The organism is Reyranella soli, assembly GCF_007992495.1.
Taxonomy (GTDB): domain Bacteria; phylum Pseudomonadota; class Alphaproteobacteria; order Reyranellales; family Reyranellaceae; genus Reyranella; species Reyranella soli.
Map to the genome: position 1 here is coordinate 1 of NZ_BKAJ01000061.1, position 57671 is coordinate 57671.

Genomic DNA, 57671 nt, shown 5'->3' on the forward strand with positions numbered 1-57671 from the left:
CTCCGAAGAGCATGAAGGTCCGGAAGCCTAACGCCACAACGGCGGCAGAGGGGGCAGGCGGACGTTGCCGGGGCGGGCGACGATGCCGAAGCGGGCGAGGGTGTCGCGGACCTCGCGTGGCGCGCGCACCGTGGGGCCCTGGGCGTCGATGCCCGCCAGCCTTAGCAGGCGATCCACGATCTTCTGCCAGCGGTCGGATTCGGGCGGATAGGTGCGCAGCTCGATCTGGCGCGATTCGTCGATGCCGGCCTTGGCCTTGGCAATGTTGAGCGCGAGCTGCAGGCCGCCCAGTTCGTCGATCAAGCCCATCTTCTTGGCGTCGATGCCGGAGAAGACGCGGCCGCGCGCCGCCGCGTCGAGCCGGTTGCCTTCGAGCTTGCGCGCCTCGCCGACCTGGCGCGTGAAGTCGGCATAGATCTCATCGAGCTGGCGCGAGATCGCTGCGCGCTGCGCCGTCGTCGGCGGCTGGAAGACCGAGTACATGCCGGCATTGGTGCCGACCGACAGGCGATCGACGTTGATCCCGAGCGAGGTCAAAAGCCCGTGCGCCACCGGCCAGATGCCGAACACGCCGATCGAGGCCGTGATGGTCGTGGGCTGGGCCACGATGACGTCGCCGCGCATCGCCGCCATGTAGCCGCCCGAGGCCGCGACATCGCCCATCGACACGATCACCGGCTTGCCGGCTGAGCGGGCGCGGCCGACGGCGTCGGCGATGGCGTCGGCCGCGGGGTAGGTGCCGCCCGGCGAGTCGATGCGCAGCACGATCGCCTTGACCTCCTTGGCCGAGGCCGCCTGGTCGAGCGCGTCGACGACGTCATCAGAGGTGGCGACGTTGTCGTCGTCGAGCGGACCGCGGCTCGGCGATCCCGACATGATCGCGCCGCTGATGCGCACCAGGGCCACCGTGTCGCCGCGCGGCCTGGGCCGTGCCGGATCGTTGGCATACTCGGCCAACGCGGCCAGTGTGCGGTTCTTTCCGGCGCGTGTCGTCACCTCATCGAGCGCGTCGTTGCGATAGCCGATGCGGTCGACCAGGCGCTCCTGCTTCGCCTTCTCGGAGTCGAACGGCACCGAATCGATGAGCTGGCGGACCTTCGCCGGCTCGAGATGGCGCTCGCGCGCGACGTCGCTCACGAACTGGCCGTAGAGGCTGTCGAGCAGCTGCTGCAGGTTCTCGCGGGCTGGCGGCGGATAGGCCGTGTCCGTGAAGCTGTCCGGCGCGCTCTTGTATTCCCAGCGCTTGCCGCCTTCGACGCGCACGCCGAGGCGGTCGAGTCCGTCCTTGAGGAACGGCGTCTCGATGGCGAGCCCTGCCACCGCGAAGCCGCCGCTCGGCTGCAGCCAGATCTGCTCCAGCGCCGAAGCGAGATAGTAGTCGGAGAAGTGCGTGCCGCCGCTGCCCAGCGATTCGGCGAAGCCGATCGCGAACTTGCCCTTGCCGCGGAAGTGGGCGATCGCCTGGCGCAGCTCCTGGACGCGGCCGAGGCCGGCCGATTCATCGCCGATCTCGACGAACATGCCGACGACGCGCGGATCGTCGGCCGCCTGCCACAGGAGCTGCACGGTCTCGAGGATGTCGCGCTTGCCGCCAAACAGCTCACCGCCCAGGAGGCCACCGCCGGTCGTTTCCGACGGCACGTCGCGCAGGTCGAGTGACAGGACCACGTTCTGCGGCAGTGGCTTGGTGGTGCTGAAGGAGCCCGTGGCAAGGAAAGCCGCGCAGCCGCCGATTCCGAGCAGGGTGAGGGTGCCCACGGTCGCCAGCAGGCCCACGATGAATCGCCACATGGCGAAGTCTCCGTCTAAAACTTCAGGATTTGACGAGATTCGGCCGGAAGGTCCTTACGGCGTCAAGCATCGCCGATGACTTGGTGTCGAGCCCGTTGTCGCGCACCAGCACCGTGGTCGGCTGGCCGCGCACCGGACGCAGGCTGTCATCGAAGCTCCACATGCTGAGGCGAAGGTTGGCACTGATGAAAGCCTGGTCGGCGAGGCCGATTTCGAGTTGCGGGCGCAATGCCAGCCGGCGCAGGCGCACCCAGATGATGTCATCCCAGGTGAAATGGTTGTTGCGGCCGAAGCCCAGGCGGATGCCGCCATGGTCGATGACGACCTGCGGTTCGCGATTGCGCACCCGGCTGACGCCCAGGACGACGTAATAGAGCATCGCCAGCGCCAGCATGAAGAACAGGACGAAGCGCGGATCGTTCAGCGACAGCGTCGGCGCATTGGCCGGGTTGGTCATGAAATGCGCGATCGCCACCACGATCATGCCCAGCGAGACCACGGCCATGCTGCCGTTGTGCAGCGTGCTGTAGCGCGCCGTCACCGGCTGAGCGGCCACTACCGCCGCCTCAACCGCACTGCGCGCGATGGCGCAGCAGGTGGTCGGCCAGCACCACGGCCATCATCGCCTCGGCGACCGGTGTGCCGCGGATGCCGACACAGGGGTCGTGGCGCCCCTTGGTGCGCAGTTCGACCTCGTTGCCGAAGCGGTCGATGCTGCGCACATTGTGCAGGATCGAGCTGGTCGGCTTCACGACCAGTCGGCAGACGATGTCCTGGCCGGTCGAGATGCCGCCTAAAATGCCGCCGGCGTGGTTGCTGAGGAAGGCCGGCGCGCCGTCCTTCATGCGCATCTCATCGGCGTTCTCCTCGCCGCTCATCGCCGCCGTGGCGAAGCCGTCACCGATCTCCACGCCTTTCACGGCGTTGATGCTCATCAGCGCCTTGGCGAGGTCGGCATCAAGCTTGTCATAGACCGGATCGCCCAGCCCGACGGGAATGCCCGACGCGACCACCTCGATCACAGCGCCGACCGAGCTGCCGCGCTTGCGCACATCGTCGAGATAGCCTTCCCAGACCTGCGCCGCCTGACGGTCGGGACACCAGAACGGATTGTCGGCGGTGGCGTTCCAGTCCCATTTGGCGCGGTCGATCTTCTGGGTGCCCAGCTGGACCACGGCGCCGCGTACCTTCACATCGTCGCCCAGGATCTTGCGGGCGATCGCGCCGGCGGCAACGCGCACCGCGGTCTCGCGCGCCGACTGGCGACCGCCGCCGCGATAGTCGCGCACGCCGTATTTCTTGAAATAGGTGTAGTCGGCGTGCGAGGGCCGGAACTGGTCCTTGATCTCCCCATAGTCACGCGAGCGCTGGTCGACATTGTCGATGTGCAGCGCGATCGGCGTGCCGGTGGTGACGCCCTCGAACACGCCGGACAGGATCCTCACGGTGTCCGGCTCCTGGCGCTGGGTGACGAAGCGCGACTGGCCGGGCCGGCGCTTGTCCATCCAGACCTGGATATCGGCCTCGGCAAGGGGAATGCGCGGCGGGGCGCCGTCGACGACGCAGCCGATCGCCGGCCCGTGGCTTTCGCCCCAGCTGGTGAACCGGAAGAGCGTGCCGAAACTGCTGCCGGCCATGGCTGCCGGCCTCCGTCCTACTCGCCCTCGAAGTTGCCCAGCAGCTCCGCGATCTGCTTGGCCGACGAGGTCTTGATCATGCCGACGACGTGGTAGCCGCCGTCGACATGCATCACTTCACCGGTCATGCCGGTGCCGAGATCGGACAGCAGGTAGAGGGCTGAGTTGCCGACTTCTTCCTGCGTGATGTTGCGCTTGAGCGGCGAGTTGAGCTCGTTCCACTTCAGTATATAGCGGCCGTCGTTGATGCCGGCGAAAGCCAGGGTCTTGATCGGGCCGGCCGAGATGGCGTTGACGCGGATCTTCTGCTCGCCGAGGTCGGCGGCGAGATAGCGCACGCTGGCCTCGAGGGCCGCCTTGGCGACGCCCATGACGTTGTAGTGCGGGATGACGCGCTCGGCGCCGTAGTAGGTGAGGGTGAGCAGGCTGCCGCCGTTCTTCATCAGCGGCACGGCGCGCTGGGCCACCGCCGTGAGCGAGTAGCAGCTCACGTTCATGGTGAGGGCGAAGTTCTCCGGCGTGGTGTCGAGATAGCGGCCGCGCAACTCGTCCTTGTTGGAGAAGGCGATGGCATGGACCACGAAGTCGAGCTCACCCCACTGCTTCTCGATCTCGGCGAAGGAGGCGTCGATGCTTTTCGCGTCGGTGACGTCGCAGGGCAGGATGATCTTGGCGCCGATCGAGCTGGCCAGCGGCCGGACCCGCCGTTCCAGGGCCTCGCCCTGGAAGGTAAAGGCCATTTCTGCGCCGTGATCGTGGCAGGCCTTGGCGATGCCCCAGGCGATCGAGCGCTCGTTGGCGACGCCCATGACGAGGCCCTTTTTACCGGCCATCAATTGTCCAGCTACGGTCATGGGTCGGTTCTAGCGGGGGACGGCTAGCGGGACAAGATGCCGGTGGTCTTGCCGCCCACAGCCCCTCATATTGTGGTCATGATCCCTGAAAAGTCCGATCCGTTAGAACTTTTCGCCGCGTGGTATGCCGAGGCCGAGAAGAGCGAGCCAAACGACCCGACGGCGCTCAGCCTTGCCACCGTAGGGCCGGACGGGACGCCGGCGGTGCGGATGGTCCTGCTGAAAGGTTTCGACGCCTCGGGCTTCGTCTTCTACACAAACCATGAGAGCCGTAAGGGCGAGCATCTGCTGGCCCATCCCAAGGCGGCCATGCTGTTCCATTGGAAGTCGCTACGCCGCCAGATCCGCCTGGAAGGGCCGGTGGCGCCGACCACGGCCGAGGAGGCCGACGCCTATTTCGGCAGTCGCGACCGCGGCAGCCAGATCGGCGCCTGGGCCTCGGACCAGTCGCGGCCGCTGGAGAGCCGGTTCGCCCTGGAGAAGCGTGTCGCCGAGTACGCCGCCCGGCACGTCATCGGCAAGGTGCCGCGGCCGCCGCACTGGTCGGGATTCCGGCTGAAACCCCTGCTGATCGAGTTCTGGCAGGACGGCGCGTTCCGCCTGCACGACCGGCTGGAGTATCGCCGGCCGTCGCCTGACGCGCCGTGGACGACGCGCACGCTCTATCCCTGACGAGGCCTGCGTGACCGCCCCGCCGTCCTTCGTGGTCGAGGACCAGAGCGAGGTCATCGACTTCCTGACCAGGCATCTGGCGCCGGACCGGCGCATCGACACGCACGGCGCCGTGGTCTTCCTCACGCGCGAGCGCGGCTACAAGCTGAAGCGCGCGGTGAAATTCCCCTACATGGATTTCTCGACGGCCGAGCGGCGCGGCGCGATGTGCGCAGCCGAGATCGAGATCAACCATCGGCTGGCCCCGGAGATCTATCTCGGTACCGCGCCGGTGCGCCGCCGCGACGGCAAGCTCAGCCTGGGCGAGGTCGGCGAGCACGCCGACGACGCCGTCGACTGGCTGGTCGTCATGCGGCGCTTCGACGAGGACGGCCTGTTCGACCGCATGGCCGACCGCCGCGCGCTCACGCCCGAGATGATGGCGGCGCTGGGGGGGCGCGTCGCCGCCTACCACGACACCCTGGCGCCGGTCAGCGGCTTTTCGGGGCCGGACGACTATCGCCGGTCGGTGGCGGCCGACATTCGCCAGCTGCGTGAGCAGGGCGACAGGCTCGACCAGTCGATCACCGAGGCATTGGCGGCGGCGCTGCCCGCGGCGCTCGAAGCGCATATCGAGCTGGTGGCGCGCCGTGCCGGGGCGGGCGCGGTGCGGCGCTGCCACGGCGATCTGCACCTGCGCAACATCGTGCTGATCGACGGCAAGCCGGTGCCGTTCGACGCCATCGAATTCTCCGAGCGCATGGCCAGCATCGACGTGCTCTACGATCTCGCCTTCACGCTGATGGATCTCTGCGAGCGTGGCCTGCGGCCGCTGGCCAATCGCCTGTTCAATGAGTGGCTGTGGCGCATCGCTGAGCTGCCGCAGGCGCCGCATGACGAGGCGCTGGCGCTGCTGCCGCATTTCCTGTCGCGCCGCGCCTGCGTGCGCGCTTTCGTCGATGCCGCGGGCGCGGCGGTGGCGGGCAAGGGTTACGAGGGGCCGAGGGCCTACCAGCGCATGGCGCTCGATTTCCTGCATCCGGCGTCGCCGCGGCTGCTGGCCATCGGCGGCCTGTCGGGCAGCGGCAAGACCACCCTGGCGGTGAAGCTCGCACCGGAGATCGGCCGTGCACCGGGCGCCGTGGTGGCGCGCAGCGACGTCGAGCGCAAGCGCCAGGCGGGCATCGCGCTGGAGCAGCGCATGCCGCCGGGCAGCTACTCCGCCGGCGCATCCACCAGGGTCTACGACGCCCTCATGGCCCGCGCCGAGCGCGTGCTGCGTGCGGGCTACAGCGTCGTGCTCGACGCGGTGTTCGCCCGCGAGGACGAGCGGGTCGCGGCCGAGGCGCTGGCGCTCAAGACGGGCGTGCCGTTCGAGGGCATCTGGCTCGACGTGCCAAAAGACGTGGCGCAGGCGCGGGTTGCCAACCGCCGGGCCGATGCATCGGATGCGACCGCCGCCGTGGTCGAACGGCAGTTCGAGTACGACCTCGGCCGCATCACCTGGGATCGCCGTCCCGCTTGACTTTTGGCCGGAAGTGAGCAATCACTCACTTCATGGAGGCAGTGCCGATCGTCGACATGCGCGAGGGCGGCCCAGCAGCCCATGCCGGGCAACGCCGCCAGCAGGCGTGGCGCTGCGCGAGGCCTGCCTCGGCTGGCTGCCCTTCGGCGGCTTCCTGGCCTGGCTGGCCGATCCTTTGGCGCGGTGGTGGCTGCTACGGTCGGGCTCGCCCCTTGTCGATGACATCTCTGCCATCGCCCGCACCTTGGGCCGGCCGGGCGTCTGGTTGCTGCACGGCGCCTACGCCTTCGGCTGCACGGCACTGGCCGACGACGGTCCCGACGGCCCGGTTCTGCGCCGAACGCTCGACTGGCCGTTCCCCGGGCTGGGCAGGCTGGTCGAGGTCGTCCGCCAACGCGGTCCTGCCGGCGATTTCCTCAATGTCACCTGGCCGGGGTTCGCCGGTGTCCTGACTGCCGTCGCACCCGGCCGCTTCGCAGCGTCGATCAACCAGGCACCGATGCGTCGGCGCACGAGGGTAGGCTGGCTGCTGTGGCTCGATTATGCGCTGAACGCCGTGCAGGCGTTCTGCTCCAGCGGCCGTCCGCCGCCCGAGCACGTCTTGCGGGTCGCATTCGAGACCTGCGCGACGTTCGATGAGGCTTGCCGCTTCCTCCAAACGACGCCTGTCGCGCGCCCTGTGCTGTTCCTTCTGACAGGGTGTGCGTCCGGCGAGCGCCTTCTGATCGAGCATGATGGAGAGCGCGCTCGCCTCTACGCCGACCGAACGGTCGTCGCCAATGCCTGGCGCGAGCAATCGGACGACTGGCGGCCGCGTGTTTGCGGCGAGGGCACTCCTGTCGAGAACAATCGCCGGCGTGTGGCTGCGATGGCCGCCTTCACAGACGTTCACCCGCAAGACCTGGAATGGGCCGTGCCGCCCGTCGTGAACGCTTTTACGCGCCTTGTGGTCGAGATGGGCGCGGCGAGCGGTCGCTTGGTTGTCGCCGGCTGGGAAGCCGACGGCCGCGCGACGGCTGTCACTCAAGTTCATGCTCTTCCGGACCGCGAGCCTCCGGCTCGCTCATGCGGAGCGCGGACCTCCAGGTCCGCATCATGATCATGAGCGGACCTGGAGGTCCGCGCTCCGAAGAGCATGAAGGTCCGGAAGAGTCTAAGCCCGTTTCTTCGCGGCCGCGCTGCGCGGCAGGAGGCGGGCGAGATACTGCCCCGTGTAGCTCTCGGCCACCTTCACGATCTCCTCGGGCGGACCCTCGGCGACCAGCCGGCCGCCGCCGGAGCCGCCGTCGGGGCCGAGATCGAGGACCCAGTCGGCGGTCTTGATGACTTCGAGATTGTGCTCGATCACCAGCACCGTGTTGCCGCCCTCGACCAGCCGGTGCAGCACCTCCAGGAGCTTGCGCACGTCCTCGAAGTGCAGGCCGGTGGTTGGCTCATCGAGGATGTAGAGCGTGCGGCCGGTGGCGCGGCGCGACAGTTCCTTGGCGAGCTTCACGCGCTGCGCCTCGCCGCCCGAGAGGGTCGTCGCCTGCTGGCCGATATGGATGTAGCCCAGGCCGACCTGCTGCAAGGTCAAGAGCTTGTCGCGGATGATCGGCACGGCCTTGAAGAACTCGACGCCCTCGTCGACCGTCATCTCGAGCACGTCGGCGATCGACTTGCCGCGGAAGTGGATCTCCAAGGTCTCGCGATTGTAGCGCTTGCCCTTGCAGACGTCGCACTGGACGTACACGTCCGGCAAAAAGTGCATCTCGATCTTGATGACGCCGTCGCCCTGGCAGGCCTCGCAGCGGCCGCCCTTGACGTTGAACGAGAAGCGGCCGGGCTTGTAGCCTCGCTCGCTCGATTCCGGAAGCTGGGCGAACCAGTCGCGGATCGGTGAGAAGGCGCCGGTGTAGGTCGCCGGGTTGGAGCGCGGCGTGCGGCCGATCGGCGACTGGTCGATATCGACGATCTTGTCGAGATGGCCGACGCCGTCGAGCCCGCTATGGACGCCGGGATGCTCGCGCGCATTGTTCAGGCGCTTGGCCAGCGCCTTGTACAGGGTCTCGACAATCAGCGTGCTCTTGCCGCTGCCCGACACGCCGGTGACGCAGGTGAAGGTGCCGAGCGGGATGCTGGCCGTCACGTTCTGCAGGTTGTTTTCCTTGGCGCCCTTGACGGTCAGCCAGCGGCCGCCTTTGGCCGGCGGCTCGCGCCGCGTCTTGGGGATGGGGATCTGGCGGAAGCCCGAGAGATATTGCCCGGTGAGGCTGGCGCTGTTGCGCATCACATCCTCGGGCGTGCCCTCGGCGATGACATTGCCGCCGTGGGCGCCGGCGCCCGGGCCCATGTCGACCAGGTGATCGGCCGACCGGATCGCATCTTCGTCGTGCTCGACGACCAGCACCGTGTTGCCGAGGTCGCGCAGGCGCGTCAGCGTCTTCAGCAGCCGGTCATTGTCGCGCTGGTGCAGGCCGATCGACGGCTCGTCCAGGACGTAGAGCACGCCGGTCAGGCCGGAGCCGATCTGCGACGCCAATCGGATGCGCTGGCTCTCGCCGCCCGACAGCGTGCCCGACGTGCGGTTCAACGTCAGGTACGACAGGCCGACATTGTCCAGGAATCCCAGCCGCTCGTTGATCTCCTTGAGGATGCGGGCGGCGATCTCGTTCTGCTTGGCCGTGAGCTTGGGCGACAGCTCGAGGAACCACTTCACCGCCTCGCCGATCGAGAACTCGGTGGTCTGGCTGATGTTCAGGCCGGCGATCTTCACAGCCAGCGCCTCGGGCTTCAGGCGGGCGCCGCCGCAGGTCTCGCACTTGCTCTCGTGCTGGAAGCGCTCGAGCTCCTCACGCACCCAGGAGGAATCGGTCTCCTTCCAGCGGCGGTCGAGGTTGGGGATTACGCCTTCGAACGGCTTGGTCGTCTGGTACTGGCGGATGCCGTCATCGTAGCGCATGGCGATCGATTCGCCGCCGCTGCCGGACAGGATGACGTCGCGCACCTTCTTGGGCAGGTCCTTCCACGGCACGCTCATCTTGACCTTGAAGTGCTTGGCGATGCTCTCCAGCGTCTGCATGTAGTACTGGCCCGACGAATCGGCCCACGGCGCGATCGCACCCTCTGCAAGCGACAGCCGGTCGTCCGGAACCACCATCTCCGGATCGAAGAACATCTTCACGCCCAGGCCATCGCAGGCTGGGCAGGCGCCCTGCGGCGCGTTGAAGGAGAACAGGCGCGGCTCGATCTCCTCGATGGTGAAGCCGGACACCGGGCAGGCGAAGCGCGCCGAGAACACCATGCGCTCGCCATTGTCGGCGTTCTCGGCGACGGCGAGGCCCTCGGCGAGATTGAGCGCGGTCTCGATCGAATCAGCGAGACGGTTGCCGAGGTCGGGGCGCACGACGATGCGGTCGACGACGACGTCGATGTCGTGCTTGTACTTCTTGTCGAGCGACGGCGCTTCGGCGATCTCGTAGAGCTTGCCGTCGATCTTGACCCTCTGGAACCCCTTCTTCTGCAGCTCCTGCAGTTCCTTGCGGTACTCGCCCTTGCGACCGCGCACGATGGGCGCCATCAGGTAGAGCCGCGTGCCCTCGGCCATCGCCTTCACGCGATCGACCATCTGGGACACCGTCTGGCTTTCGATCGGCAGACCGGTCGCCGGCGAATAGGGAATGCCGACGCGGGCGAACAAGAGGCGCAGGTAGTCGTAGATCTCGGTGACGGTTCCGACAGTCGAGCGCGGGTTGCGCGACGTCGTCTTCTGCTCGATCGAGATGGCCGGCGACAGGCCCTCGATCGAATCGACGTCGGGCTTCTGCATCAGCTCGAGGAACTGGCGGGCATAGGCCGACAGGCTCTCGACGTAGCGGCGCTGGCCTTCGGCGTAGATCGTATCGAAAGCAAGGGACGACTTGCCGGAACCCGACAGGCCGGTGATCACCACCAGGCGATCGCGCGGCAGGTCGAGGTCGACGTTCTTCAGATTGTGCTCGCGCGCGCCCCGGATCGAGATGAAACGGTGCGGCTCGGCAACAGGGGTGCGTGATTTGGCCATCGGTGCGGGCAACAATAGGCGATGCAGGGGACCATCGCATATGGCGATTAACCCCCAGCTTTCCCAGCCCCTGCGTCACGCTGGAAATGCTTGCAATGCTTGCACTTCCCGAGCAACAGGCGCGGAGTACCTGCCACTTGGTGGCAGTAGCCGAACCGTCACGCAGCCGCCTGCAGGTCCCGCATCCGGGCCGTCGGCCGGTCGTTCATCAGCAGCTGCATCGTGCCGGCAACCAGGCCGATGAAGACGCCGATCTTCCAGGCGAGGTCGTAGGAGCCCATCAGGTCGAAGATATAGCCGCCGCCCCAGGCGCCAAGGAAGGAGCCGGCCTGGTGGCTGAGAAAGGCGATACCGGTCAGCGTCGACAGGTAGCGCAGGCCGAAGATCTGCACGACCAGGCCGTTGACCAGCGGAATGACGCCCAGCCACAGGGTGCCCATGACGATGCCGAACAGGACCACGGAGAGCGGCGTCGGCGGGAACATGAAAAAGAGCGCCAGCGCGACGGAGCGGCCGAGGTAGATACCGCCCAGCAGCAGGCGCTTGGGATACTTGTCGCCCAGCCAGCCGAACAGCCACGAGCTCAGGATGTTGAAGCCGCCGACCAGCATCAGCAGCAGTGCGCTGTAGGAGGCGTCCATGCCGCACTGCGCGAGATAGGTCGGCAGATGGGTGGTGAGGAACACGAGCTGCAGGCCGCAGACGAAGAAGGCGACGGACATCACCACGTAGCCGGGATGGCGCCGCGCCTCGTGCAGGGCGCCGATCAAGCTGAGATTGCGGTCGGTGGCGACGCCGTTGGGCAGCTTGTCAGCGCGGCTGCCGATCCAGGCAGCAGGCAGCATGGCGACCGCCAGGATGGCGAAGGCCCACAGGCCGGCGCGCCAGCCGTCGTGATTGAGCATGTAGGCCGCGATCGGCGCCGTCACCATGGTGCCGACCGAGCCCGCCGCCGAGACGATGCCGAAGGCCAGCGTGCGGCGTGACGGCTGGACGACGCGGGCGGCGATGTTGGCGGTAATGCCGGACGTCGTGCAGGCGAGCGACACGCCGATCAGCACGCCGGCGCCCAACACGATCGGCAGCGCGCCCTGGGCGGTCGCTGTCAGAACGACGCCGGCGATGAACAGCAGGCTGCCGAACAGGGCGATGCCGCGCGTGCCATGCTTGTCGGCGATGATGCCGGCGAACGGCTGGCTCAGCCCCCAGGCGACCTGCTGGACCGAGATGGCCAGCGCGAAGTCGGAGATGGCGATGCCCAGCTCCTTGGAGGCGGGCGCCTGGAACAGGCCCAGGTTCTGCCGGATGCCCATGGCCAGGGTCATCATCAGGGCGGCGCCGCCCAGGATGGCGAAAGCCTGGCCGCGCGAAACCTGCGACACGTGAAAGGAATTACTCATGGCGCGGGAGAATAGGGGAGGGTTTGCTCGGCCAACCAATGAATTGTCGGCGGGTCAGCATGAGCGAAGTTCACCCCGCCCCCTCGCTGATCGTGGTCGGCTACAACCCAAAATCGGTGGCTGCCCACAGGCGGGTAGGTCTAGTTTGGCCGCCGTGAGGTAGGTGCCGCACCCCGCGGCACCGGGAAAGCGAAGGAGGCCCCCATGGCGGGCAGCGTCAACAAAGTCATCCTGGTCGGCAATCTTGGCCGCGACCCCGAAGTGAGGTCCATGCAGGATGGCAGATCCATGGTCAACATGTCGGTGGCCACGTCGGATACGTGGCGCGATCGCCAGAGCGGCGAACGCAAGGAGCGCACCGAATGGCACCGTGTCGTCATCTTCAACGAGAAGCTGGCGGAGGTCGCACAGAAATACGTGCGCAAGGGTTCCAAGGTCTATGTCGAGGGGCAGCTGTCGACCCGCAAATGGACCGACCAGAGCGGCCAGGAGCGCTACACGACCGAGGTCGTGATCCCGCGCTTCGGCGGTGCGCTCACCATGCTCGACGGCCGCAGCGGCGGCGGCGAGGCGGGTGCCGGTGCGGGCGCCGGCATGGATGAGGATTTCGGCGGCGGTCCATCGTCAGGCGGCAACAACGGCGGTGGCGGCGGTCGCCCGGCGGCGCGCGGCGGCAAGGCCGAGCTCGACGACGACATTCCGTTCTAGGGCGTGAGCACCATCGAGTACCTGACCGCAGCGGATCACGCGGCGGTCGGGGCTCTTCTGCTCGATGCCTATGCCGACTATGCCGAGCGCATAGGACCGGATGCCTGGGCGCGCCTGCAGGACGGCTTGGCGCAGGCAGCCGGCGGACTACTGCGTGACGCCGAGATCGCGGGCATACGCGGGCCGGCCGGGCTCGACGCCGCCGTGTTCTATCTCCCGCCAGGCCGGTCGGACGGAAAGATATTCCCACGCGAATGGGCCTCTTGCCGATGAACTTCGGACTGCGTTACTGGCGGTTCCGGCGGAGTCTTGGGGGAGGCTGACCTTGGCGCGGATCTGGTACCAGAGCTTCGTTCATCCGGTCGAACAGGCGCCTTATATCGAGCGGCTGCAGGCCATGCTGACCAAGGTGGCATCGCCCGGCATCAGCTTCGAGGTCCATGGCCTCGATCCGCCGGACCACTCCTTTCATGCGCTGAGCGAGTTCCGCTGCGCCGCGCAGGTCATCGGCAATGCGCTAGCGGCCGAGAAGGCAGGCTACGACGCCTTCGTGATCGGCCATTTCCAGGAGCCCGGCCTGATCGAGATCAAGGGCGCCGTCGATATCCCGGTGATCGGCCTGGGCGAGGCCAACCTGCTGGCCGCGCTGAGCATGGGCGGCCGGTTGGGCCTGGTGACGATCGATCCGGTGTTCGTGCCCTGGCATGATCGGCAGATCCGCATGCACGGATTTGGTGAGCGCTACGCCGGCACGCAGGCGCTGAAGATGAACCTGCCGTCCTTCATGAAGGCCTTCACCGACGAGACCGCCTACGCCCAGGTGCGCAGCCAGTTCGTCACGCAGGTGAAGCCGCTGATCGAGAAGGGCGCCGAAGTGATCATCCCGGCGGGCGGCCTGCCGATGCTGCTGTTCGCGCGCGAAAGCCCGTTCGTCATCGACGACGCGCCAGTGCTGAACGGCATCGCCATCGTTGCCAAGGCGACCGAGATGGCGATCTCGTTGCGCGCCATCACCAATGTCGTCGTGAGCCGCCGCGGCACCTATGCCAAGGCGCCGCCGGCGGCGATCAGCGAATTCCAGGCGCGGCTGCGCTAGCGGCGCGTGCGCGTCCTCGTCCTCGGCGGCACCGGCGTCTTCGGCAGCAGGCTCTGCCGACTGCTTGCCGACGATCCGGGGATCGAGCTCACCATCGCCGCGCGCGATCGGGCCGCCGTCGATCAGCTGGCGCGCGAGCTCGGCGTCACCGGCCGAGCGCTCGACTGGCGCTGCGATCTCGACCGCGTGCTGGGCGAGGGCAGCCATGACGTGGTGGTCAACGCTGCCGGTCCCTTCCAGGGCCAGGACCATGGCGTGGCCGAATGCTGCATCCGCCACGGCGTGCACTATCTCGATCTCGCCGATGACGCGGCCTTCGTGCTCGGCATCGACCGCCTGCACGATGCCGCGCTGAAGGCAGCCGTGCTGGTCTGCGCCGGCGCCAGCACCGCGCCTGCCCTCACCGGCGCGGTGGTCGAGGAGGCGCTGAAGGACGGCCCCGTCGAACGCGTCGGCTTCGGCATCATGCCCGGCAACGACGCGCCGCGCGGTCCGGCCCTGGTGGCGACGATCGTGGGCAGCGCGGGCAAGCCGATCGCCGATCAGCCTGGCCGCCGCGTCTGGGGCGAGCTGCGGCGCATGACGCTGCCGGGGCTCGGCAAACGCTGGGTGGCGCCCTGCGATCTGCCCGAACCCGCGTTGTTCGCCCGTCGCTTCGGCGTCCGCGACACCTTCGCCGGAGCAGGGTTGGAAGTGTCGATCTTCCACGTCGGGCTGTGGTTGCTGTCCTGGCTGGTGCGACTTGGCTTGCTGCGGACGCTGACGCCGATAGCGCCTCTGTTGGCGGGTATCGCCGACCATCTGCGCTTTCTCGGTACCGACCGCGGCGGCCTCCGCCTGGAGGTGCATGCCGGTTCGCAGACCCGCGTGTGGTGCCTTATCGCCGAAGGAGGCGATGGCCCCTTCATCCCGGTGACGCCGGCGGCGGCGCTGGTGCGCAAGCTTGCCGGCGGCCTTGCCACGCGCGGCGCCCAGCCATGCCTCGGCCTGTTGAACTTGGCCGAGATCGACGCCGAATGGCGCCGGGCCGGCTTGCGCATCGCCGCGGGCTGGAGCGAGACCGATCTGCGGCCGTCGCTCTATCGGCGCGTCCTGGGCGTCGCCTACGACCGTCAGTCGCGCGCAGGCCAGGCGTTGCACGATGCCGGCCCGTCGCACTGGAAGGGGCGCTGCACTGTGGTCGGTGCAGAGACTTCGGCCGGCCGACTGGTGGCATGGCTGTTCCAGCTTCCAGCACCGACCGACGATGCGCCCATCGCCGTCGAGTTTGCCGCTTCCGGCACGGGCGAGCTGTGGACGCGGCGCATCGGCGGCCGGACCATGCGCTCGCGGCAATTCATCGGCCTGCGCAAGCCCGCCGGCTGGATCGTCGAACGCTTCGGCATCCTCGATTTCGATCTGTTGGTGCAGGTCGGCGACGAACGTCTCACGCTCTCGATGGCCGGCATGCGCTGCTGCGGCCTGCCTCTGCCGCGCGCCCTGTGGCCCGTGATCGAAGCGACGGAGTCGGAAGAGAAGGGGCGGTTCTGCTTCGACGTGCAGATCGGCCTGCCGCTGATTGGCCTGCTGGTTCGCTACCGCGGATGGCTTACAGAACGATGAAGAATCGCCGCGGGCAGTCGGCCATGATTCTGCCCGCCATCCGTGTCACCGTACCAGGCGAAGGAGGCGGCCATGGCGCTCACTCCAACGCTGATCATCGAGCGGCGACGCAGCGCCCTCGTTGCTGACTGGCAACAAGATCCGCTCATCGTCGTGCAGGTGGAATCGCCTGCCGTGCTTCCGGTGCTGACCTTCCTCGACGATCGTGGTCGGGGAGCGGGCGTCGGCGCCGTCGGCCGGCGCAGCCAGACCAACACCGTGATCGTGTCGCGCCCAGGCGATCCCGATCGCAACGCCAGCGTCTGGGTCAAGGCGAGCTACACGGGATATCGCACCGCCTTCATCGGCTTTCTCAACCACGTTTACGGAACGCAGGCCACGACGACCAACGTCGCGGGCTATGACGTCGACCATCTGCTCAACCGCGCCCGCAGCCCGGGCGGCGCTGGCTACATCCGCATCGAGGCCGTCAACTCGGCGGTCAATCAGGCCTGGGGACGGCTGTTCGAAAGGGCGGCCAGCAACCCGGCCTTCCTCGCCAACCAGAATCGGCTGCGGCGAACCTTGAGCTGGACGATCTGCGCCAAGCTCGCCAACCGGATGCCGCCGAACGGACCGGCCGACGCCAACGGCATCAACCGGCTGGCTGCTTATTTCCAGACGCTCGGCATGGACGCCAACGAGGCGCGTGACGGGCTGACGTCGATGCTGAACTTCGCCTACGGCGTGCGCTGACCTACAGATCGATGAAACGATCGCGCGTCTGGGGCGTGGGCACGAAACAGCTCGGTCGGCGACCGAACCAGCGATAGCGGTTGCGGGCGATGAGGGCGTAGAGCGGGTCGCGCAGGAAGGCCGGGACCAGAATCAACGGCCGAAGCCATCGCACCGGTCCGCGCAGATGGCGCAGCGAGCGCAGGACGGCGGCCGACCGCAGGTACACCTCGTCACCGTCGAGCAGCAGGATCGTCCGGTCGAAAGTGCCATCGGGCAGGCCGAGTTCGCGCAGCACACGACGGCCCAGCGCCGATTGCGCGCTGGCGAATTTCAGCCGGCCCTCGGGGTCGCGCGCCAGGCAGAAGGCGACGAAGCCGCTGCACAGCACGCAGTAGCCGTCGAAGAAATAGAGCGGCCGCGGCAGGTCGCCGAGCGCGGCCGGCAGCTTCACGCCAGTAAGCCCAATTTGCGCAAGGCCTCCACGGTCTCGGTCGCCGAGCGGTGGTGGACGGCATGCATGCCGAAGGCGCGGGCGCCCTCGACGTTGGGCAGGTTGTCGTCGATCAGCACCGCCTCGCCTGGCTGGAAGCCGCCGGTGCGGCAGACGATGTCGTAGATTGCGGCGTCCGGCTTGAGACACTTCACGACGCCCGAGACCACGTAGTCGCGGAAATGGCCGAAGAACGGATGCCGGACGTGGGCCGGCCCGCGCACCCAGACGTCGACCAGATCGGGTGCGTTGGAGAGCAGGTAGAGCGGCGTTCTGGCGCCATGCAGGCGCTCGACCAGCGCCACCATCTCGGGGAAGGATTGTTCCATCATCTCGTCGAAGCGGCCGTAGAAGGCCTCAATGAGGGCTTCCCGGCCGGGATGCTTGGCCTTGAGCAGCCGTGTCGCCTCGGCGGGATCTGCGCCTGCATCCTGCAGATTGTGCCACGGCGTGGTGGTCACGGTGGTCAGGAAACGCTCCATTTCCTCGGGATCGGCGATCAGCTTGCGGTAGAGGTAGCGGGGGTTCCAGTCGATCAACACTCCGCCCATGTCGAAAACCACCACGGAGGGGGCCGTCCGGCCCGTTTTTTGGGCTGTTTTGGGGGTCAATTCAGGGCCTTTCGAAGGAGCGTTTTCGCGGTCAATTTAGCCAATAAAATCAAAGCGTTAAATAGTGGTCTCCCGACCGTTTTTTGTTGGTCTTTGCGGCCTGTTTTGCTAGGGTGCGGTTTCGTTCCGCCGGGCCCTCTGGCAGGGCCACAAATGCGAGCAAAAACCAGGTTTCCGTGAGCGACGATACGACCCTTCCACCGGCGCCGCCGCCCCCAGACGCGCCTCCACCGCCGCCTCAGCCGCCGCACGACATCGCGCCGATAACCATCGAAGAGGAGATGCGCCGCTCCTACCTCGATTACGCCATGAGCGTGATCGTGGCGCGCGCATTGCCCGACGCGCGTGACGGCCTGAAGCCCGTGCAGCGCCGCATCCTCTACGCGATGAAGGAAGGCGGCTACGATTCGACGCGGCCCTTCCGCAAGTCCGCCCGCATCGTCGGCGACGTGATGGGCAAGTATCATCCGCACGGCGACTCGGCGATCTACGACGCCATGGTGCGCATGGCGCAGGACTTCTCCATGCGCCTGCCGCTGATCTCCGGGCAGGGCAATTTCGGCTCGATGGACGGCGATCCGCCGGCGGCCATGCGCTACACCGAGGCGCGTCTGGCGCCGGCCGCGGAGACGCTGCTGGCCGACATCGACAAGGAAACGGTCGAGTTCCAGCCGAACTACGACGAGCGCGAGAGCGAGCCCACGGTCCTGCCGGCCGCGTTCCCCAATCTGTTGGCCAATGGCGCGGGCGGCATTGCCGTCGGCATGGCAACCAACATCCCGCCGCACAATCTCGGCGAGTTGATCGATGCCTGCTGCGCGCTGATCGACAATCCCGAGCTCACGATCCAGCAGATCACGGAGATCGTGCCGGGCCCGGACTTCCCGACCGGCGCCACGATTCTCGGCCGCAACGGCATCCGCGCTGCCTTCGAGCTCGGCCGCGGTTCGCTGATCATGCGGGCCAAGACGCGCATCGAGGAGAGCCGCGGCGGCCGCGAATCCATCATCATTTCGGAGATCCCCTACCAGGAGAACAAGGCGCGCCTGCACGAGCGCATCGCCGAGGTGGTGCGCGACAAGAAGGTCGAGGGCGTATCCGAGGTGCGCGACGAGAGCGACCGCGACGGCGTGCGCCTGGTCGTCGAGCTGAAGCGCGACGCCATGGCCGACGTCGTGCTGAACCAGCTCTACCGCTACACGCCGCTGCAGACGAACTTCAGCGTCAATGCACTGGCGCTGGATGGCGGCCGGCCGCGGCTGATGAGTCTCAAGGAGCTGCTCGAGGCTTTCATCCGCTTCCGCGCCGAGGTGCTGACGCGGCGGACCAACTACGAGCTGCGCCATGCCCGCGACCGCGCCCACGTGCTGGTCGGCCTCGCCATCGCCGTCGCCAACATCGACGAGGTGATCGAGATGATCCGCCGCTCGCCCGACCCGGTGGTGGCGCGTGAGCGCTTGATGGCGCGCGACTGGCCGGCGGCCGACGTGGCGCCGCTGATCTTGCTGATCGCCGAGCCCGGCCGCGAGGTCTCGGCGGAGGGGACCTACCGGCTGTCGGAGGCGCAGGCGCGCGCCATCCTCGAACTGCGCCTGCAGCGCCTGACCGGCCTGGAGCGCGACAAGATCGCCGAGGAACTGACCGAGGTCGCCAAGCTGATCGAAGGCTATCTCGAGTTGTTGGCCGACCGCGGCAAGCTGTTCGCGCTGATGCGCAAGGAGCTGATCGAGATCAAGGAGCAGTTCGCCACGCCGCGGCGCACCGAGATCCTCGACAACGAGTTCGAAGAGGACATCGAGGACCTGATCCAGCGCGAGGACATGGTCGTCACGGTGACGCATGGCGGCTATGTCAAGCGGGTGCCGGTCTCGGCCTACCGCGCCCAGCGGCGCGGCGGCAAGGGCCGCTCGGGCATGGCCACGCGCGAGGACGACTTCGTCTCGAGCCTGTTCGTCGCCAATACGCATACGCCGGTGCTGTTCTTCTCCAGCCGCGGCATCGTCTACAAGCTCAAGGTCTGGCGCCTGCCGCTCGGTGCGCCACAGGCCCGCGGCAAGGCCTTCGTCAACCTGCTGCCGCTCAGCGAAGGCGAGAAGATCAGCGCGGTCATGCCGATGCCCGAGGACGAGGCGAGCTGGTCGACGCTGCACGTCATGTTCGCCACGGCGCGCGGCGGCGTGCGGCGCAACGAGCTCAGCGACTTCGTCAACGTCAACCAGACCGGCAAGATCGCCATGAAGTTCGAGGGCGACGATGCCGGCGACCGGCTGATCGGCGTCGGCGTCTGCAGCGAGGAGCAGGACGTGCTGCTGGCGACCCGCCAGGGCCGCGCCATGCGTTTCCCGGTCGCCACCGTGCGCGTCTTCGCCAGCCGCAATTCGACGGGCGTGCGCGGCATCGCGCTGGCCGAGGGCGACGAGGTGATCTCGATGTCGCTGGTCGACGGCGGCAAGGGCATCACGGCCGAGGAGCGCGAAGGCTACCTGCGCCGCTCCCGCGCGCTGCGGCAAGCTGAGAACATGGCCGAGAACGCCGCCGAGGCGGCGGAGGAGGAGGCAACGCCGGCTGCCGAGGAGGCCACCGCCGCTGCCGCGACGCTGTCGGAGGACCGTTTCAGGGAGCTGCAGGACAAGGAGGAGTTCGTGCTGACCGTGGCCTCGTCGGGCTTCGGCAAGCGCACCTCGGCCTACGAGTACCGGGTGACCGGCCGCGGCGGCAAGGGTGTCGAGCTGATGAGCCTGGCCAGGGGCGGCGAGGTGGTGGCGGCGTTCCCCGTGCTGAATAGCGACCAGATCATGCTGGTGACCGACGGCGGCACGCTGATCCGCTGCCCGGTGGATGGAATCCGCATTGCGGGCCGCGCCACGCGCGGCGTACGCATCGTCAATGTCAGCGAGGGCGAGCGCGTGGTGTCCGCGGTTCGCATGGGCGAGGACGATGCCAGCGCCGAGAACGGCAATGGCAACGGCAATGGCGAAAGCCATGCCGAAACAACGGTGGATAAGGACTAGCCGTGCCGCTAAGACTTCGCCGCCGCAGAAGCCGCTCGAATGGGCGCACCAGTCATGGGGAAGTGGGGGCAAGACATGGCGTCAGAACGCGTCGGCGTGTATCCGGGCACGTTCGATCCCATCACCAGCGGGCACATGGAAGTCGTGCGCCGATCGCTCAGGCTGGTCGACAAGCTGGTGATCGGGCCCGCAACCAACATCGGCAAGGGGCCGCTGTTCTCGCTGCAGGAACGCATCGACATCATCAAGGACGACATCGAGGACTTCTCGGCGGCCGACAAGGCACGCATCCAGATCGCGCCGTTCGACGGGCTCCTGATCCATTTTGCGCGCGAAGTCGGCGCCTCGGTGATCATTCGCGGCCTGCGCGCGGTCTCGGACTTCGAGTACGAGATCCAGATGGCCAACATGAATGCCCGCATGGAGCCCAATATCGAGACCATCTTCCTGATGGCCTCCGACCGGCACCAGTTCATCGCCTCCTCGCTGGTCAAGGACATCGCCCGATTGGGCGGCGATACCTCGCAGTTCGTGTCCAAGAAGGTGTTTCAGCGCCTGAAGGACAAGTTCAAGAAAGGCTGACCGGCCGGGGTACTGGGCGGCCCGCCGCGTTGACCGCGCGGCCTGCGCATCTTATACGGGCGCCGCGCGGGGTTTCGGTCCTCCGCGCCAGGCCGGAGCGAGCCCGTAGCTCAGCGGTAGAGCATCTGACTTTTAATCAGGTGGTCGTAGGTTCGATCCCTACCGGGCTCACCAGCACAGGCGAGAAGGAGAGACGCGGCTCATGCCGTCGGTGAAAGTCGTCAACGGCAAGCAGATCGTGGTCGAGGCGCTCGACCCGTCGCAGCGCTTCAAGCGCTTCCTTGCCAAGCCGTTGCTCCAGATGCGCTACAACCGGGAGATCATCCTGGCGATCCTGCGCCGCGAGCTCGCCTCGCGTTTCACCGGCTCTGCCGGCGGCTGGCTGTGGGCGGTCGCGGCACCGCTGTTCGCCATCGCCGTCTACACCTTCGCCTTCACGACCAAGCTGCAGATGACGTTCGTGGGCGAGCAGGGCCAGAAGCCGATTGCATACGCGCTGTTCATCTTCGCCGGCCTTATCGTCTTCAACTTCTTCTCGGAGATGGCGTACCGCTCGCCGATGCTGCTGCACGAGTACGCCCACTTCATCAAGCAGACGATCTTCCCCTCGGACATGCTGGCGGTGATCTCGACCCTGCGCGCCGCGGCCTATACCGGCATCGGCGCCATCGTCATGCTGATCTGCGTCGCCGCCGTGAAAGGCGGCCTGCCCTGGACCGTGATCTTCGTGCCGCTGATCTTCATTCCGCTGTCGGCGTTCCTCATGGGCCTGTCGTGGTTCCTGTCCGCCATCGGCGCCTTCACGCGCGATGCCGGCTACCTGATGATCAACATCGTGCCGCTGTTCATGTTCATGACGCCGGTGTTCTTTTCGCCCGGCAGCTGGTCGTTCCCCTGGAACCTGGCGATCCACGGCAACGCACTGACCGCCTATGTCGAGATCATGCGCGACCTCGTGCTGACCGGCACGTTGCCCAATCCGCTGACTGTCCTGTGGGCGCTGGCGACGGCGATCTTCACCTTCTACTTCGGCTATTGGTTCTTCGACAGGTACCGGAATGTCATCGTCGACGTCATCTGAGGTCGTCGTCCGGACCCGGCACCTCGGCAAGGCCTACCAGCTCTACGCTCATCGCAGCGACTGGCTGAAGCAGGTCATGTTTGGGACGTGGAAGACCTACTATAAGCCGTTCTGGGTGCTGCGTGACATCGACCTCGACGTCTACCGCGGCGATTCGATCGGCATCCTGGGGCGCAACGGTTGCGGCAAGTCGACCCTGCTGCAGGTGATCTGCGGCATGACGCTCCCTTCCAACGGCGAGTTGCGCGTCACCGGCCGCGTCGCCCCGGTGCTGGCGCTCGGCGCCACCTTCGACGCCGAGCTGTCGGGGCGCGAGAACATCATGATCGGCGGCGCCGTCATGGGCCTGTCGCGCTCCGAGGTGCTGGAGAAATTCGATTCGATGGCCGAGTTCGCCGGCATCGGCGACTACATGGAGCAGCCGGTCAAACACTACTCGATGGGCATGCGGACGCGTCTCGCCTTTGCCATCTGCGCCCATGTCGAGGCCGAGATCCTGGTCGTCGACGAGGCGCTGGCGGTGGGCGATGCCGCCTTCCAGCGCAAGTGCCTCGACTGGATCGACAGCTTCCGCCGCAAGGGTACGCTCCTGTTCGTGTCGCACTCGCCGGCCGAGGTGCGGCGGCTGTGCAACCGCGCCATCTGGATCGAGGACGGCCGTATCCGCTCCCAGGGTGAGCCGAGCGTGGTCATCCGCGCCTACCACCGAGCGATGGCCATGGAGAAGGACGACATCCATCGCTTCTCGGTGAGCGAGTGATGACGGATGACCGCATGCATCCTCTTCTGGGCGGGGCTGGGCTGGTGGGCGGCCACGATGCTGGTGCAGTGGATAAGTGCGGGATTGGGGCGCTGGCGCCGGCCGGCCGATCCGGTGCGGCATGGCGCGGCCGATTTCAGCATTGTCGCTCCCATGGTCGGCAGGCGTGATGCGTCGCCCGCCTACGTGCGCAGTCTCGCCGAGCTCGCGCGGGCCGGCGCCGAGGTGCTGATCTGTGTGACCGCCGAGGATGACGAGGCGGTCGGCTACACCCGCGCCGACTGGCCCGATGCGCCGATCCTGGTCGGCAGCGACGACACGTTCAATCCCAAGCTCAACAACGTGCGCAAGGGCCTCGAGGCGGCGAGCCGGCCGATCGTCGCACTGTGCGACGCCGGCATTGACCTCGAGCTCTCCGAGCTCACCTCGGCCGCCGCCCATCTCTCCGACAAGGTCGGCCTGGTGCTGGCGCTCAAGACCGGCAATCGGCCGGAGAACTTCGCAGCCGAGATGGAGTGCAGCTACATCAACGGCCATCAGGCGCGGTTCCTGATGGCGGCAGACCGGCTGGGCATGCCGGTCGCGTCCGGTGGCGTGACCATCCTCGCCAGGGATACCCTGCAGAGCATCGGCGGCCATCAGGGCTTCCTCAACTATCTTGCCGACGACTATTCGGTGGTGCGCATGGTGCGCGACCGCCTCGGCCAGACCACCTGGCTGGCGCGCGTCATGCCGCGGCTGCTGGTCGGTGGCCGGCGCTGGCAGGACGTCTGGCGGCGGCAGGTCCGCTGGGGATCGACGCGACTGAAGCTCAGCCCCGAGGTGAGGGCGCTGGTCCTGCTGGAGCCTGCGATCGGCTGGCTTGCATCGGGCCTGGCGCTGTTTGTGGCGCTGCTTGCCGTCGGCGTCGCGCCGACCTGGCTTGCTCTTGCGCTCATCGCGCACACAGTTGCGTGGCTTGCCGCGGAGGCTTGGTTCCTCGCTGCACACGGCCTGCCGTTCGGCCCGCGCGCCTGGGCTGCCGCATTGGCGCGCGAGGCGCTGGTGCCGCTGCTTGCCGTCCAGGCCTGGCTCGGCCGCAACCGCATCGACTGGCGGGGCACGAACCTTGCGGCCGGCTGGCAGCCAAGCAGGGATGGCACCGCCGGAAAGCACGTATGAGGTGACACCGTCATGACCAAGATCGCCACCGTCATGCTGCCCCAACAGGTCGATTCGGAAACCTCGGCGTCGGTCGAGAAGCTGATCGTCGATGCCCTCGGTCCGGGCGCCGGTGTGATCGTCGACGGCAGCGAGGTGACTTATATGAGCGCCGCGGGAGTGCGCGTGTTCGCCCGCGCCCTGCACCGGGCCGAGGAACTGGGCGCCCGCATCGCCTTCTGCCGCTTCAGCGGCGCTGCCGCCGATTGCCTGCTGGTCAGCGGTTTCACCGAGCTGTTCGAGGTCGTCGCGTCGGTCGAGGAGGCTGCCGCGAGATTGCGTCGAAACCCCACAGGCGCGGCTGCGGAACGCTTGCACCCCCACACCCGCGCGGGTTAATTACTGGCCGGCCTTGGACTATATCCTGAGACGAAACGCGGCGCGGCGCGTGACATACTACCACTGCTAGACGGGGATCGAATTTTGACAGTATGGAGCCGGCTGTGCGCCGCCGCGCGACCCCTCGCCGTTGCCCTGGGCATCGGCCTTGGCGCGACGGCATGTACTGCGTTGCCTGGCGACGGCCCCTGGATGGGGGGCGCGCAGACGACCAGCACCGAAGCCCTGCCATTCGACGTCATCGATCTCACGCCGACGACGGTCGTCGCCTACCGCCAAGCGCCGACCCCCGACAAGCCGACAAATATGACCAGCTCGCTGTCGCCGGCGCAGCCCCTCACCGTCGCTCCCGGTGACTCGTTGAAGGTGCGCATCTTCGAACGCTACGGCGGCAACATCTTCCCGACCATCCAGGGCCAGAGCGCCGATCTCGGCATCCAGCGCGTCGGCGCGGACGGCTCGATCAAGGTGCCGGTCGTCGGCACCGTGCAGGTGGCCGGCCTCGACTTGAATCAGATCGAGCGGAAGATCATCCAACAACTCGGCACTCAGGTGCAGGAGCCCGAAGTCATTGTCGAGTTCGACGCGCCGCGTACCCACACGGTCATGGTGTCGGGCGACGTCAAGAACCCCGGGCGTGTGTCGATGCTCGAGGACGTGCGCAGCGTCGTCGATGCCATCAACAAGGCGGGCGGCCCGATCGCTTCCCCAACCGGCTCGGCCAACCAGCTCCAGGTCGTGGTGCGGCGTAACGGTCAGGTCATACTGACGTCGCAATTCTCCGATTTGTTGGCCGGTAGTGACATCGCGGTCCAGAAGGGCGACGAGATCGTGGTCCGGCCCAATTCACGGATCTTCACGGTGCTGGGAGCGGTGCTGAAGTCGGGCAATGTCGAGATGAGCAAGCACAATCTCACTCTGCTTGAGGCGCTGGGCCAGGTCGGCGGCCTCAACGACGTGCGGGCCAACAAAACAGGCGTTTATGTGTTCAGAATGGGCGACCTTGAGACCAACCCGACGGCCCGCGGACGGGTCTTCCGCCTGGATCTGTTTCAACCGGTGTCTATTTTTGTCGCACAGCAGTTCGGCTTGCAGCCGCGGGACGTGATCTATGTCACCAACGCGCCGCTGTACGAGTACGACAAGATCCTGACATCGATCTATCGGACGTTCTCCATCATCGGTATCGCCAGGGGTAACATCCCCCTCACGTCAACGTTCTGACGGCTTGGCAAGCGCGCCAGGGAGTTTTTTGGTAGAATTCGCAATGGCTAGAGCGAAGAAATTCAGGTGGGGCGCCATCAGTCTGGCGATCCTGGTGGCTGTCGCCGGCGTCGGGCTGTGGGTCATGCCCAGCCGGCAGACCAGCAGCGCCCAGGACACGGGCAAGCCCGCTCCGCCGCCTCTGATTGCCCGCGGCTATACCGACGCGCCCGAGGGCACGGCGGTGGTCGCCGGCGATCCGTCCGGCGGCAGCGTGCTGGTCGAACTGCGCGTCAAGGACGGCCAGAAGGTCAAGAAGGGCGAGGTCGTCGCGGTCCTGTCCAACTATGCCCGCGCCGACGTGACCTTGCGCATGGCCGAGGCCGACCTGGTCAAGCTCAAGCAGACCTACGACTTCGTGCTGAAGGGCACGCGGCTCTCCGAGATCGCCCTGCAGGAGGCCACGCTCAAGTCCTCGATCGAGCAGAACAAGCTCGAAACCCTGCAACGGGCGCGCTCGGGCAAGCCGCCCGATCAGCGTGAGCTCGAAACCTCGATCGCCGAGCAGGGGCTGGAGCGGCAGAAGGTCAGGCTGGCCCTGCTGAAGACGACGCTGGAGAACGACCTGGCGCAGTACGAGATCGACCTCGCCAACACCCAGTCGCGCGTCGACAGCGCCAAGCGCACCATCGAGGACGCGCTGGTGCGTTCGCCGCTCGACGGCGTCGTGGTCCAGATCTTCTCGCGTCAGGGCGAACGCGTGTCGCCCACCGGCCTCGTCAAGATCGTCGACATGAACCAGCTGCGCGTGCTGGCCGATGTCGACGAGCTGCATGTCGGCCGGCTCAAGCCCGGCGGCAAGGTCGACGTGACCTTCCGTGGCAACAACGACGTCTACAAGGGCACGATCGAGCGTATCGCCCCCACGGTGAAGCGCATGCAGCGCGTCGAGCCGGACGGCGGTTCGTCGACCGATGCCCGCGTCGTTCAGGTCGAAATCAAGATCGACGACTCGTCCAGCATGCCCCCGGTGCTGGGGCGTGAGACGCGCGTCACCTTCCTCTGATGGCCATCACGCTGCCTGACGTCCCGGGGCTGCGGCATCGGTTGTCGCGCCTTTGGGCTGGACTGGCGCGGATCGGGCGCTGGCGCCCGAGTTTCTCCATGGCCGCGGTGCGGGCGGCGGCCCGCACCTCGACGACCATGCCGCTGGGCGCCCAGCAGCTCAAGCGCCAGCGCACCAGCACGCTCCTGTCGCTGGGCGGCGTCACGGCGAGCCTGCTGGTGATCTTTGCCCAGCTCGGCATCGAGCGCGCCGTCTACGAATCGTCGGTGCGCCTGCATCGCATGGTGTCGGGCGACCTCATCATCGTGCCCTACGGCTTCAAGTCGATGCAGCTGCATGCCGAGGTGCCGGTCGCGGTGACCGACATCATCGCCACCAATCCCGCGGTCTCCTCCTATTCGCCGTTCTGGTTCGGCGTCATGTCGCTCCAGCATACCGGCATGCCGACCTCGCGCCGGCTCGCCTGGTATGCCGTCGATCCGGAGAAGCCCGCCGTCGACGTGCCTGGCCTCAAGGAGAACCTGCACAAGCTCAGGGAAACGCGGCGCATCCTGTTCGACCGCGATTCGCGGCCCTATTTCGGCGATCTTGCCGCCCAGGCCGACAGCGGCGCCGAGTACACGGTGCTGGGCCCGCCCGACAATCGCGGCCTGCTGCGCCAGCTCTTCGCCGTCGGCACCTTCGCCGTCGGCCCGAACGTGCTGAACGACGGCGCCATCATGATGAGTCAGGAGACCATGGCCGAAGTGTTCGGCAACTGGTGGTCCGACCGTCCGGCCTTCATCTCGATCCATCTGGCGCCGGGCGCCGACGTCAATGCGGTGCGCGACCAGCTCAACCGCACCCTGGTCGGCCGCGGCGAGGCAATCGACAAGCGCGAGTTCGAGGCGCGCGAGCGGGTCTACTGGTCGCGCGAGACGCCGGTCGGCTACATCACCGATCTCGGCTTCATCATGGGCGTGATGATCGGCATGGTGTTCATCTATTATGCCCAGTACCAGATCATCCGCTTCTACCTGCCCGAATACGCCATCCTGAAGAGCCTGGGCTACGACTGGTGGTTCTTCCTGTTCATGATCGGCCAGATTGGTGCGGCCATCATCACACCGGCCTTCGTGGTGTCCTTCGCGCTGGGACGCGTGGTCTACGGCGTCACCGAAGCGGCCATGCATCTCGGCATGTCGATGGGCCTGCGCGAAATGGTGGTGTCGCTGGTCGCCTGCGTGATCATGACCGTGGTGTCGAGCCTGTTTGCCATCCGTCGACTGTGGAAGGTCGACCCCATCATGCTGTTCGAGTGACCATGTCGACCGACACGCACAACTTCGGACCGCCGGTCGTCGAGGCGATCGACGTCCATCACCACTACGGCGAGGGGCCGCAGCGGGCCGACGTGCTGTTCGACATCAACATGCAGGTGCGCGAGGGTGAGCTGGTGATCGTCACCGGCCCTTCCGGTTCGGGCAAGACCACGCTGCTCACCATCCTCGGCACCATGCGCAAGCCGTCCGAGGGCAAGCTGCGCCTGCTCGGCACCGACATCGTCGGTCTCCAGGGCCGCGAAGTCGACGTGCTGCGCAACCGCATCCGCTTCCTGTTCCAGAAGCGCAATCTCTTGAGCTCGCTGACGGCGCTGCAGAACGTCATGGCCGGCGTTTCCACCACGCCGCTGTCGGATCCCAAATGGGACGAGCCGCGCGCCCGCCATCTGCTCACCCTGCTGGGATTGGGCGACAAGGCCGCGGCCTGGCCCGACGAGCTGTCGGGCGGCCAGCAGCAGCGCGTCGCCATCGCCCGCGTCATGATCGGCCTGCCCGATCTCATCATCGCCGACGAGCCGACCTCGGCCCTCGACCGCGTGGCCGGCCGCCTGGTGGTCGATCAGCTGAAAGACCTCGCCATGCGTGCCAAGTGCGCCGTCGTGCTGTCGACCCACGACGAGCGTATTTTCGACGTCGCCTCCCGCCGCCTTCACATCGAGGATGGCCGCTGCTTCGACGTGCCGATCCACTACCACTGAGCGGCAACCGTGCTGCTCGCAGCCATCGATCTCATCGCCTTCCTCTGCCTGGCCGTCCAGTTCGTCATCGCCGGCTACTTCCTCTATCTGGTCTACTGGTCGATCGAGTTGCCGCCGGCCGACGCGGGCCTTCCGGCGCTGCCCGACGAGCTGCCGCGCGTGCTGGTGCAGATCCCGGTCTACAACGAACCTCTCGTGATCGACCGTGTCCTTGGCGCCGCCGCCAACCTCGATTGGCCGCGCGACAGGCTGGTCATCCAGCTGCTCGACGACAGCACCGACATCACCTCCGACATCGCCGTTCATGCCGTGGCGCGCCTCAAGCGGGATGGCGTCGACGTCGCCCATATCCGACGCGACGACCGCAGCGGCTTCAAGGCCGGCGCCCTGGCCGAGGGCCTGAAGCTCTGCGACGCGCCCTATGTCGCCGTGTTCGACGCCGATTTCGTGCCCGAACCCGGCTGGCTGCGCGGCGCCATGGCGGCCTTGCTGGCCGAGCCGCGTGCCGCCTTCGTGCAGACCCGCATCGAATGGGGCAATGGCGAGAAGAACTGGCTGACGCGGGCGCAGCGGCTGATGCAGGACGCCCATTTCGCCGTCGAGCAGGACATCCGCGCCCGCCGCGGTATGCCCTTCCAGTTCAACGGCACGGGCGGCATCTGGCGGCGCGCGGCGGTCGAGGAGGCGGGTGGCTGGTCGCACGACACGCTGTCGGAGGATCTCGACCTGGTGCTGCGGACATCGCTCGCGGGCTGGCACGGCGTCTTCCTGATGGAGCCCCATGTCGTCGGCGAGCTGCCGGCCAAGCTCGATGACTTCAGCGCCCAGCAGAGCCGCTGGTCCAAGGGCTTCATGCAGGTCGCCCGCAAGCTGCTCGGCCCGATCTGGCGCTCGGACTGGTCGGACGAGGCCAAGTTCATGACCACCGTGGCGCTCGGCCAGCAGCTCATTTTTCCCGTGCTGGCCGCGGGCATCGTGGCGCTGGTCCTGTCGACGATCGGCCACGGCTATCTGCCGGGCTTCTTCCGTTTCCTGCTGTGGCTGTGGTTCATCACCATGCTGGCGGTCCTGTTCGGCATGACCTTCGGTGCCTGGCGGCGCCTGAAGCGCGGCGACCTCGGGCGCTATCTCGCCACGGCGGCCAGCGTGCCGGCCCTGATCGTCTATCTTGCCGCCGCCAATGCCGGCCCGATCATCGCCGCCGTGTTCGGGCGCAAGACCGAGTTCAACCGCACACCCAAGGCAGGCACCTGATGGCCGCCATCGCCACCCTGGCCTTGGCTCTCGCCGTGGTCTTCGCGGTGTGCTGCGTGCTGCTGGCGGCCTTCGTCGGCAGCCTGCTCTACATGGTGATCCTGCATCATCGCCTGAAGGAGCGGGGGCTCCGCCGCGAGGAGGCGCTGCTGGCGACGCCGCTGCCGCCCGATGCCGACCTGCCGCATGTCGTGGTGCAGATCCCGTCCTTCAACGAAGGCGGCGTGCTCCGACGCGGCATCGAGGCCGCGGCCGCGCTCGACTGGCCGCGCGACAGGCTGCACATCCAGGTGCTCGACGACAGCACCGACGAGACCGCCGAACTCGCCCGCACCGTGGTGGCCGAGCTCAAGGCGAAGGGGTTCGACATCGTCGCCCTGCAGCGTACCGACCGCTCGGGCTTCAAGGGTGGCGCCCTGCACGAGGCGATGCAGCAGACGCCGCACGACTACTTTGCGATCTTCGATGTCGACTACGTGCCGTCGCCCGACTTCCTGCGTGTGTGCATGCGGCCGTTCTTCGCCAACCCCAACTGGGCGTTCGTGCAGGCGCGCTTCGACTTCCTCAATCCGCATGAGAACGCGCTCACCGAGATGCAGATGGTGACCCTCGATGCCCATCTCGGCATCGAGCAGGCGACGCGCTGCTGGGCCGGCCATCCGCTGCCGTTCAACGGCACCTGCGGCATCTGGCAAAGGGCCGCCATCGAGGCGGGCGGCGGCTGGAAGGGCGATACCGTCACCGAGGACCTCGACCTCACCTATCGCGGCTGGGTCAAGGGCTGGCGGGCGCTGTTCCTGACCAGCGTGCCGGTGCCCGGCGAGCTGCCGGCCGACACCAAGACCTGGCTGCGCCAGCAGCAGCGCTGGCAGGACGGCTTTCGTCATGTCGGGCTGCGCATGTTCCCGGAGATCCTGAGGAGCCGCGATATCACGCCGTCATCGAAGGCGGCGGCGCTGCTGCACCTCTGCATGTCGCTCAACCAGCCGGTGCTGCTGGTCGGCGTCGTCGCGGGGCTGCTGGCCGGGCTGCTGGCGCCGTCGCTGGCGCTACTGCTGCTGACCCTGTTCTTCGTGACCCTGGCCTGGGTGCTGTTCTGCGCCACGACCTTCCTGCGCGCCGGTCACAACTTCATCCGCGGCGGGGAGATGTCGCCCGCGCGCTTCACCCTGGTGCTGCTGCGCTTCGTCGGCGGCCAGGTGGCGATGCTGGTGCGCTCGCTTGGGGTGCACATCAACAAGCGCCTGAACAGGCCCAAGCCGATCGTCTTCGACCGCACGCCGAAGCGCGGCGCCTGATCCTCTCGTCATCTCGACTGGAGCCTCGCGGAGCGAGGCGTAGTGGAGCACGGTTGACTTAACGGGTAAGTTATATAACATATCCGTTAAATGAATATGCTCGATCATACCTTCAACGCGCTGGCCGATCCGACCCGTCGGGCGATTTTGGCGCGCCTGGCGCAAGGCGAGGCGACGGTCGGCGAGCTGGCCAAGCCCTTCGCGATCTCTCAGCCGGCGATCTCGCGGCATCTGAAGGTGCTCGAGAAGGCCTCGCTGATCTCCAACGAACGGCAGGGCAAGCACCGCCGCTGCCGCCTCAGGCCCGAGGCGCTCGACAGTGCCGCGACATGGCTCGAGTTCCATCGTCGCTTCTGGACCGGCAGCCTCGATCGCCTCGACGCCCATTTGAAGTCGGAGAAGAAGCCGCGATGACTGTTCGGTCCGACGATACGACCCTGGAGATCACGCGCGTATTCGACGCTCCGCCGGCGCGGGTGTTCGCGGCGTGGCTGGATCTCGGGCAGTTCCAGTCGTGGATCGGTCCCGAGGGCATCGACTGTGAGGTCGAGCTGCTCGAGCCGCGGGTCGGCGGCCGCTACCGTCTCGTCATGAACACGCCGGAGCGCGTGATCCCGGTATCGGGTGTCTTCCGGTCGATCGAGCCATGCCGCCGCCTGGTCTTCACCTGGGGCTGGGAGGGCGATGCCATCCGGCAGTCGCTGATCACGCTCACCTTCAGGGAGATCGGCGGCAAGACGGAGCTGACCTTGAGGCAGGAGGGCCTTGGCTCTGTCGAAAGCCGGGACGGCCATGTGCGGGGCTGGAACAGCGCGCTGAACAAGCTGGATCATTATCTTTCCGGGGGAGCGAGACGATGAGCGCGATCAAGGTAAGCGCCTACCGATGGGTTCCACCGTTTGCCCAGGGACTGGTCCGCGATCTGCGGGTGCGCTGGGCGCTGGAGGAGGCGGGCCTGCCGTATGAGGAGCGCCTGCTGGACTTCAGGGACAAGCCGGAAGGCTACCGAAAGCTTCAGCCGTTCGGCCAGGTCCCCACCTTCGAGGACGGCGCGCTGGTGCTCTTCGAATCGGGGGCCATCGTGCAGCACATCGCCGAGCGATCGGGCGTTCTCCTGCCGTCCGACCCATCGGCCAGGGCACGGGCGATGACCTGGATGTTCTCGGCGCTGAACACGGTCGAACCGCCGATCATGTTCCTGGTCCAGATCGATCTGAAGTTCGCCGATGACAGTGCGGCGATGCGATTGCGCGAAGGCGCGGTCGATGCGGTGAAGGCCCGATTGGACGGCGTCGCCGCGTGGCTGGACGGACGCGACTACCTCGAGGACCGGTTCACCGCCGGCGACCTGCTCATGGCCACGGTGCTGCGCATCCCGCGGCACACCGACCTGGTTGCGTCGATGCCGGTGCTGGCGGCCTACCTCGCACGATGCGAGGCGCGTCCGGCGTTCCAGAAGGCGCTTGCCGCGCAGATGGCGGTATTCGCCAACAACGCCGCGCCAACGCAGCTTTGACAGCACTACTGGCACTCGGGATCGGCGGCATAAGGAATGGCGTGAGTGCCAGTTCGACCCGCCAGACATGGCGCGCTACGGCACGCAATAAGTCACGAAAACGAAATTGACGATATCACTGTAGTGCTTGACTGGATCGAACTTAAGTTATATGATCACGTCCTGTTGCGTTGCCTACCCGCGTTCTCGCTCCATGCATCGTTTATCCGATCGTGTGCCAGACTGCTCCTGCCGCGGGCCTGGTCCTCCCGTCCGGCTGCGTTCAGCCGGACGGGAGCGATGATCCTCTGCAAGAGGTGCAGTTCAGCAGGAGGGCCTGCAGAAAATGCACAAAATGCAAAAAATTCGAAAGCGGCGTGAATTCAATGGCTTGGCGGACATAGGCCGACCTGCAGAAAATATGCATAAAATGCAGAAATTCGCGAGCGAGGCGACTGCGGTGCATGCATTTGCCGCCAGCAGTGCAGGCGCCGCCTGCTCAATCGAGCACGCTCTCGCGCACCAGCGGATGGTGCGCGCAGCGCAGGCCGCCGCCGGTGGCGATCGGCCCGTCGAAGGGCAGGGGAATGACGTCGATCCTGCGCTTGCGCAGTTCGTCGATCACGCGGGCATTGTCGGCATCGATGATGATGCGGCCTTCCTCGAGGATCAGGCCGTTGGTCGCCAGCCGATTGGCCTCGTCGACCGAGACCGCGACCTTGTCCCAGTCGCGCAACGACATCGGCAGTCCATCGATCAGCTTCTCGGGGCAATAGACCAGAAGCCCGGGCTTGATCAGCGCCACGGCGCAATCGAGGTGGAGCACGTTCGACTTCATCGCCACGGCCAGCACACGGTATTTGTCGCCCAGCAGCGCTTGCAGCCAGTCGACACCGGCGAGATCGGAGGCGCAGCCCGAGATGCCGACATAGATCTCACGGCCGTTCAGCAGCGTGTCGCCGCCTTCGAGGAACGGCCCGTCGACGCACGCCGGCGAGCCCAGCGGCACGCTCGACCAGCGGGCGCCGCGCTGCTGTACCATCTGCTGGATGATGGGACGTAGCCCATAGCGCTCGCGCTGCCGGCATTTCAGCCGCAGCGAGGCGTCGATGACGTGATCGCCGATCACGATCATGCCGTCGCGTGGGAAGAGCTGGGCGCCCTCGCCGTTGGCGGCGAGGAAGGTGCGCTCCTCGCCTTCCAGTCGCTGCGGGCGGCGGACGGCCACGCCTTCGCGCGCCACCAGCTCGGCCAGCGCGTCGACCTGGCGCTCGATGCGCCGGGCCCATTCGGGGTCGACGTCGATCAGCCGCTGGCCCTTATGGGCGCGGCTTACCTTTTCGCCTTCCGGCAGCAGCCAGCGCTGCGACTCTTCGTGGAAGATCACGAAATCTTCAGCCGGCGAGATGCCGATGACGACCTCGCGCAGCTTGCCCCACTCGTGGTGAGCGCCGAACTTCACGCCTCACACACGGGCGTAGATGTCCTCGTAGCGGATGATGTCGTCCTCCTCGAGGTAGTCGCCGGTCTGCACCTCGACGACCTCGAGCGGCTCGCTGCCCGGATTGGCCAGCCGGTGGATGCCGCCCATCGGGATGTAGATCGATTCGTTCTCGTGCAGGGTCATGATCTTGCCGTCGAGCGTGACCTCGGCCACGCCCCTGACCACGACCCAATGCTCGGCGCGCCGCTTGTGGCTCTGGAGGCTGAGCTTGCCCTTGGGATTGACGGAGAGCCGCTTGGCGCGGAAGCGCTCGCCGCGGTCGATGTCCTGGTAGCTGCCCCAGGGCCGGTGCATCACCGCATGCTCGGTGGCGGCCCTGTGCTTGCCGTCCGACATCCGCTGCACGACGTCCTTGAGCCGTGGAAGGTTGTCACGATGGCCGACCAGCACGGCGTCGTTCATCGCCACCACCACGACCTCCTCGACGCCGATCACTGCGGTGAGCGGGCCGTCCGAGCGGACGTAGGAATTGCGCACATGGTCGATCTCGACCGGCCCTTCGGTGACGTTGCCCGCGCTGTCGGCCTCGCCGACATCGAGCAGGGCGTCCCAGGTGCCGAGGTCGGACCAGCGGAACTTGGCCGGCACCACCCAGCACTTGTCGGTTCGTTCCATGACGGCGTAGTCGATCGACTTGGCCGGCGCCTTGGCGAAGGCGTCGGCGTCGAGGAACACGGTCGATCCGGTCTTCTTGGCCTTGGCCACCGCCTCCTCGGCCGCCGCCGCCATGGCCGGCTCGAAACGGGCCATCTCGGACAGCAGGAGGTCGGGGGGGAACAGGAAGTTGCCGCTGTTCCACAGCAGGCCCTCGGCGATGTAGCGCAATGCGGTCTGCGCATTGGGCTTCTCGACGAACGCCGCGACCTTCTGCACCGTGCCGATCTGCTCGCTGCTCGGGCGGATGTAGCCATAGTCGGTCTTGGGCTCCGTGGGCGGAATGCCGAACGTGACGATGCCGCCCCGTTCCACGGCCAGAAGGCCTTCGCGGCAAGCGGCTCGGAACTCTTCGGCGCCAATCACCAAATGATCCGACGCCAGCGCCAGCACGGCTTTAGCGCCTTGGCTGCGCGCATAGGCGGCTGCAGCCGCCATCGCCGGTCCTGAATCGCGGCGCGACGGCTCGACCAGGATGTCGATCTCCATGCCGATATCCTTGGCCTGCTGCTCGGCCATGAAGCGGTAGGCCTCGTTGGTCGCAACGACAGGCCGTGCAAACAGGCCACGATCGGCGACGCGCTGCAGCGTCTGCTGAAAGGTCGACTGCGTGCCGAGCAGCGGCACGAACTGCTTGGGCATGCTTTCGCGCGACAGGGGCCACAGGCGCTTGCCGGAACCTCCGACCAGGATGACGGGCGTGATCGACGACATTAAGGGGGCTTTCGTTACTGGGCCGTTAGGCCTGATGAGGCGCGATATAGCCCAAGGGGCCGGCCCGGCCAATGGCCCCCGGCGGAGGGCTTTTTCATCGCCGGCCGGCCGTCTGGCGCTCCAGGTTCTCCTCGCGCCGGCGCTTGGCCTCGACTTCGACGGCCTCGGCGAGCTTGGGGATGTGCGAGGCGATTTCGTAGAAGTCGCTGGCGTAGAGCACCAGCAGCGTCGTCGGCTTGGTCGTGGCCACCGAGGCGGTGCGCGGCTGGCGCTCGAGCAGGGCCATCTCGCCGAAGAAGGCGCCTTCGCCCAGCCGCACCGAGCCGCCGTTGGGCAGGCGGACCTCGACCTCGCCGCTCGAGATGAAGAACATGGAATCGCCGGCGTCGCCGCGGCGCACCACGGTGATGCGCGCAGGGTAGTAGCGTGTGCGCAGCTTGCCCACGATCTCCGACAGGGTGACGACGCCCAGCGAGGCGAACAGCGGCACGCGCGCGACTTGTTCCCAGACCCGGAGATACTCGCGCCGCCGTTCCTCCTGGGCGAAGCCGGTGGCGAGCACGCCGGTCATCAGGGCGAGCACGGCGATGCCCGAGATCATCAGCAAGGAGCCGACGAGACGTCCGCCCAAGGTCAGGGGCACCACGTCGCCGTAGCCCGTCGTGGTGAGGGTCACGACGGCCCACCACATGGCGTTCGGCAGCGAGCCGAACTGCTCGGGCTGCCTGACGCGCTCGAAGATGTGGGCGGCCGTCGCCGCCATCATCAGCAGGATGGCGAACAGGATCAGCACGCTGGCGATCGGCGCGCGCTCGTTGGACATCACGCGGAACAGCGTACTGAAGGCCGGCGCATGCAGGCCGACCTTCATGATCCAGAGGATGCAGAATACCGAGGCGGCGTCCGATCCGGTGATGCCGTAGCCGCCGAAGAACATGAAGGCCGGCAGGATCGCCAGAAGCCCGATGAGGCCCTGGATCGACACCGCCCAGCGCAGACGCGCACCGGTCTCCGAGTCCTGGTCGTAGTGCGGTGCCTCGGGCGCTACCCACAGGCGCGCCAGGTACTCGATGAGGAAGAGGAACGTGACGGTCCAGATGACGATGCGCAGGACGTGTCGGATCTGCCCGTCCAGCTCATCGACCGACAGCAGGATCACGGCGAACAGGCCGATGCCGAGCACGATCAAGTGAGCCACCCGCACCTGGCGGGCGCCGGGTGTGGGATCGCTGTAGCGCAGCAGGGCGTAGAGTCGTGCCCTGAAAGTCGGGGCCGTGGCCGTCACGCTGCGACCATAGGCATCCTGGCCTGCGAATTGCAACGCAGGGGAGGCCGGTCTACGGTCGCGCCCGTTTTGCAGGATATGGGTCTGGATTGAAGGTGGTCAGGGATTTGCGCATTGCCGTCGACATCGGCGGCACGTTCACGGACGTGGTGTTGGAAGAGGGCGGGAAGCGGCTGACGCGCAAGCTGCTGACCACGCCGCAGCGGCCTGAAGAGGCGGTTCTCGACGGCGTGCGGCTGATCCTGGCCGATGCCGGCAGGGGCTTCGGCGACGTCACCGTGTTCGTGCACGGCACGACGCTGGCCACCAATGCCGTGATCGAGCGGCGCGGCGCGCGCACGGCGCTGCTGGCCACCGAGGGCTTCCGCGACGTCCTCGATATCGCAAACGAAAGCCGCTACGACCAGTACGACCTCACCATCGAGAAGCCGAAGCCGCTGGTGCCGCGGGCGCTGCGTTTCACCGTGCCGGAGCGCATGGATGTGCACGGCCAGGTCCGCCTGGCACTCGACGAGAAGGCGGTGCGCGAGACCGCGCGCAAGCTCAAGGCCGACGGCGTTGAAAGCCTCGCCGTCGCTTACATGCACGCCTACGCCAATTCGGCGCATGAGCGGCGCACGCGCGACATCCTGAAGGAAGAGCTTCCCGACCTGTGGGTCACGCTGTCGAGCGAGGTCTGCCCTGAGGTGCGCGAGTACGAGCGCACGTCGACCGCCGTCGCCAACGCCTATGTCCAGCCCTTGATGGACTCCTATCTCGAGCGCATGCAGGCGGCGCTGGCGGCAGAGAAATTCACCGGCACGATCTATCTCGTGACCTCGGGCGGTGGCCTCACCGCCATCGCCACGGCGCGGCGCTTTCCGGTGCGGCTGGTCGAATCCGGCCCGGCCGGCGGTGCGATTTTTGCGGCGCAAGTGGCGGCCCGCGCCGGCGAGCCACGGGCGCTGAGTTACGACATGGGTGGCACCACCGCCAAGATCTGCCTGATCGACGATTACAAGCCGCACACCGCGCGGCTGTTCGAGGTCGACCGTGCCGCGCGCTTCCTCAAGGGATCGGGCCTGCCGGTGCGCATCCCGGTGATCGAGATGGTCGAGATCGGCGCGGGCGGCGGCTCGATCGCCCGCCTCGATGCGCTGAAGCGCGTGACGGTGGGGCCGGAGAGCGCCGGCGCGGAGCCCGGCCCGGCCTGCTACGGCCGCGGCGGCACGCATCCGGCGGTGACCGATGCCAACGTCGTGCTGGGCACCATCGATCCGCACGACTTTGCCGGCGGCAGCATCAAGCTCGATCTCGGCGCGGCCAAGAGCGCGCTGGAGCGCGACGTCGCCGAAGGCATCGGGCTGTCGACCGAAATGGCGGCCTACGCCGTCTACGAGATGGTGTCGGAGAACATGGCGAGTGCCGCGCGCGTGCACGCTGTCGAGCGTGGCGCCGTCGTCAACCAGTACAACCTCATCGCCTTCGGTGGCGGCGCGCCGCTTCATGCCGCGCGGGTCGCGGAGAAGATCGGCGTCAAGCGCGTGATCGTGCCGCCCAATGCCGGCGTCGGCTCGGCGGTGGGCTTCCTTGCGGCGCCGGTGTCCTACGAGCTGGTGCGCAGCCGCTACATGCGGCTCGATGCCTTCGATGCCGAAGCGGCCAGCGAGCTTCTGAAGGAGATGAGCGCCGAGGCGACCGCCCTGGTGGCGCCGGGCGCGCGCGGCATGGCGACCTTCGAACGTCGCCTCGCCTTCATGCGCTACGTCGGCCAGGGCCATGAGATCGTGGTCGAGCTGCCGGCGCGGCCGCTGCAGGCGTCGGATGCTCAGGCGCTGCGCGAGGCCTACGAGCGCGACTATGCCGTCCTGTTCGAGCGCCATATCCCCAACGCCGCCATAGAAATCCTGAGCTGGTCGGTCCAGGTCTCGACCGAGGCCAAGCTGCCGGCAAAACAGGGCGCCGCACCCGACGTGCCGGCGCCCAAGCCGATCGGCAAGCGGCCGGTGTTCGACGGCCGCAGCGGCCGCACGACCGAGGTGCCGGTCTATCGCCGCGAGGCCCTGCCGCCGGGCAGCGCCTTCCCGGGCCCGGCGATCGTCGCCGAGGACGAGACCTCGACCTATATTTCAGCCAGTTTTGCCGCGCATATCGATGCCTCCGGCTGTATCGTCATGGACCGCAAGGACGCGTGAGGAAAGCATGAGCCAGTCCAACAGCGTCGGCCTGATCGACCTGCAGATCATGTGGAACCGCCTGATCGCCGTGGTCGAGGAGCAGGCGCAGACCCTGATGCGCACCGCCTTCAGCCCGATCGTGCGCGAGTGCGGCGACCTGTCGGCGGGCGTGTTCGACCTCGAGGGCCGCATGCTGGCCCAGGCCGTCACCGGCACGCCGGGCCACGTCAATTCGATGGCCGAATCGGTGAAGCACTTCCTGCGCTACTTCCCGATCGAGACGATGAGGGCGGGCGACGCCTACATCACCAACGATCCGTGGATGGGCACCGGCCATCTCAACGACTTCGTCATCACCACGCCCGCTTTCCGCAACGGCAAGCTGGTGGCGCTGTTCTCCTGCACCAGCCATCTCATGGACATCGGCGGCATCGGCTTCGGGCCGGACGCCACCGACGTCTTCATGGAAGGCCTCTACATCCCGATGCTGAAGCTGTTCGACCAGGGCAAGGTGAACGAGACCCTGATGTCGATGATCCGCGCCAACACGCGCCTGCCGGTCGACACCGAGGGCGACGTCTACTCCCTGGCCGGCTGCAACGATGTCGGCGCCCGCCGCCTGGTCGAGATGATGGACGAGTTCGGCATCGACTCGCTGGACGAGCTCGGCGACCATATCATCGCGCGCTCGCGCGAGGCGGTGCTGGAGGAGATCGCCAAGCTGCCCAAGGGCACCTGGCACAACGCCATGACGATTGACGGCTACGACGAGCCGCTGACGCTGAAAGCCACGCTGACCATTTCCGACACCGGCATCCATGTCGACTACAGCGGCACGTCGGCCGTGTCGGGCCGCGGCATCAACGTGCCGCATGCCTACACCACGGCCTACACGGTGTTCGGGCTGGGCTGCGTGGTGGCGACGCACATCCCCAACAACGCGGGCTCGCTCGAGCCGCTCACCGTGTCGGCGCCCGCCGACACCATCCTCAATGCACCCAAGCCCAGCGCCGTCGCCTCGCGCCACATCATCGGCCAGATGCTGCCCGACGTGACGTTCGGCTGCCTGCGCCAGATCGTGCCCGACCGCGTGCCGGCCGAGGGAACGTCGTGCCTGTGGAACCTCAATGTGCGCGGCCATGTGAAGGGCGGCGAGGGCGGCAACTACGGTTTCGGCATGGCCATCACCTCCAACGGCGGCACCGGCGCGCGTCAGGACAAGGACGGGCTCTCGGCCACGGCCTATCCCAGCGGCGTGCGCGGCACGCCGGTCGAGATCGCCGAGACGCAGACGCCGTTGATCTTCTGGCGCAAGGAATTCCGCCCCGATTCGGGCGGCGCCGGCCGCACGCGCGGCGGGCTGGGCCAGATCATGGAGATCGAAAGCGGCATCGCTGAGCCATTCGACTTGCTCGCCGCCTTCGATCGCATCGACCATCCGCCGCGTGGCCGCGACGGCGGTCGGGACGGCGAGGCGGGCTTCGTCGCCCTGAAGTCGGGCAAGACCTTGAAGGGCAAGGGCTTCCAGCTCATCCCGCCGGGCGACCGGCTGGTGGTGATGACGCCGGGCGGCGCGGGCATCGGCAAGCCGGCGGAGCGCGACCGCGTGCAGGTCGCCAGCGACTTGGCTGACGGGCTGATCTCCGCCGAGACGGCCGAGAAGGTCTATGAGTTCAAGCCGCAAAAAGCGGCTGAGTGAGTTCGGGGAAGGGTGTCAAACAACGAAGGGGGCTTCCATGAAGCTGGGACGTAGAACGGCTCTGAAGGCAGGCGCGGGCATGAGCGCGATGATGCTCGGCGCGCCGGCCGTGGTGCAGGCGCAGGCGGCGCTGAAGTTGCCGCTGTCGACGGTATGGCCGGACGGCAATTTCCATACGATCAACGCCAAGAAGTTTGCCGAGGAGGTCAAGACGGGCACCTCCGGCGCCGTCGAGATCGACGTGAAGTCGGGCGGCCAGCTCGGCTTCAAGGGACCGGAGCAGCTGCGCGCCGTGCGCGACGGGCTGGTGCCGATGGCCGACATCCTCAACATCCAGCAGATCGGCGACGAACCGATCATGGGCGTCGAGGGCATCCCGTTCATTTCCAACAACATCGAGGAGCTGAAGGTGCTGCATAAGTACCTCCGGCCCGAGTACGAGAAGGTGGCGCTGAAGAACAACCAGACCATCCTCTACATGGTGCCGTGGCCGACGCAGTACCTGCACCTCAAGGTGAAGTGCGAATCGCTCGATGCGCTCAAAGGCATCAAGATCCGCGTGCCCGACAAGAACGCCCAGGACATGTGCAGCGCCATCGGCATGGCGCCGGCGCTGATCCCGTGGGGCGAGACCATCGCGGCGCTGTCGTCGGGCGCGGTCGCCGGCGTGTCGACCTCGTCGGTGTCGGGTGTCGACGGCAAGTTCTGGGAGTTCCTGAAATTCTTCCACCAGACCAACCATGCCTGGTCCAGCCAGATCGTCACGATCAACAACGACACCTGGAAGAAGATCTCGCCGGCCAACCAGAAGGTGATCGTCGACCTTGCCAAGAAACTCGAGCCTGAGTTCTGGGGCACGTCGCTGAAGGCCGACACCGACAGCAACAAGAAATTGACCGATGGCGGCATGACCCTGGTGGTGCCGCCGCCGCAGATGGTGGCCGACCTGCAGAAGAAGACGGCGCCCATGATCGCCGACTTCATCAAGCGCGTGCCGGCGGCGGAGAAGCCGATCAAGGCCTATCTCGTCGAAATGAAGCGCGCGTGAGCGCGCACGGCCCGAACGCAAACGCAGGGGCGCCCCAGCCCCTGCGCTTCTTCCTCGACGCCATCGACATGCTCGGCCGGCTCGACGGCTGGCTGGGCGCGGCCTGCCTGGCGGCGCTCACCTGCCTGATGCTGGCCGAGGTGCTGGTGCGGGCGCTGTCCGACATCTTCCCCTGGGTGCCGGCCGACATTCCGATCGCCTGGGAATACAGCTCCTATCTAATGGCCGCGGCCTTCACCTTCGGGGCGGCCATGACCCTGCGCGCCGGCGGCCACATTCGTGTCACCTTGGTGTTGGCTCGCGTGAAGCCCGAGACGCGGCGCTGGCTGGAGACGCTGCTGGCGGCGTTGGGCGTGGCCTTCACCGGTTTCCTGGCCAACGCCATGGTCAACTTCACCTGGCGCAGCTTCACCTCCGACCAGGTCTCGCTGTCGAGCGCCACGCCGCTCTGGATTCCTCAGGCGCTGGTGACTTTCGGCGTCTGCCTGCTGGTGCTGCAGTTCGTGGCGCGCTTCTTCCAGGCCCTCCTCGGTCTGCCATTGGAGGATCTCAGCATGCGCGCGGCGTCGGTCTCCGAATGACGATCTGCGAATGATTGAGGCGGCGCCGTAGGTAAACGATGCTCGAGATCGTCATTGTCATGTTCGTGGTGCTGTTCGCCTTCCTGGCGGGCGGCCTGTGGATCGGCTGGACACTGGCTGTCACCGGCACGGTGCTGCTGGCGGTGTTCCGCGACATCCCGCTCGACAAGCTCTTGGCGCAATACGCCTGGAACATCCTGACGACACAGGAACTGCTGGCCCTGCCGCTGTTCATCGTCATGGGCGAGATCCTGTTCCGCACGCGGCTGTCGCAGTCGCTGTTCCGCGGCCTGACGCCGTGGGCGGCGTTGCTGCCCGGGCGGTTGCTGCACGTCAACGTCATCGGCTGCACGATCTTCGCGGCGATCTCCGGCTCGTCGGCGGCGACCACCCAGGTCGTCGGCCGCATATCGCTGGCCGAGCTGCTGAAGCGCGGCTACTCGAAGGATGTCGCCGTGGGCTCGCTCGCCGGCGCCGGCACGCTCGGCTTCCTGATCCCGCCCTCCAACATCATGATCATCTACGGCGTGCTGGGCGACGTCTCGATCGCCAAGCTCTTCACCGCAGGATTCATCCCGGGCTTCCTGCTTGCCGGCTGCTTCATGGCCTGGATCATGCTCCATACTGCGCTCAGGCCGGAGATGGTGCCCGCGGCCGAGCGCAAGGTGCGCGTGGCGTCGCGCGCGGAGTTCGCTGTGTCGGTGCGCGAGCTGGGACCCGCGGTGTTCCTGATCCTGTGCGTGCTGGGCTCGATGTATGGCGGCTTGGCGACGCCGTCGGAGGCGGCTGCAGTCGGTGTGCTGGGCGCCCTTGTCGTTGCTGGTGTCCAGGGCGAGCTGTCGCGCACCGCCTTGCGCGCCATCGCCATCGGCTCGGTGCAGACCTGCGCCATGATCGCGCTGATCGTGCTGGGTGCCTCGATCCTCGGCAGCGCCGCGGCCTTCCTCGGTATCCCGGCCGCAGTCGCGGCCTTCGTCTCCAGCCTCGGCCTGTCGTCCTTCATGCTGATCGTCGCCCTGATCGTCTTCTATCTGATCCTGGGCTGCTTCCTCGACGGCTTCAGCATGATCGTCATGACACTCCCCATCGTCATGCCGATTGTGAAGGCCGCGGGATTCGACCCGATCTGGTTCGGCGTCTTCCTGGTGCTGGTGGTCGAGATGGCGCAGATCACGCCGCCGGTTGGCTTCAACCTGTTCGTGATCCAGGGCCTGACCGAGGACGGCCTGGGCTATATCGCGCGCGTCACCTTGCCTTATCTGTTGATCATGGTCGGCTTTACCATCCTGGTTACCGTACTGCCCGATATTGCCCTCTGGCTTCCCCGCTACCTCAGCAGCTAGTCTGGTCGCAGAAAAAGGGGGCTTGAATGGAACCGCGCCAGGTAAGAACAGCGGCCGATGCGCGTCGCATCCTGCAGGAGCGCGGATTGCGCCACGTCAAGGTCGGCGTCCACGACATCGACGGCATCCTGCGCGGCAAGTACCTGCACATCGACAAGTTCAGCGGCGCGCTCGACGGCGGCATGGGCTTCTGCGACGTGGTCCTGGGCTGGGATTCCAACGACCAGCTCTACGACAACGTCACCTACACCGGCTGGCACACGGCCTATCCCGACGCCAACGTGCGCATCCTGCCCGAGACCTGCCGCGAGATCGCGACCGAGCCCGGCAATCTCCTGTTCCTCTGCGAGTTCACCGACAAGGCCGAGGAGATCTGTCCGCGCGGCGTCCTGCGCCGGGTGCTGGCGCGCGCCGCCAAGCTCGGCTTCGAGGTCAAGGTCGGCTTCGAGTACGAGTTCTTCGTCTTCGCCGAGACGGCCTTCTCGATCCGCGAGAAGGGATACAAGAACCTGAAGCCGATCTCGCCGGGCTTCTTCGGCTATTCGATGCTGCGCAACTCGGTCCTGTCCGACTGGTACAGGGACCTGCTCGCGATGTGCGAGACCATGGACATGGGCATCGAGGGCCTGCACACCGAGACCGGCGCCGGCGTGCTCGAGGCGGCGCTGCGTGTGAAGGACGCCCTCGGCGCCGCCGATGCCGCCGCCCTGTTCAAGCTCTACACCAAGGTGTTGGCGCAGAAGCGCGACTGGCTCGCCACCTTCATGGCCAAGTGGTCCAAGGACTGGCCGGGCTGCGGCGGTCACATGCACATGTCGCTGTGGAAGGACGGCAGGCCCGTCTTCTTCGACGAGGGCGGCAGCCATCGCATGAGCGACACCATGCGCCACTTCGTCGGCGGCCAGCGGGCGCTGATGCCCGACCTGCTGGCCATGGTGGCCAACAACGTGAATTCCTATCGCCGCCTGATCCCGGGCTTCTGGGCCCCTACCGTATCGAGCTGGGGCGTGGAGAACCGTACGACCTCGCTACGCGTCATCCCAGGCTCGGCCAAGTCGACGCGCGTGGAGTACCGCATTGCCGCTGCCGACGCGAACCCCTACCTAGCGCTGGCTGCGGCGGTCGGCTCGGGCCTGTGGGGTGTGGAGAACAAGATCGATCCCGGTGAGCCCATCAAGGGCAATTCCTACGAGATCGAGCATCCCGAGAAGGCGCAGCTGCCGCGTACGCTGATGGAGGCGGCGGGCCGTCTGAAAGCCTCGCCGGCGGCGCGCGATCTGTTCGGCGATGCCTTCGTCGATCACTATTCTGCAACCCGCGAATGGGAAGAGCGTGAGTTCCGCAAGGCCATCACCGAGTGGGAGCTCGATCGCTACATGGAAATCATCTGATGTCTCAGTCCTTGGTCGGTAACTGGAATTATCCCACCTCGATCCGTTTCGGCGCGGGCCGCATCCGCGAACTGCCCGACGCCTGCAAGGCGATCGGCCTGAAGCGGCCGCTGCTGGTGACCGATCCCGGGCTCGCGAGCCTGCCGATGATCAGCGACGCCATGCTGTCGCTGCGCAAGGCCGGCATCGACGTCGCCCTGTTCAGCGAAGTGAAGCCCAATCCTGTGGCCGCCAACGTCGAAGCGGGCGTGCGCATCCTGCGCGCCGCCAAGAACGACGGCGTCATCGCCTGGGGCGGCGGCTCCGGCATCGACACCGGCAAGGCGATCGCCTTCATGGCCGGCCAGACGCGGCCGCTGTGGGATTTCGAGGATATAGGCGACTGGTGGACGCGCGCCAATCCGGCGGGGATCTATCCCACGATCGCCGTGCCGACCACGGCCGGGACGGGCTCGGAGACCGGCCGCGCCTCGGTGATCACCGACACCGGAATGCACACCAAGAAGATCATCTTCCATCCCAAGATGATGCCGTCGATCGTCATCGCCGATCCCGAGCTGACGGTCGGCCTGCCGGCCAAGCTGACGGCGGGCACCGGCATGGACGCGTTCATCCATTGCCTGGAAGCCTATTGTGCGCCGGGCTATCACCCCTATGCCGAAGGCATCGCGGTCGAAGGCATGCGGCTGGTGAAGGAGAACCTGGCGCGCGCGGTGAAGGACGGCCGGGACATCGAGGCGCGCGGTCATATGCTGGCGGCCTCGCAGATGGGCTCGACGGCCTTCCAGAAGGGGCTGGGCGCCATCCATTCGCTGTCGCATCCGGTGGGCGCCGTGCTCGACACGCATCACGGCCTGACCAACGCCGTCGCCATGCCCTACGTGCTGCAGTTCAACCGAGCGGCCATCGACGAGAAGATCCAGCGGCTGGCGCGCTGGCTCGGCCTCCGTAACCCGACCTTCGACGGCTTCATGGAATGGAGCCTCGATCTCCGCCGCCAGATCGGCATCCCGCACACCCTGGCCGAGCTCGGAGTCAAGGAAAGCCATCTCGACAAGTTCGCCGAGATGGCGGCGGTCGATCCGACGGCCGGCGGCAATCCCGTGAAGGCGGGCGTGCCGGAGATGCGCAAGATGTACGAAGCGGCGGTGGCGGGGAGGCTGTAGTGGCTACGAACTTCCCCACCCAGGCCCGCGTCGTCATCGTCGGCGGCGGCATCATGGGCTGCTCGACGGCCTATCATCTGGCCAAGCTCGGCTGGAAGGATGTCGTCCTGCTGGAGCAGGGGCGGCTGAGCGGCGGCACGACCTGGCATGCAGCCGGCCTGGTCGGCCAGTTGCGCAGCTACCAGAACCTGACGCGCCTGATCCGCTACAGCACTGAGCTCTATTCCAAGCTCGAAGCCGAGACCGGCCTGGCGACCGGCTGGAAGCAGTGCGGCTCGCTTTCGGTGGCGCGCACCGAGGAGCGCATGGTGCTGCTGCGCCGCTCCGCCGCCATGGCCAACGCCCAGGGCGTCGACTGCGAGCCGCTGACGCCCAAGCAGGCCGGCGAGAAGTACCCGATCATGCGCACCGACGACCTGGTGGGCGCGGTGTGGCTGCCGGGCGACGGCAAGGCCAATCCTGCCGACATCACCCAGGCCCTGGCGCGCGGCGCGCGCACCGGCGGCGTGCGCATCTTCGAGAAGACGCGCGTCACGGCCATCGACACCAAGGACGGCCGCGTCACCGGCGTGCAGACGACCGAGGGCCCGATCAAGGCCGAGATCGTCGTCAACTGCGGCGGCCAGTGGGCGCGCCAGCTCGCGCGCACGGTCGGCGTCACGGTGCCGCTCTATTCCTGCGAGCACATGTACATCGTCACCGAGAAGATGGAGAACGTGCCGCGCGACCTGCCGGTGATGCGCGATCCCGACGGCTACATCTACTTCAAGGAGGAGGTCGGCGGCCTGCTGATGGGCGGCTTCGAGCCCGAGGCCAAGCCCTGGAACAAGGACATCATCCCCGACGACTTCGAGTTCGGCATGCTGCCGGACGACTGGGACCAGTTCCAGATCCTGATGGATAACGCGCTGATCCGCGTGCCGTCGCTGGAGAAGACCGGCATCAAGACGTTCATGAACGGGCCGGAAAGCTTTACGCCCGACCTGAACTACATCCTGGGCGAAGCGCCGCAGGTGAAAGGCTTCTTCGTCGGCGCGGGCTTCAACTCGATGGGCATCGCGAGCTCGGGCGGCGCCGGCATGGCGCTGGCCGAATGGATCGTGGCCGGCGAGCCGACGCTCGATCTCTGGCCGGTCGACATCCGCCGCTTCGCCGGCTTCCACGGCAACGATGCCTGGCTGAAGAGCCGTGTCGCCGAGACTCTCGGCCTGCACTACAAGATGCCGTGGCCGCAGCGCGAGCAGGAGAGCGGCCGGCCGTTCCGCCGCTCGCCGCTCTACGATCGGCTGAAGGCGAGGGGCGCCTGGTTCGGCAACAAGATGGGCTGGGAGCGGCCCAACTGGTTCGCCGGCGTCGGCAAGACTCCCGACATGCAATACGGCTGGGGCCGCGGCGCCTGGTTCGACGCCGTCGCCGCCGAGCATCGCGCCACGCGCGAGGCCGTGACCGTGGTCGACGAGACGTCGTTCGGCAAGATCCTCGTGCAGGGTCGCGATGCAGAGGCGCAATTGCAGCGTCTCGCCGCCAACAACGTCGCCGTGCCGATCGGCGCCACGGTCTATACCGGCATCCTGAACGAGCGTGGCACCTTCGAGAGCGATCTCACCATCGCGCGCCTCGCCCGCGACAAGTTCCTGATCATCACCGGCTCGGCCCAGCCGGTGCGCGACATGGATTGGCTCAACCGCCATGTCGACGAGGAAGCTCACGTCACGCTGACCGACGTCACCGGCGCCTGGACGGTGCTGTCGGTCATGGGGCCGCGCAGCCGTGCGCTGCTGCAGAAGGTGAGCCGCGCCGACTTTTCCAAACATGCCTTTCCCTTCGCCACCATACGCGAGGTCGGGATCGGCCATGGCACGGTGTTGGCGTCGCGCCGCACCTACATGGGCGAGCTGGGCTGGGAGCTCTACGTGCCGGTCGAGTTCGCCGTCACCGTGTTCGAGGCCCTGCACGAGGCCGGCGCCGAGTTCGGCCTGCGCGATGCGGGCTACTACGCTGTCGAGTGCATGCGCCTGGAGAAGGGCTATCGCGCCTGGGGCCGCGAGCTCACGCCCGATGACACGCCGTTCCAGGCGGGCCTGGGCTGGGCGGTGAAGCTCGACAAGCCGGGCGGCTTTTTAGGCCACAAGGCGCTGGTCGAGGCCAAGGCCAAGCCGCTGACGCGCCGCCTGGTGTCGGTGGTGTTGGAGGATTCCGAGCCGCTGCTATGGGGCGGCGAGGCGTTGCTGCGCGACGGCCGGCCTGTCGGCGATCTCACGTCGGCGGGTTACGGCCATTCCGTTGGCGCGTCGGTCGGCCTGGGCTACGTTCGCCGAACCGACGACGCGGCGATCGACGCCGCCTGGCTCGATGGCGGCAAGTTCGAGGTCGACCTAGCCGGCACGCGCCTGCGCGCCAAGGTGTCACTGCGCTGCCCCTTCGACCCGACGGGCGCCCGTATCAAGGGCTGATCATCCTCTTCCGGACCGCCGGCCTCTGGCCGGCCTCATGATCATGAGCCGGCCAGAGGCCGGCGGTCCGGAAGAGTCAGACCGAAGGCGCCGGCTGCCCGGTCGTCGGGTCGGGCGCTGTCCTGAGCCGCGTGTCGGCGAGTTCGCCGGCCGCCTCGAGGATCGGATACGCCACCGACGCCAGGTGGCCGTTGATGCGCTTCAAATCCCGGATCACGTCCATGTGGATCGAGCTGGTCTCGATCGATTCCGGCCGGCCCTCGCGCAGGCGGGCGAAATGGCTGTCGGCGGTGCGCGATTCGGCCTCGCGCAGGGACGCTTTCTCGCCGACCAGGCGGCGCGCCAGGGTGATGTCGCGCGTGGTGAAGACGTTCAGCGCCAGCCGCAGGTTGTCGAGCACGCGGCTATGGAAGGCGCGCAGCTCGGCCATGCCCTCGGCCGAGAAGGCGTAGCGGTTCTTGATCTTCTTGGCGGCGAGCTCCATCAGGTTCTTGTCGATGATGTCGCCGATATGCTCGAGGTTGGTGGTGAAGGTCAGGATCTCGACGTAGCGCTTGCCGTCTTCCTCGCCGAGCTCGTTGCGCGAGACCTGCACGAGGTAGAGCTTGATCGCCTCGTATAGCTGGTCGACGGCGTTGTCGGCCGCCTCGATCGCCTTCACCGCCTTGGCGTCATTGCGCTCCAGCACATCGATGGTCTGGCGCAGCATGTCGGCGACGCGGTCGCCGAGGTTCAAGGTCTCGCGCAAGGCGCAGCCCAGCGCCTCGGCCGGCGAATCGAGGACGTTGGGGTCGAGGTGCCGCGGCTTGCCGGGATCGTCGGGCACCGGCTTGTCTGGCAGCAGCTTGCGGCAGCCCCAGGCGACGACATCGACCAGCGGCAGGAAGACCAGCGAGGCCAGCGCGTTGAAGCCGGTATGGAAGTTCACCGGCATGCGGGTGGCCGAGCCGTCCAGAAGCGTCAGCCAGTCGACCAGCGGACCCAGGAACGGCAACAGCGCCACGCCGACGATGGCGCGCGTCATGAGGTTGGCGAGCGGCACGCGGCGGGCGGCGACGTCGGCGCTCGACTGCGCCATGTAGGGCGCGAGCGCCCCGCCGATGTTGGCGCCGATCACCAGCGCCAGGGCGAGCTTGGGCTCGATGAGCCCAGAGCCCGCGAACGACATCACCAGCAGCACCGTCGAGAGGCTGGAATGCACGAACCAGGTGGCGAGCGTGCCGACGACGACGGCGATCACGTACTCGTCCTGCAGGCCCTGCAGCATGGCCATGAAGGCAGGCGCGGTGCGCAGCGGCAGTGTTGCGGCGGCCAGCAGTTTCAGCGACAGCAGCATCAGGCCGAGCCCGATGGCGACGCGGCCGAGATGGCGCGATTTGTCGGTATCGCTCGACAGGAAGGCGATGACGCCGGCGCCGATCAGCAGCGGCGATACCCACCCGAGGTCGAACGACAGGATCTGGGCGGCGATGGTGGTGCCGATGTCGGCGCCCAGCATGATGGCGAAGGCGATCGACAGGGGGATCAGGCCACGGCCGGCGAAGGAGGAGACCAACAGCGACGTGGCCGTGCTCGACTGCAGCAGCCCGGTGATGGCGATGCCGCCCAGGAAGGCGGTGACGCGGTTGCGCGAGCACGCGGCTATGGCGCGGCGCAAGGCAGCGCCGAAGGCGCGCGTCAGCCCCGTGCGCACCATGCGCACGCCCCACAGCAGCAGCGCAACGCTGCCCAGCACGTTCAGGACGGTCTCGACGCCATGCATGATCGCGGAACCCTACGCCTCGATTCCCATCAGTAAAAGTTTTTTGACAGTTTTATGACTTGGAGCGCGGACCCTCCAGGTCCGCTCATGGTCATGATGCGGACCTGGAGGTCCGCGCTCCGGCAAGAGTTGCCTCGTCTATGAACGCACGCACCAGTGCGACGCGGCGGCGCTCCTGCAGACACACCGCGTATTCGGCGACATTGAGGTCGGTGTCCGTGACAAGGACGGGACGGAAGCGCCGGTCCTCGCCGAGCTCGCTCGCGAACACCGCGCCGATGCCGAAGCCCGCCGCCACCGCCTCGCGCACGCCTTCGCGCGTCTGCACCTCGACGATGGCGTCGGGCCGGATATCGGCCGCGGCCATGGCCTGCTCGACCACCTCGCGGGTGATCGAGCCGCGCTCGCGCAGTACAAGCGACTGGCCCGCCAGCGCCGACAGAGGCGCACGACCGCGCTTGGCGAGCGGATGGCGCGAGGGCACGAACAGCACGACACGGTCGGTGCGCAGCCTGACGGCATGCAGCCGCGGGTCGGACACGCTTTTGGCCATCACCGCCACGTCGGCCTCGTGTCGCAGCAGCCGCTCCAGCACGACGGCCGAGTTGTCGATCGCGAGCGCGAAGGTCAGGCCTTCGGCGCGGTCGCGCAGGGCGGCCATGATCGGCACGACGTGATGGGCCGAATCGGCCGCGATCCGGAGATGCCCGCGGGTCAGGGCCTGCTCGCCGGCCAGCAGGGCGCGCGCCTCGTCCTGCACGGCGAACAGCCGCGTGGTGATGCCGTGCAATTGACGGCCGGTCTCGGTCGGCGCGACGGTGCGGCCGCGCCGGTCGAACAGGCGCACGCCATAGGCCTGCTCCAGCGTCGTTACCTGGCTCGACAGGTTGGGCTGGCTCAGCCCCGAGGCGCGGGCCGCAGCCGAGAACGACCCGGATTCGGCCACCAGATGGAAGGCGCGCAGCTGCGTCGGCGTCATATATGGAAAACCAATAAGTAACATATGGATTATATACTGGACGCATAGAGGCCGCGAGCCCATGAATCGCCGCATGACGACCAAGCACACCCAGTCAGAAACCGGCGATCCGCTGCTGCTGACGCCCGGTCCGCTCACCACCTCGGCCAGCGTCAAGCAGGCCATGGTCCACGACTGGGGCTCGCGCGATGCGGAGTTTCTGCGCATCAACCGCATGGTGCTCGACAAGATCGTCGAGCTTGCCGGCGGGCAGGGCACACACGTCACCGTGCCGGTACAGGGCTCGGGCACCTTCGCCGTCGAGGCGATGATCACTTCGTTCGTGCCGAAGTCCGGCAAGCTTCTGGTGCTGATCAACGGCGCCTACGGCCAGCGCGCGCTGAAGATCGCCCAGATCGCCGGCCGCGCCACGGCCTCGCTCGAGACGCCGGAAGACACGCCGCCCGACCTGGCGCGACTGGATAACATGCTGGTCGACGACACAGCCATCAGCCACGTCTTCGCCGTCCATTGCGAGACGACCTCGGGTATCCTCAACCCCATCGCCGAGGTTGCGGAGATCGTCGCCCGCCACGGCCGCCGCCTACTGGTCGATTCCATGAGCGCGTTCGGTGCGATCGAAATCGACGCCCGCAAGATCCGCTACGACGCGCTGGCCGCCTCATCCAACAAGTGCCTCGAGGGCGTGCCGGGCCTGGGCTTCGTGATCTGCCGCAACGAGGCCCTGGCCGAGTGCAAGGGCAACGCCACGACCCTGGTGCTCGACCTGTTCGACCAGGCCGAGGCCTTCGCCCGCACCGGCCAGTACCGCTTCACGCCGCCGATCCACGTCATCGTGGCCCTGGGCAGGGCGATCGAGGAGCACGAGGCCGAGGGCGGCGTCGTCGGCCGCGGCAGGCGCTATCGGGAGAATGCCGGCGTGCTGATCGACGGCATGCGCGCCATGGGCTTCCAGACCCTGCTGCCCGACCGCCTGCAGGCGCCGATCATCGTCACCTTCCACATGCCGACCGATCCACGGTTCGTCTTCCAGACGTTCTATGATGCGCTGAAGGACCGCGGCTATGTGATCTATCCTGGCAAACTCACGGTCGCCGATTCTTTCCGTATCGGCTGCATCGGCCGGCTGTATCCTCAGCACATGGTGAGCGCCCTGCTTGCGGTGCGGGAGGTGTTGGACGAAATGCGGGTCAGCAACGGCGGCCCGGCGCTGGCGGCGGAGTAGGAGAAGTACGCATGGCACCCGACAGTCTGAACACCCCCGACAAAGACGGAGGCGTTGGCGAGATCGCCGTCAACGGCCGCCGCTACCGCCTGCCGCGCCAGCCCACGGTCGTGGTCTGCGTTGACGGCTCGGAGCCGGGCTACATCGAGCGCGCCGTCGAAGCCGGCCGCGCGCCATGGTTCGGCAAGGTCCTGACCCAGGGCACGAACCTTCTGGCCGACTGCGTCGTGCCGAGCTTCACCAACCCCAACAACCTCTCGATCGTCACCGGGCGGCCGCCAGCCGAGCACGGCATCTGCGGCAACTACTTCCTCGATCCCGACAGCGGGAAAGAGGTGATGATGAACGATCCGAAGTTCCTGCGCATCGAGACGCTGTTCCCGTCGTTCCAGCGCGCCGGCTGCCGCATTGCCGTCGTCACCGCCAAGGACAAGCTGCGCGGCCTTTTAGGCAAAGGGCTGGAGCTCGGCGCCGGCAAGGCCTGCAGCTTCTCGTCCGAGAAGTCCGACAAGGCCACGCTCGGCGAGAACGGCATCGACAAGGTGAACGAGCTGGTCGGCATGCCGGTACCCGACGTCTACAGCGCCGGCCTGTCGGAGTTCGTGTTCGCCGCCGGCGTGAAGATCATGGAGCGCGACCGGCCGCAGATCATGTACCTGTCGACCACCGACTACATCCAACACAAGCACGCGCCCGGCACGCCGGTCGCCGACGACTTCTACGCCATGATGGACGGCTACATGGCCAAACTCGATGCCATGGGCTGCACGATCGTACTCACCGCCGATCACGGCATGAACGCCAAGTTCGGCGCCGACGGCCAGCCCGACGTCATCTACCTGCAGGACGTGTTCGACGGTTGGCTCGGCAAGGACGAGGCGCGGGTCATCCTGCCCATCACCGATCCCTATGTCGTGCATCACGGCGCGCTGGGCTCCTTCGCCGTGGTCTACCTGCCGGCCGGAACGACGTCCGAGGCCGCGGCCGCCAAGCTGAAGGCCATGCCGGGCATCGAGGCGGCGCTCTCCGAGCAGGAAGCCGCCGCCCGCTTCGAGTTGCCGGCTGATCGCCTGGGCGACCTCGTCGTCGTCTCGACCAAGCACAAGGTGCTGGGCACCTCGGCCTCGCGCCACGACCTGTCGGGCCTGACAGAGCCCTTGCGCAGCCATGGCGGCATCTCCGAGCAAAAGGTGCCGCTGCTCTGCAATCGCAAGCTTTCAGCCGATGGTGCGTCGCGCCATTGGCGCAACTTCGACGCCTTCGACCTCGCCCTCAACCTCGTCGCCTGAGAGACACCATGGACACGATGATCCGCAGCGATGTGCGGCACGACGCATTGCGCATTGCCGGCAAGAAGGTCGAAACCAAGAGCCGTCTGGAAGTCCGCTTCCCGTGGGACAACCGGCTGGTCGGCAGCGTGCCGCGGGCAACGCCCGAGCTGGTGGCCGAGGCCTTCCGCATCGCCCACGCCTACAAGCCCAAGCTGACGCGCTATCAGCGCCAGCAGATCCTGCTCAAGACCGCCGAGCTTCTGGTCGCGCGCAAGGAAGAGCTGTCGCGCCTGATCACGCTGGAATCGGGCCTGTGCCTGAAGGATTCGCTCTACGAGGTCGGCCGTGCCTTCGATGTCTTTACCTTCGCGGGCCAGCTCTGCTTGCTCGACGACGGCCAGACCTTTTCCTGTGACCTGACCCCGCACGGCAAGTCGCGCAAGATCTTCACGCTGCGCCAGCCGCTCAATGCCATCTCGGCGATCACGCCGTTCAACCATCCGCTGAACATGGTGGCGCACAAGCTGGCGCCGGCCTTCGCCACCAACAACTGCGTGGTGCTGAAGCCGACCGAGCTCACGCCGCTCACCGCGCTGTTCCTGGCCGACACGCTCTACGAGGCGGGCCTGCCGCCCGAGATGCTGTCGGTGATCACCGGCAATCCATCGGATATCGGCGATGCCATGATCACCGACCCGCACGCCGACCTCGTGACCTTCACCGGCTCGGTGCGCGTCGGCAAGCACATCGCGGCGACCGCCGGCTACAAACGGCTGGTGCTGGAGCTGGGGGGCAACGATCCGCTGATCGTCATGGAGGATGCCGACCTCGACAAGGCGGCCGACCTTGCCGTCGCCGGCGCCACCAAGAATTCGGGCCAGCGCTGCACGGCGGTAAAGCGCATCATCGTCGTCGACAGCGTGGCCGACGCCTTCGTCGAGCGCCTGCTGGCCAAGGCGAAGAAGCTCAAGGCCGGCGATCCGCTCGATCCCGAGACCGACGTCGGCACCGTGATCCACGAGCGCGCCGCCACGCTGTTCCAGAACCGCGTGAGCGAAGCCGTCGCCAAGCACGGCGCCAGGCTGCTGCACGGCAACGATCGCCGCGGCGCGCTTTTCCCACCGACAGTCGTCGATCATGTCGATCCGACCTGCGAGCTGGTGCGCGAGGAGACGTTCGGTCCGGTCATCCCGGTCATCCGCGTGAAAGACATCGACCATGCGATCAAGGTCTCCAACGGCACGGCCTACGGCCTGTCGTCGGGCGTCTGCACCGACCGCCTGGACTACATCACGCGCTTCGTCGACGAGCTGCAGGTCGGCACGGTCAATGTCTGGGAAGTGCCGGGCTATCGCATCGAGATGTCGCCCTTCGGCGGCATCAAGGATTCGGGCCTCGGCTACAAGGAGGGAGTCCTTGAAGCCATGAAGAGCTTCACCAATGTAAAGACCTGGTCGCTGCCCTGGCCGGGGTAGGGGCAACTCCGGCCGCACGATCTCCGTTACGGAGGAGCTGTCATCCCGAGCGCAGCGAGGGACCTTTCCTGTTGGCTCAAAGGTCCCTCGCTACGCTCGGGATGACAATGTGCGCGTTCCAGAGGAGGAGCCATGCCTAGTCAAAGCTACACCGGAGGGTGCCACTGCGGCGCCGTCGCCTACACGGTCGAGGTCGACACCGAACAGGCGCTGAAGTGCAACTGCTCGATCTGCACCAAGCTCGGCGCCGTCTGGGCCTTTGCGCCCCAGGCCAAGTTCAAGCTCACCAAGGGCGCCGACGAGCAGGGCGACTACCTCTTCAACAAGAAGAAGCTGCACCACCGCTTCTGCACCTCCTGCGGCATCGAAAGCTATGCCAACGGCACCGGCCCCGACGGATCACCCATGGTCGGCATCAACCTGCGCTGCGTCGAGGGCGTCGATGTCGACAAGCTCAGCCCCCGTGCGTGGGACGGCCGCAGCATGTAGATTGACCCTCCTGTAAGGGAGGAATCGTCATGTTTTCGCTGTCCCGCCGACGCCTGCTGGCAACAACTGCGGTTGCCCTGGCCGCGCCCGCCGTGGCGCGTGCGCAGGCTTGGCCCACCAAGCAGATCCGCATGATCGCGCCCTATCCGCCAGGTGGGGGCATCGATACGGTGACGCGGGGCTTCTCCGAGGGCGTGTCGTCCAGGCTCGGGCAAGTTATCGTGGTCGACAACCAGCCGGGGGCGGGCGCCACGATCGGTGCGTCGGCGCTGGCGCGCAGCCCGGCCGACGGCTACACGCTGATGGTCGGTAGCATGGTCGACTATTCGATCGCGCCCTATTTCCACCAGAACCTGACCTTCGACATGGCCAAGGACTTCGTGCCGATCCTGGAGATCGGCAACGGTACGGTGGGCGTGCTGGTGACGCCGAGCCTGCCGGTGAAGAACGTCCAGGAGCTGATCGCCTACGCCAAGGCCAACCCGGGCAAGCTCTCCTACGCCTCGTCGGGCTTCGGCGGGCTGATCCATCTCAACTACGAGATGCTGAGGCAGATGACGGGCGCGGAGATGACCCACGTGCCGTACAAGGGCACCAGCTTCTTCCAGGCCGACCTCTACGAAGGCCGCGTGCAGGTTTCGATCGACAACGTGCTGGCCCATCTGCCCAACATCGCTGCCGGCAAGGTCCGCTGCCTTGCCGTCACCAGCAAGGCGCGCTCGCCGCTGCTGCCTGACGTGCCGACCATGGCCGAGGCGGGCGTGCCGGGCTTCGAATCGGCCACCAACTACACACTGTTCGCGCCCAAGGCGGTGTCGGCCGACATCCAGAAGAAGCTGAATGAGACCGGCAACGAGGTGGTGAGCGACGCGGGCTTCCGCGAGAAGATGCTGAAGCTCGGCATCGTGCCGGCTGGTGGTCCGCAGGCGGAGGTGCAGGCCAAGATGCCGGCCGAGATGAAGCGCTGGGCCGACGTCATCCAGAAGGGCAACATCAAGCCCAGCTAGGCCAACGCATGAGCGATGATCGGGTTATTCCTCGTTGTGCGAGGGGTGACCCTGCCGACAAACTCGCGCGCGTTTTTCGAGAAGGAAGCCAGCCATGACCGTCAGCCAGGCCGACAAAGCCAAGAAGTTCCGTGCCCTGCACGAGGCGCCGGGTTCGTTCGTCATTCCCAACCCGTGGGACGGCGGCTCGGCACGCGTGCTGGCCGGCCTGGGCTTCGAAGCGCTGGCGACGTCGAGCGGCGCCAAGGCGGGCGTGCTGGGCAAGCGCGACGGCAAGGTCACGCGCGAAGAAGCGCTGGCCAATGCCAAGCAGATCGTCGAGGCCTGCGACCTGCCCGTCGCGGCCGACCTCGAGAAGGGTTTCGGTGATGGGCCGGAAGCGGCTGCCGAGACTATCCGGCAGGCGGCCGGCGTCGGTCTGGTCGGCGGCTCGATCGAGGACGCCACAGGCGACAAGGACAAGCCGCTGTACGACGTCGAGGCTGCTGCGGCGCGCGTCGCGGCGGCCGTGAAGGCGGCGCGGGCGCTGCCGTTCCCATTCATGCTGACGGCACGTGCCGAAGGATTCCTGCGCGGCCGCGCCGATCTTGACGACGTCATCAAGCGCCTGAAGGCCTACGAAGCGGCTGGCGCCGACGTGCTGTTCGCGCCCGGCTTGCCGGACATCGAAGCGGTGAAGAAGGTCTGCGGCTCGATCGGCAAGCCGTTCAACTTCATGGTCGGCATCAAGGGCCGTTCGTTCAGCCGCGCCGAGCTGGAGGCCGCCGGCGTCAAGCGCATCAGCCTTGCGACCTCGCTCTATCGCGCCGCGATGACCGGCCTGGTGGCCGCAGCCAAGGAGGTCAAGGACAAGGGCACCTTCACCTACCTCGACACGTCGATCCCGACGCCCGAGCTCAACGCGTTCATGAAGGAGTAATTGTACGGACTTCGCCAGATCCGGAAATGGCAGCCGGCGACCCCGATCACCGCCGCTAGTTCAGCCGTCCGGTGTAGGGGCCGGCCTCGACATTTTCTGCGCTGAAGCCCGGGTGCC

At 67.0% G+C, this 57671-nt stretch carries 51 protein-coding genes and 1 tRNA gene (1 of these 52 running past the window's edge); 38 read left to right on the forward strand and 14 right to left on the reverse strand.

Translation table 11 applies throughout. The features are described 5' to 3' along the window. Nucleotides 1-27 precede the first annotated feature (27 nt). Genes sppA through fabI form a run of 4 tightly spaced genes read right to left on the reverse strand, consistent with a single transcriptional unit; the run spans nucleotide 28 to nucleotide 4282 of the window. On the reverse strand, nucleotides 28-1791 hold the full coding sequence (gene sppA / locus RSO01_RS17185; protein WP_147150348.1) for a signal peptide peptidase SppA: 1764 nt from the start codon (nucleotides 1789-1791) through the stop codon (nucleotides 28-30). Between the two features lie 22 nt (nucleotides 1792-1813). After that, nucleotides 1814-2347 carry a hypothetical protein gene (locus RSO01_RS17190; protein WP_147150349.1) on the reverse strand — a complete coding sequence of 178 codons (534 nt, stop codon included), beginning with the start codon at nucleotides 2345-2347 and terminating at the stop codon, nucleotides 1814-1816. 10 nt (nucleotides 2348-2357) lie between these two features. Beyond that, nucleotides 2358-3428: a chorismate synthase gene (gene aroC, locus RSO01_RS17195; protein WP_147150350.1), complete on the reverse strand. Its 1071-nt coding sequence runs from the start codon at nucleotides 3426-3428 to the stop codon at nucleotides 2358-2360. A 17-nt stretch (nucleotides 3429-3445) separates the two neighbouring features. Continuing rightward, nucleotides 3446-4282, reverse strand: coding sequence for an enoyl-ACP reductase FabI (fabI, locus tag RSO01_RS17200; RefSeq protein ID WP_147150351.1), 837 nt, complete (start codon nucleotides 4280-4282; stop codon nucleotides 3446-3448). 78 nt (nucleotides 4283-4360) lie between these two features. Between fabI and pdxH the strand changes: the two genes are divergently transcribed. The 3 genes from pdxH (at nucleotide 4361) to RSO01_RS17215 (ending at nucleotide 7557) form a co-directional block, all read left to right on the forward strand. Continuing rightward, nucleotides 4361-4954 carry a pyridoxamine 5'-phosphate oxidase gene (pdxH, locus tag RSO01_RS17205; RefSeq protein ID WP_147150352.1) on the forward strand — a complete coding sequence of 198 codons (594 nt, stop codon included), beginning with the start codon at nucleotides 4361-4363 and terminating at the stop codon, nucleotides 4952-4954. 10 nt (nucleotides 4955-4964) lie between these two features. Continuing rightward, nucleotides 4965-6458 carry a bifunctional aminoglycoside phosphotransferase/ATP-binding protein gene (locus RSO01_RS17210; RefSeq protein ID WP_147150353.1) on the forward strand — a complete coding sequence of 498 codons (1494 nt, stop codon included), beginning with the start codon at nucleotides 4965-4967 and terminating at the stop codon, nucleotides 6456-6458. A gap of 106 nt (nucleotides 6459-6564) precedes the next feature. Further along, nucleotides 6565-7557 (forward strand): Ntn hydrolase family protein, encoded by a 993-nt coding sequence (locus RSO01_RS17215; protein WP_147150354.1) that lies wholly within the window; start codon nucleotides 6565-6567, stop codon nucleotides 7555-7557. A gap of 54 nt (nucleotides 7558-7611) precedes the next feature. Here RSO01_RS17215 and uvrA read toward each other — a convergent pair whose 3' ends face one another. Next, nucleotides 7612-10500: an excinuclease ABC subunit UvrA gene (gene uvrA, locus RSO01_RS17220; RefSeq protein WP_147150355.1), complete on the reverse strand. Its 2889-nt coding sequence runs from the start codon at nucleotides 10498-10500 to the stop codon at nucleotides 7612-7614. A 158-nt stretch (nucleotides 10501-10658) separates the two neighbouring features. Beyond that, nucleotides 10659-11900 carry an MFS transporter gene (locus RSO01_RS17225; protein ID WP_147150356.1) on the reverse strand — a complete coding sequence of 414 codons (1242 nt, stop codon included), beginning with the start codon at nucleotides 11898-11900 and terminating at the stop codon, nucleotides 10659-10661. Nucleotides 11901-12104: 204 nt separating this feature from the next. Here RSO01_RS17225 and ssb point away from each other — a divergent pair, with 204 nt between their 5' ends. The 5 genes from ssb (at nucleotide 12105) to RSO01_RS17250 (ending at nucleotide 16041) form a co-directional block, all read left to right on the forward strand. Next, complete coding sequence (ssb, locus tag RSO01_RS17230) at nucleotides 12105-12608, forward strand: single-stranded DNA-binding protein (protein WP_147150357.1); 504 nt, start codon at nucleotides 12105-12107, stop codon at nucleotides 12606-12608. Between the two features lie 3 nt (nucleotides 12609-12611). Then, on the forward strand, nucleotides 12612-12881 hold the full coding sequence (locus RSO01_RS17235; RefSeq protein WP_147150358.1) for a hypothetical protein: 270 nt from the start codon (nucleotides 12612-12614) through the stop codon (nucleotides 12879-12881). Between the two features lie 52 nt (nucleotides 12882-12933). Next, nucleotides 12934-13704, forward strand: coding sequence for an aspartate/glutamate racemase family protein (locus RSO01_RS17240; protein ID WP_147150359.1), 771 nt, complete (start codon nucleotides 12934-12936; stop codon nucleotides 13702-13704). Nucleotides 13705-13710: 6 nt separating this feature from the next. Then, nucleotides 13711-15306, forward strand: coding sequence for a saccharopine dehydrogenase family protein (locus tag RSO01_RS17245; protein ID WP_147150360.1), 1596 nt, complete (start codon nucleotides 13711-13713; stop codon nucleotides 15304-15306). A 72-nt stretch (nucleotides 15307-15378) separates the two neighbouring features. Continuing rightward, the gene (locus RSO01_RS17250; RefSeq protein WP_147150361.1) at nucleotides 15379-16041 is read left to right on the forward strand and encodes a hypothetical protein; all 663 of its coding nucleotides are present in this window, start codon (nucleotides 15379-15381) and stop codon (nucleotides 16039-16041) included. Between the two features lies 1 nt (nucleotide 16042). Here RSO01_RS17250 and RSO01_RS17255 read toward each other — a convergent pair whose 3' ends face one another. Further along, the gene (locus RSO01_RS17255) at nucleotides 16043-16474 is read right to left on the reverse strand and encodes a thiol-disulfide oxidoreductase DCC family protein (RefSeq protein WP_218037369.1); all 432 of its coding nucleotides are present in this window, start codon (nucleotides 16472-16474) and stop codon (nucleotides 16043-16045) included. After that, entirely contained in the window at nucleotides 16471-17079 is a 609-nt protein-coding gene (locus RSO01_RS17260) for an HAD family hydrolase (RefSeq protein WP_373867922.1), read from the reverse strand. Before RSO01_RS17260 ends, RSO01_RS17255 begins: the two co-directional genes overlap by 4 nt. Before the next feature lie 221 nt (nucleotides 17080-17300). Between RSO01_RS17260 and gyrA the strand changes: the two genes are divergently transcribed. The 16 genes from gyrA (at nucleotide 17301) to RSO01_RS17340 (ending at nucleotide 32454) form a co-directional block, all read left to right on the forward strand. Further along, entirely contained in the window at nucleotides 17301-20135 is a 2835-nt protein-coding gene (gene gyrA, locus RSO01_RS17265; RefSeq protein WP_373867923.1) for a DNA gyrase subunit A, read from the forward strand. Nucleotides 20136-20210: 75 nt separating this feature from the next. Next, entirely contained in the window at nucleotides 20211-20717 is a 507-nt protein-coding gene (gene coaD / locus RSO01_RS17270; protein WP_147150363.1) for a pantetheine-phosphate adenylyltransferase, read from the forward strand. A gap of 99 nt (nucleotides 20718-20816) precedes the next feature. Next, nucleotides 20817-20891 (forward strand) — tRNA-Lys (locus tag RSO01_RS17275). 28 nt (nucleotides 20892-20919) lie between these two features. Then, nucleotides 20920-21798, forward strand: a complete 879-nt coding sequence (locus RSO01_RS17280) for an ABC transporter permease (RefSeq protein WP_147150364.1) — start codon at nucleotides 20920-20922, stop codon at nucleotides 21796-21798. Then, the gene (locus tag RSO01_RS17285; protein WP_147150365.1) at nucleotides 21776-22558 is read left to right on the forward strand and encodes an ABC transporter ATP-binding protein; all 783 of its coding nucleotides are present in this window, start codon (nucleotides 21776-21778) and stop codon (nucleotides 22556-22558) included. The genes RSO01_RS17280 and RSO01_RS17285 overlap by 23 nt, the downstream gene beginning before the upstream one ends. Before the next feature lie 6 nt (nucleotides 22559-22564). Next, nucleotides 22565-23719: a glycosyltransferase family 2 protein gene (locus RSO01_RS17290; protein WP_147150366.1), complete on the forward strand. Its 1155-nt coding sequence runs from the start codon at nucleotides 22565-22567 to the stop codon at nucleotides 23717-23719. Between the two features lie 12 nt (nucleotides 23720-23731). Beyond that, entirely contained in the window at nucleotides 23732-24097 is a 366-nt protein-coding gene (locus RSO01_RS17295) for an STAS domain-containing protein (protein WP_147150367.1), read from the forward strand. 84 nt (nucleotides 24098-24181) lie between these two features. Further along, nucleotides 24182-25321: a polysaccharide biosynthesis/export family protein gene (locus RSO01_RS17300; protein WP_147150368.1), complete on the forward strand. Its 1140-nt coding sequence runs from the start codon at nucleotides 24182-24184 to the stop codon at nucleotides 25319-25321. Between the two features lie 43 nt (nucleotides 25322-25364). Continuing rightward, nucleotides 25365-26366 (forward strand): HlyD family secretion protein, encoded by a 1002-nt coding sequence (locus tag RSO01_RS17305; RefSeq protein ID WP_147150369.1) that lies wholly within the window; start codon nucleotides 25365-25367, stop codon nucleotides 26364-26366. After that, on the forward strand, nucleotides 26366-27667 hold the full coding sequence (locus tag RSO01_RS17310) for an FtsX-like permease family protein (RefSeq protein WP_147150370.1): 1302 nt from the start codon (nucleotides 26366-26368) through the stop codon (nucleotides 27665-27667). The genes RSO01_RS17305 and RSO01_RS17310 overlap by 1 nt, the downstream gene beginning before the upstream one ends. Before the next feature lie 2 nt (nucleotides 27668-27669). Then, a complete protein-coding gene (locus RSO01_RS17315) occupies nucleotides 27670-28386 on the forward strand; it encodes an ABC transporter ATP-binding protein (RefSeq protein ID WP_147150371.1) in 717 nt (238 codons plus the stop codon). Between the two features lie 9 nt (nucleotides 28387-28395). Then, nucleotides 28396-29640 carry a glycosyltransferase gene (locus RSO01_RS17320; RefSeq protein ID WP_147150372.1) on the forward strand — a complete coding sequence of 415 codons (1245 nt, stop codon included), beginning with the start codon at nucleotides 28396-28398 and terminating at the stop codon, nucleotides 29638-29640. Next, the gene (locus RSO01_RS17325) at nucleotides 29640-30938 is read left to right on the forward strand and encodes a glycosyltransferase (RefSeq protein WP_147150373.1); all 1299 of its coding nucleotides are present in this window, start codon (nucleotides 29640-29642) and stop codon (nucleotides 30936-30938) included. The genes RSO01_RS17320 and RSO01_RS17325 overlap by 1 nt, the downstream gene beginning before the upstream one ends. A 90-nt stretch (nucleotides 30939-31028) precedes the next feature. Beyond that, nucleotides 31029-31352, forward strand: a complete 324-nt coding sequence (locus RSO01_RS17330; protein WP_147150374.1) for an ArsR/SmtB family transcription factor — start codon at nucleotides 31029-31031, stop codon at nucleotides 31350-31352. Continuing rightward, nucleotides 31349-31798, forward strand: coding sequence for an SRPBCC family protein (locus tag RSO01_RS17335; protein WP_170303144.1), 450 nt, complete (start codon nucleotides 31349-31351; stop codon nucleotides 31796-31798). Before RSO01_RS17330 ends, RSO01_RS17335 begins: the two co-directional genes overlap by 4 nt. Beyond that, nucleotides 31795-32454 (forward strand): glutathione S-transferase family protein, encoded by a 660-nt coding sequence (locus RSO01_RS17340; RefSeq protein WP_147150376.1) that lies wholly within the window; start codon nucleotides 31795-31797, stop codon nucleotides 32452-32454. Before RSO01_RS17335 ends, RSO01_RS17340 begins: the two co-directional genes overlap by 4 nt. A gap of 478 nt (nucleotides 32455-32932) precedes the next feature. Here RSO01_RS17340 and RSO01_RS17345 read toward each other — a convergent pair whose 3' ends face one another. From RSO01_RS17345 to RSO01_RS17355, 3 genes are all read right to left on the reverse strand, one after another. Beyond that, entirely contained in the window at nucleotides 32933-33895 is a 963-nt protein-coding gene (locus tag RSO01_RS17345; RefSeq protein WP_147150377.1) for an arginine deiminase family protein, read from the reverse strand. 3 nt (nucleotides 33896-33898) lie between these two features. Next, on the reverse strand, nucleotides 33899-35305 hold the full coding sequence (locus RSO01_RS17350; protein WP_147150378.1) for a mannose-1-phosphate guanylyltransferase/mannose-6-phosphate isomerase: 1407 nt from the start codon (nucleotides 35303-35305) through the stop codon (nucleotides 33899-33901). A 94-nt stretch (nucleotides 35306-35399) separates the two neighbouring features. Continuing rightward, a complete protein-coding gene (locus tag RSO01_RS17355; RefSeq protein WP_147150379.1) occupies nucleotides 35400-36590 on the reverse strand; it encodes a cyclic nucleotide-gated ion channel in 1191 nt (396 codons plus the stop codon). A gap of 89 nt (nucleotides 36591-36679) precedes the next feature. Here RSO01_RS17355 and RSO01_RS17360 point away from each other — a divergent pair, with 89 nt between their 5' ends. Genes RSO01_RS17360 through RSO01_RS17395 form a run of 8 tightly spaced genes read left to right on the forward strand, consistent with a single transcriptional unit; the run spans nucleotide 36680 to nucleotide 48427 of the window. Further along, on the forward strand, nucleotides 36680-38764 hold the full coding sequence (locus tag RSO01_RS17360) for a hydantoinase/oxoprolinase family protein (protein ID WP_147150380.1): 2085 nt from the start codon (nucleotides 36680-36682) through the stop codon (nucleotides 38762-38764). A 7-nt stretch (nucleotides 38765-38771) separates the two neighbouring features. After that, complete coding sequence (locus RSO01_RS17365) at nucleotides 38772-40445, forward strand: hydantoinase B/oxoprolinase family protein (protein ID WP_147150381.1); 1674 nt, start codon at nucleotides 38772-38774, stop codon at nucleotides 40443-40445. 37 nt (nucleotides 40446-40482) lie between these two features. Next, entirely contained in the window at nucleotides 40483-41493 is a 1011-nt protein-coding gene (locus RSO01_RS17370) for a TRAP transporter substrate-binding protein (RefSeq protein WP_246158503.1), read from the forward strand. Beyond that, nucleotides 41490-42074, forward strand: a complete 585-nt coding sequence (locus RSO01_RS17375; protein WP_246158504.1) for a TRAP transporter small permease subunit — start codon at nucleotides 41490-41492, stop codon at nucleotides 42072-42074. Before RSO01_RS17370 ends, RSO01_RS17375 begins: the two co-directional genes overlap by 4 nt. Before the next feature lie 38 nt (nucleotides 42075-42112). Next, nucleotides 42113-43417 (forward strand): TRAP transporter large permease, encoded by a 1305-nt coding sequence (locus RSO01_RS17380; protein WP_147150382.1) that lies wholly within the window; start codon nucleotides 42113-42115, stop codon nucleotides 43415-43417. Between the two features lie 26 nt (nucleotides 43418-43443). After that, entirely contained in the window at nucleotides 43444-44808 is a 1365-nt protein-coding gene (locus tag RSO01_RS17385; protein WP_147150383.1) for a glutamine synthetase family protein, read from the forward strand. Next, complete coding sequence (locus tag RSO01_RS17390) at nucleotides 44808-45974, forward strand: iron-containing alcohol dehydrogenase (protein ID WP_147150384.1); 1167 nt, start codon at nucleotides 44808-44810, stop codon at nucleotides 45972-45974. The genes RSO01_RS17385 and RSO01_RS17390 overlap by 1 nt, the downstream gene beginning before the upstream one ends. Next, nucleotides 45974-48427 (forward strand): GcvT family protein, encoded by a 2454-nt coding sequence (locus tag RSO01_RS17395; RefSeq protein ID WP_147150385.1) that lies wholly within the window; start codon nucleotides 45974-45976, stop codon nucleotides 48425-48427. The genes RSO01_RS17390 and RSO01_RS17395 overlap by 1 nt, the downstream gene beginning before the upstream one ends. A gap of 76 nt (nucleotides 48428-48503) precedes the next feature. Here the strand turns inward: RSO01_RS17395 and RSO01_RS17400 are convergent, their stop codons facing one another. Both RSO01_RS17400 and RSO01_RS17405 read right to left on the reverse strand, forming a co-directional pair. Beyond that, nucleotides 48504-50189: a Na/Pi cotransporter family protein gene (locus tag RSO01_RS17400; protein WP_147150386.1), complete on the reverse strand. Its 1686-nt coding sequence runs from the start codon at nucleotides 50187-50189 to the stop codon at nucleotides 48504-48506. Nucleotides 50190-50280: 91 nt separating this feature from the next. Then, nucleotides 50281-51168, reverse strand: coding sequence for a LysR substrate-binding domain-containing protein (locus RSO01_RS17405; protein WP_170303145.1), 888 nt, complete (start codon nucleotides 51166-51168; stop codon nucleotides 50281-50283). 73 nt (nucleotides 51169-51241) lie between these two features. On the opposite strand from RSO01_RS17405, the gene RSO01_RS17410 reads away from it, so the two are divergent. The 6 genes from RSO01_RS17410 (at nucleotide 51242) to RSO01_RS17435 (ending at nucleotide 57554) form a co-directional block, all read left to right on the forward strand. Beyond that, nucleotides 51242-52393 (forward strand): 2-aminoethylphosphonate--pyruvate transaminase, encoded by a 1152-nt coding sequence (locus tag RSO01_RS17410; RefSeq protein ID WP_218037370.1) that lies wholly within the window; start codon nucleotides 51242-51244, stop codon nucleotides 52391-52393. A gap of 11 nt (nucleotides 52394-52404) precedes the next feature. Further along, complete coding sequence (gene phnA / locus RSO01_RS17415) at nucleotides 52405-53682, forward strand: phosphonoacetate hydrolase (RefSeq protein WP_147150389.1); 1278 nt, start codon at nucleotides 52405-52407, stop codon at nucleotides 53680-53682. Nucleotides 53683-53690: 8 nt separating this feature from the next. Further along, nucleotides 53691-55139, forward strand: coding sequence for a phosphonoacetaldehyde dehydrogenase (gene phnY, locus RSO01_RS17420; RefSeq protein ID WP_147150390.1), 1449 nt, complete (start codon nucleotides 53691-53693; stop codon nucleotides 55137-55139). A gap of 132 nt (nucleotides 55140-55271) precedes the next feature. Further along, nucleotides 55272-55628: a GFA family protein gene (locus RSO01_RS17425; protein ID WP_147150391.1), complete on the forward strand. Its 357-nt coding sequence runs from the start codon at nucleotides 55272-55274 to the stop codon at nucleotides 55626-55628. A gap of 29 nt (nucleotides 55629-55657) precedes the next feature. Continuing rightward, on the forward strand, nucleotides 55658-56635 hold the full coding sequence (locus RSO01_RS17430; RefSeq protein WP_147150392.1) for a Bug family tripartite tricarboxylate transporter substrate binding protein: 978 nt from the start codon (nucleotides 55658-55660) through the stop codon (nucleotides 56633-56635). Nucleotides 56636-56729: 94 nt separating this feature from the next. Continuing rightward, nucleotides 56730-57554, forward strand: a complete 825-nt coding sequence (locus tag RSO01_RS17435; RefSeq protein WP_147150393.1) for an isocitrate lyase/PEP mutase family protein — start codon at nucleotides 56730-56732, stop codon at nucleotides 57552-57554. A gap of 55 nt (nucleotides 57555-57609) precedes the next feature. Here the strand turns inward: RSO01_RS17435 and RSO01_RS47335 are convergent, their stop codons facing one another. Further along, nucleotides 57610-57671: the 3' end of a hypothetical protein gene (locus RSO01_RS47335; protein WP_170303146.1), read on the reverse strand. 112 nt of this gene lie beyond the right edge of the window; 62 of the gene's 174 nt are visible here — the last part of the coding sequence; its start codon lies beyond the right edge, outside the window — the gene reads right to left on this strand; it ends in the stop codon at nucleotides 57610-57612.

Excerpts from the sequence above, each read along its gene's own strand:
- RSO01_RS17430 (WP_147150392.1), top strand. The coding sequence starts at position 55,658 with ATGTTTTCGCTGTCCCGCCGACGCCTGCTGGCAACAACTGCGGTTGCC.
- RSO01_RS17285 (WP_147150365.1), top strand. The coding sequence starts at position 21,776 with ATGTCATCGTCGACGTCATCTGAGGTCGTCGTCCGGACCCGGCACCTC.
- sppA (WP_147150348.1), bottom strand. The coding sequence starts at position 1,791 with ATGTGGCGATTCATCGTGGGCCTGCTGGCGACCGTGGGCACCCTCACC.
- coaD (WP_147150363.1), top strand. The coding sequence starts at position 20,211 with ATGGCGTCAGAACGCGTCGGCGTGTATCCGGGCACGTTCGATCCCATC.
- RSO01_RS17340 (WP_147150376.1), top strand. The coding sequence starts at position 31,795 with ATGAGCGCGATCAAGGTAAGCGCCTACCGATGGGTTCCACCGTTTGCC.
- uvrA (WP_147150355.1), bottom strand. The coding sequence starts at position 10,500 with ATGGCCAAATCACGCACCCCTGTTGCCGAGCCGCACCGTTTCATCTCG.
- RSO01_RS17370 (WP_246158503.1), top strand. The coding sequence starts at position 40,483 with ATGAAGCTGGGACGTAGAACGGCTCTGAAGGCAGGCGCGGGCATGAGC.
- RSO01_RS17425 (WP_147150391.1), top strand. The coding sequence starts at position 55,272 with ATGCCTAGTCAAAGCTACACCGGAGGGTGCCACTGCGGCGCCGTCGCC.
- aroC (WP_147150350.1), bottom strand. The coding sequence starts at position 3,428 with ATGGCCGGCAGCAGTTTCGGCACGCTCTTCCGGTTCACCAGCTGGGGC.
- RSO01_RS17380 (WP_147150382.1), top strand. The coding sequence starts at position 42,113 with ATGCTCGAGATCGTCATTGTCATGTTCGTGGTGCTGTTCGCCTTCCTG.
- phnY (WP_147150390.1), top strand. The coding sequence starts at position 53,691 with ATGGACACGATGATCCGCAGCGATGTGCGGCACGACGCATTGCGCATT.
- RSO01_RS17325 (WP_147150373.1), top strand. The coding sequence starts at position 29,640 with ATGGCCGCCATCGCCACCCTGGCCTTGGCTCTCGCCGTGGTCTTCGCG.
- RSO01_RS17330 (WP_147150374.1), top strand. The coding sequence starts at position 31,029 with ATGAATATGCTCGATCATACCTTCAACGCGCTGGCCGATCCGACCCGT.
- RSO01_RS17410 (WP_218037370.1), top strand. The coding sequence starts at position 51,242 with ATGACGACCAAGCACACCCAGTCAGAAACCGGCGATCCGCTGCTGCTG.
- RSO01_RS17310 (WP_147150370.1), top strand. The coding sequence starts at position 26,366 with ATGGCCATCACGCTGCCTGACGTCCCGGGGCTGCGGCATCGGTTGTCG.
- RSO01_RS17280 (WP_147150364.1), top strand. The coding sequence starts at position 20,920 with ATGCCGTCGGTGAAAGTCGTCAACGGCAAGCAGATCGTGGTCGAGGCG.
- RSO01_RS17400 (WP_147150386.1), bottom strand. The coding sequence starts at position 50,189 with ATGCATGGCGTCGAGACCGTCCTGAACGTGCTGGGCAGCGTTGCGCTG.
- RSO01_RS17335 (WP_170303144.1), top strand. The coding sequence starts at position 31,349 with ATGACTGTTCGGTCCGACGATACGACCCTGGAGATCACGCGCGTATTC.
- RSO01_RS17390 (WP_147150384.1), top strand. The coding sequence starts at position 44,808 with ATGTCTCAGTCCTTGGTCGGTAACTGGAATTATCCCACCTCGATCCGT.
- RSO01_RS17405 (WP_170303145.1), bottom strand. The coding sequence starts at position 51,168 with ATGACGCCGACGCAGCTGCGCGCCTTCCATCTGGTGGCCGAATCCGGG.
- fabI (WP_147150351.1), bottom strand. The coding sequence starts at position 4,282 with ATGACCGTAGCTGGACAATTGATGGCCGGTAAAAAGGGCCTCGTCATG.
- RSO01_RS17350 (WP_147150378.1), bottom strand. The coding sequence starts at position 35,305 with ATGTCGTCGATCACGCCCGTCATCCTGGTCGGAGGTTCCGGCAAGCGC.
- RSO01_RS17290 (WP_147150366.1), top strand. The coding sequence starts at position 22,565 with ATGACCGCATGCATCCTCTTCTGGGCGGGGCTGGGCTGGTGGGCGGCC.
- RSO01_RS17225 (WP_147150356.1), bottom strand. The coding sequence starts at position 11,900 with ATGAGTAATTCCTTTCACGTGTCGCAGGTTTCGCGCGGCCAGGCTTTC.
- phnA (WP_147150389.1), top strand. The coding sequence starts at position 52,405 with ATGGCACCCGACAGTCTGAACACCCCCGACAAAGACGGAGGCGTTGGC.
- ssb (WP_147150357.1), top strand. The coding sequence starts at position 12,105 with ATGGCGGGCAGCGTCAACAAAGTCATCCTGGTCGGCAATCTTGGCCGC.
- RSO01_RS17385 (WP_147150383.1), top strand. The coding sequence starts at position 43,444 with ATGGAACCGCGCCAGGTAAGAACAGCGGCCGATGCGCGTCGCATCCTG.
- RSO01_RS17250 (WP_147150361.1), top strand. The coding sequence starts at position 15,379 with ATGGCGCTCACTCCAACGCTGATCATCGAGCGGCGACGCAGCGCCCTC.
- RSO01_RS17365 (WP_147150381.1), top strand. The coding sequence starts at position 38,772 with ATGAGCCAGTCCAACAGCGTCGGCCTGATCGACCTGCAGATCATGTGG.
- RSO01_RS17435 (WP_147150393.1), top strand. The coding sequence starts at position 56,730 with ATGACCGTCAGCCAGGCCGACAAAGCCAAGAAGTTCCGTGCCCTGCAC.
- RSO01_RS17305 (WP_147150369.1), top strand. The coding sequence starts at position 25,365 with ATGGCTAGAGCGAAGAAATTCAGGTGGGGCGCCATCAGTCTGGCGATC.
- RSO01_RS17295 (WP_147150367.1), top strand. The coding sequence starts at position 23,732 with ATGACCAAGATCGCCACCGTCATGCTGCCCCAACAGGTCGATTCGGAA.
- RSO01_RS17315 (WP_147150371.1), top strand. The coding sequence starts at position 27,670 with ATGTCGACCGACACGCACAACTTCGGACCGCCGGTCGTCGAGGCGATC.
- pdxH (WP_147150352.1), top strand. The coding sequence starts at position 4,361 with ATGATCCCTGAAAAGTCCGATCCGTTAGAACTTTTCGCCGCGTGGTAT.